A 57,671-nucleotide genomic window follows, 5' to 3' on the forward strand; every position below is an offset into this window, starting at 1 on the left:
TGCCTCGCCTTGTGCGATCAGTCCGGCGCTGCCCCCGCAACGGTAAGCGAGCGATGCATTCGATACGCCACTGTGCCACCGGCATGGGAAGGTGAATGCCTCACGCCTCTCGCAAGCCCGGAGACCGGCCTGTCACCTCGTTTGGCAACTCCCGCGGTGGGCGGGCGCGGGCCGGTCTTGGGCAGCAGCCTGCCCGCGATTCCCTTGCGCGCCGTCATCGTCGGGTTACATTCATTCCCGGTACGGTTGCTCGTCATGTCTGCCCCTACCCTGCGTCTCGAAGGTTTGCACTGGGCGCCATCGCCTGGTGGCCGGCGGCTGCTCGACGGCATTGACTTGGAGGTACGCCCCGGTGAATGCGTCGGCCTGATCGGCCCCAACGGCAGCGGCAAGACCAGCCTGCTGCGCTGCGCCTATCGCTTCACACGGCCTGATGGCGGGCGCGTGCTGCTCGAAAACGAGGACATCTGGCAGCGCCCGGCGCGCTGGGTGGCACAACGCGTCGCGGTGATGCTCCAGGAGTTTCCCGAGGATTTCGGCCTGAGCGTACGCGATGTGGTCGCCATGGGCCGCACGCCGCACCAGGGTTGGTTCGACGGCGACGATGACGATGCGCTGGTGGACGCCAGCCTGCATCGCCTGGGCCTGCAAGCGCGCGGCGATCATGGTTTTACCCCGTTGTCCGGCGGCGAGAAGCAGCGCGTGCTGTTGGCTCGCGCGCTGGTCCAGCAACCGCGCCTGTTGATCCTCGACGAACCCACCAACCACCTGGACCCCCGCTACCAGCTGGCCTTGCTGGAGCACTTGCGCGGCACCGGCCTGAGCCTGCTCGCCAGCTTCCACGACCTGAACCTGGCCGCGGCCTTCTGTGACCGGCTGTATGTCATCGAGGCCGGTCGCATCGTTGCCCACGGCACCCCGGCCGAGGTACTGACCGAACAGTGCCTGGCCGAAGTCTTCGGCGTACGGGCGCTGGTCGACCGTCACCCCGTAGCCTTTCATCCACGCATCACCTGGATCAGCCCCGCATGAAGCGAAGCCTCACCTGCCTGGCCCTGCTGGCCGCCCTGCCCTTCGTCGCCTGGGCGGGCGACTACCCCGTGACCGTGCGCAGCTGTGAGCGCGATGTCACCTTCAGCCAGCCGCCCCAGCGGGCGGTGAGCCACGACAGCAACCTGACCGGCATGCTGCTGGCCCTGGGGTTGCGCGAGCGTATGGTTGGCTTCACCGGCATCAGTGGCTGGAAAACCCTTGACCCAACCATGACGGGTGCCCTGGACGGCCTGCCGGAACTCGCGCCGCGCTACCCATCGGTGGAAACCCTGCTCGATGCAAATGTCGACTTCCTCTTTGCCGGCTGGGGCTACGGCATGTACGTGGGCGGCCCGGTCACGCCACAGGCCCTGGCGCCGTTCGGCATCCCGGTGTACGAGCTCAGCGAGTCCTGCTCGCGGGTCATGCCCCAGCACCGCGCCAGTCTCGATGACCTGTACCGGGACCTGGACAACCTGGGGCGCATCTTCGACGTTCGCCAGCAGGCCCAGGCCCTGATCGCCACCCTGCGCCAACGCGTGGCGCGTGTGCAGGCGCAGGTCGCCGCTGAGCCCCAGGCTCCCCGTGTCTTCCTCTATGACAGCGGCGAAGACCGCCCCACCACCTCCGGCCGCCTCGGCATGCCCCAAGCGCTGATCGAGGCGGCCGGCGGTGACAATGTAATGGCCGATGTCAACGCCAGCTGGACCGAAGTGAACTGGGAAAGCGTGGTGGAGCGCGACCCGCAGGTGATCGTGATCGTCGATTACGGCCCGACTTCCTGGCAACAGAAGCGCGACTTCCTGCTCGCGCACCCGGCCCTGGGCGAGGTGACGGCCATCCGCGAACGACGTTTCGTGGTGCTCTCCTATATTCAGGTCACCCCATCGGTGGACAACGCCAGCGCCATCGAGCAGCTGGCAGCGGCGCTGCATCCCCGCCTGTTCGCAGGCACGCTGCAGTGATGCCGGTACGTGATCGTCGCGCCTTCCGGTTGTTGCTCGTCGCACTGGTGATGGCCGTGCTGTGCTCGTGTCTGGTGTCCCTGGGGTTCGGTGCTGCCCAGGTACCCCTGGCCGATGTGCTGGGCATCGTGCTGCAACAGGCAGGCCTGGTCGACCCCGGGGGATGGAGCCGGGGCCAGGCACAGATCGTCTGGCAGATCCGCGCGCCGCGGGTGCTGCTCGGTGCGCTGGTGGGTGCAGGCCTGGCCTTGGTCGGTGGTGCATTGCAGGCCGTGACCCGCAACCCGCTGGCCGACCCGCATCTGCTCGGGGTCAGTTCCGGTGCAGTGCTGGGCGCAGTCTTGGTGGTGTTGTTCCTGGGCGCCTTCGCCGGCCCGTTCAGCCTGCCGCTGGCGGCGTTCATCGGCGCGCTCGCCAGCATGCTGCTGGTATTGGCGGTGGCCAGCCGACGCGGGCGCCTGGACAGCGACCGGCTGCTGCTCGCGGGGGTGGCTGTATCCTTCGTGATCATGGCCCTGGCCAACCTGCTGCTCTACACCGGCGACCCTCATGCGGCCAGCTCGGTGATGTTCTGGATGCTGGGCGGCCTGGGCCTGGCGCAGTGGTCGCTGCTGTGGCTGCCGGCGCTGTGCGTGCTGGCGGGCTTTGCCTTGCTGATGAGCCTGGCGCGGGCCCTCAATGGTTTGATGAGCGGCGAACAGACGGCCGTCAGCCTGGGCTTCGAGCCCCGCCGGGTACGAGCCCAGGTGTTCGTGGGGTGTGCGCTGCTCACAGGCGTGCTGGTGTCGTTGTCCGGGGCCATCGGCTTCGTTGGCCTGATGCTGCCCCATGTCGCCCGCCGCCTGGTAGGCGCTGAACATCGACGGCTGCTGCCGGCCTGCGCCCTGCTCGGAGCGCTGTTCATGGTCTGGGTGGACATCGGCGCACGTACGCTGATCGCGCCCCAGGACCTGCCCATCGGCATCGCCACCGCCGCCATCGGCGGCATGTTCTTCATCCTGATGCTGCGCCGCAAGCCCTGACGTCTCTACAGGCCTTGTGCCCGACGCTCGCGTACCTGGCGCTTGAGCACCCGCACAGGCGGTGCATAGAAGAACCCGAACGACACGCTGCCCTTGCGCCCAGGCAGCGCGTGGTGCAGCCGATGGGCCCGATACAGGCGTCGCAGGTAGCGGTTCACCGGCTTCGGCGCCCGGGGCCAGTGGCGATGGAAGAAGCCATCGTGGGCCAGTACATACAACACGCCGTAGCCCGCCACGCCAGCGCCGACCCATTGCAGCGGTGCGTACCCGGCCTTGCCCAAGGCGACCAGACCCGAGGCGATCAGGGCGAGTGCCACCAGGTACAGGTCGTTGGTCTCCAGCATGCCCAGGTGGGGCTCATGGTGCGAGCGATGCAGCCACCAGCCCCAGCCATGCATGACGTACTTGTGGGCCAGCGTGCCGACGCCTTCCATGGCCACCAGCGTGCCGAACAGGATGGCGAGATTGAACAGCATGTAACGTTCCGAGGTTGTAACGAAGGGCGCAAGGTTAACACCGCCTGGGCGCGCTTCAGAGGCCTTTTTCATGAAAGTCCGGTCGCCGAACATCCGGTTTCATGAAGGAAATTTCCCAGATCGCGCAATTGTCACGCAACTGCCCTTGACCCTACCTGGCGCCAGGCGTAAGGTCCGCGGCGCAGTTTTGCATCCCACAACAGGAGTCCTGCATTGGACAGTAGCCCCAGTCGATTGCGACAGGCCCACACGGCAAGCTAGTCCGGCAGCCCTCCTGCCACTGTTTTGCCGCACACGGTAGACGGTGGTTCATCACGGCCCAGGCGGGCCGATGTCTCCCCTTCTTTCCTTCCTGCTCCCGTGCTCGGCACGCGGGCATGTGGTCCTCGCACTCGTTGTTTTCAGTTGCGCCGCAGATGGCGGCGCCCCACGGGCATGTGCCCGGGAAATGAGGTTTGCTATGGATTGGAAAGTCTTTCTGCTGCGCGTCAGCGTAGCCCTGGTACTCGGCGCCCTGATCGGTGCCGAACGTCAACTGCGCCAGCGCCTGACCGGCCTGCGCACCAATGCGCTGGTCAGCACCGGCGCGTGCCTGTTCGTGCTCATGACCCAGGCGGTGCCTGGCATGGCGCCCACCGATGCCTCGCGTATCGCCGCCTACGTGGTGTCCGGTATCGGCTTTCTCGGTGGTGGCGTGATCATGCGCGACGGCTTCAACGTCCGTGGCCTGAACACCGCCGCCACGCTCTGGTGCACGGCCGCCATTGGTGTGCTGTGCAGCCTGGGCCTGCTGCTCGAGGCAGCATTGGGCAGCCTGGTGGTGCTGTGCGCCAATATCCTGCTGCGTGACATCGCCCAGCGCTTGGACCGCCAGGAGGTACTGCCGGCCAGCGAGGTGGAGCAGCGTTTCGAGGTCCGCATCGTCTGCCGCGCCGAAGACGAGATCCAGGTACGCAGCCTGATGTTGCACAGCCTCAGCGACCCCGGCCTGCGCCTGCAGTCGCTGCACAGTGAGGACCTGGCCAACCCGGCACGCCTGGAGGTGCGCGCCGAGCTGCTCGGTACACCGCAGGCCCCTACCCAGCTGGAACGCCTGGTCAGCCGGGTAAGCCTCGAGAAAGGCGTCAGCTCGGTGCGTTGGCAACTGCGCGAGCTGGTCGGCGAATGAGCCGCTGACGAGCCTTGCCTTGGCGCGGCAGGGCTCGCAGACTGGGCGTTTTGCCAGGGACCGCCCATGCACATTCGCCCTACCCGTCTTGATGATGTCCCCTTGCTTGCCACCATCGAGCGCTCGGCGGCCCAAGCCTTCTTGCGTTTGCCCGACCTGGCTTGGCTGGCCACCGGCGATGTGCTGGACGAAAACGCCCACCGGGCCTTCATTGCCGGGCATGGCAGCTGGGTGGCGGTGGACGGCAACGACTGCCCGCAAGGTTTCATCTGCACCGAGCAGGCGCACGACTGGTTGCATATCCACGAAGTGTCGGTGCGCGCGCAGGCCCAGGGCCTAGGGATGGGGCGCGCCCTGCTCCAGCAAGCAATCAGCATCGCGCGGAGCCACGGCAAGCGGGTCGTCACCCTGACGACGTTCGTCGAGGTCCCCTGGAACGCGCCATTCTACGCCCGGCACGGGTTCAAGATCATCGAGCCCGCACAACTGGACACCCGCCTGGGCGGCATCCTGCGGGCCGAACGCGCCCACGGCCTGATCGGGCGCTGCGCGATGGCATTGACGATCGTGCCGGCGGCTTGATCGCTCACGAATGGGTACCGGTCAGTGCACCAGTGGCCAGCTGATAGCGGTCCCGCCCTTGGCGTTTGGCCTCGTACAGGGCCCCGTCCGCCGTCGCCATCAGGTTTTCCGGCGTGATCGTTTCAGGCCCTGGGTACCCCACTGCGATGCCCGCACTGGCGGTGACATGCCCGAGCGGGCTGTCGGCATGCTCGATCATCTGCCGGCGCAGCAAGGCCAGGATCTCCTGCACGATCGCCACCGCACCCTGGGCATCGGTGTTCGGTAGCAGCAAGGTGAACTCCTCGCCGCCATAGCGCACCGCCAGATCGCCTGGGCGCTTCAGCGCATGGCGCAGCACTTCGCCCACGCGTCGCAGGCACTGGTCGCCGCCGGGGTGGCCGTAGCGGTCGTTGTAGGCCTTGAAGTAGTCCAGGTCCATCATCACCAGCGCCAACGGGTAGCCTTGGCGGCGTGCCCGGCGGATCTCCGCGTCGAGCACACCGTCGAGCCGGCGCCGGTTACCCAGGCCTGTCAGGCTGTCGGTCAGCGCCAGGGATTTGAGGGTCTGGTGCGCCTGGTGCAAGGCGCGCTCGATGACGATGCGCTCGCGTAGCTGGCGCAGCACCACCCAACCGAAGGTCGCCAGCCCCACCAGCAACAGCAGCAGCACGGCGACCGACTTGAACATGTCGTGGCGCCACGGAGCGAGGATCGACTCGCGCGACAAACCCGCTTCAACCACCAGTGGGTAAGTGGACAGCGCCCGGTACGCGTACAACCGCGGCGTTCCGTCGACCACCGCCACCGCCTCGGCCACGCCCTGGTCGGCGTAAGGCAGGTGGTTGCGGAAGATCTCGCTGTCCGCCAGGCTGCGCCCCACTACCTGCTCGACGAACGGCCGCCGGACCAGGATGGTGCCATCACGCTTGGCCAATACCAGCGCGCCGCGTTCGTCGATCTTGAAGTCGCCGTAGTAACGTACGAACCAGTCCACTTTGATGGTGCCCAGCAGCACCCCGGCGAAACGGCCGTCCGGGTGGTCCAGGCGCCGAGAGATCGGGATCACCAGGTCACCCGTGGAACGGCTGCGCACCACCGAACCGATACGCACGCCTCGGTCGGTATGGGTGCGGTGATAAATGAAGTAGTCGCGGTCGGCATTGTTGGCCTGCTTGGGCGTCGAGGCCTGGTCGGTTACCACCCAGCGGCCCTCGGCGTCGTAGACGAACAGGCCGTGCAGCTGCGGCATGATGGCCTTCTGCTGCTTGAGCAAGGCATGCAAGCGCGGCCGGTCCAGGTTGGCGAAGCCATCGCCTTCGAGCCGTTCGGCCAACGCTGCGGTAATGGCGTCGACCTGGCGAATCGCATCCTCGGCGTGCTGGGCGGTCGCCCTGGCCAGGTTGATCACCGCGTCCTCCGCGCTCAGCGACGCATGGCGGTAGTCACGGGCAATCCGCCAGCCTTCGACCGAGACGAAAGCCAGCATCACCACGGCCATGAAGCTCAACACCAGGCGGAACAACGCGACAGCCCGGCCTTCGCCGGTGATCGCCAAAAGCCCCTCCTCGTGCGATTTCCTGCTTGCAGCCATTACAGTCCCTTGTTGTCCCGCCCTCGCCGCCTATGACTATAGAACAGCGTGCAGGCACGCAGACAACGCTTGGCACCTTTGCGCTGGCCTACGACGCGGTTTGCAGCGAGATCCAGACCGGCGCATGGTCGCTCGCCTTCGGCTCGTTGCGCACCCAGGCATCCACCCCGGCGGCCTCGAGCCGTGGTACAAGCTCGGGGCTGAGCAGCAGGTGGTCGATGCGCAGGCCCGCGTTGCGCTGCCAATGGTTACGGAAGTAGTCCCAGAACGTATAGACCTGCTCGTGCGGATGCAGCTGGCGGATGGCGTCGCTCCAGCCCTGGGCCAGCAGCTGGCGGTAGCATTCACGGCTCTCGGGCTGGAGCAGCGCATCCTTGAGCCAGGAGCGCGTGTTGTAGATGTCCTGGTCGGTGGGTACCACGTTGAAGTCCCCCGCCAGCACTGTCGGGTGGCCGCTCTCAAGCAACCCTTGGGCGTGCGCGTTCAGGCAGTGGAACCAGCGCAGCTTGTAATCGAACTTCGGCCCAGGCTGGGGGTTGCCGTTGGGCAGGTACAAGCATGCCACCAATACCCCATGGGCCGCGGCCTCCAGGTACCGGCTCTGGCTGTCCGCCTCCATGCCTGGCAAGCCACGTCGCACCTCCAGCGGCTCGCTACCCCGGGCCAGGATGGCCACGCCGTTCCAGGACGGCTGGCCGTGGTGCAGGCAGCCATAGCCTGCGGCCTCCAGGGCATCGCGCGGGAAATCCTTGTCGGCGGCCTTGAGCTCCTGCAGGCAGGCGATGTCCGGTTGTTCGCGCGCCAGCCATGCCAGCAGCCCGGGCAGGCGGCTGCGGATGCCGTTGATGTTGAACGTGGCGATCTTCAAGGTCTTCATGCGTCAGGGTCATCGACATGGGCCTGCACCGCTTCTTCAAGCGCACGGCCATGGGCCTGGTCGGCCAGGGCCTTGAGCGCCAGCCAGTCGTCCCAGTCGATGGCGCCATCGTCGCGCAGGGCTTCGGCGGTACGGATCAGTTCATGGTGGTAGGCATCCGGCGACTCGCGCCGATAGCTCGCGTCATCGTACTGGGCGTACCAGGCTTCGAGCTCGGGAATGCTGCGTTCGATGCTCATGGGCAGGCTCCTCGGTGCAACCTTTGAATGTCTGAGCCCAGGTTGTCGGCAACGTTCAACCCGATGACCACTCGCCTCATGGCGTGCAGAAAAATCAAACCTTTGCCCACTGGCCGTGCTCAACCATAAGCGACACTGAGGTCGCGCCAATGGATAAGGAGTGACACATGAGCAATCTGTTCCTCAAGCGGGTCGGCCTGACCGTCGCGCTGGGCATGGCTTCGATGCATGTGCTGGCCGCCAGCTCCAACGACTTCGTCGACAGTGCCACCGAGTCTGGCATCGCCGAAGTGGTGACGGGCAACCTGGCCCAGGAAAAGAGCAAGAACCCTGAGATCAAGGCCTTCGCCCAACAGATGGTCACCGACCACACCCAGGCCAACCAGAAACTCGGCGATATCGCCCGCTCGCTGGATATCAGCGTGCCGGACGAAGCCGCGCTGACCGACAAGGTCAAGAAGATGATCCTGGAATGGCGCGACGAGTCCTTCGACCAGTCGTATATCAACAACCAGGTCGAGGCCCATGAAAAGGCCGTGAAGCTGTTCAAGGACGAAGCGAACACCTCCGACAAACCCGAGCTCAAGGCCTTTGCCAGCGAAACCCTGCCCAAGCTCGAGCAGCACCTGGAGCACGCCAAGCAGCTCCAGGCCAAGCACGGCAAATGACCTGCAGCACGTGTGAGGCACGCCATGAGTAACGATGCACTACGTTCCGAAATCCTCACCCGCCTGTTCCATGCCCACCCGCAAGGCCTGGGCAAGGAGCTGCTGGACAACTACCGCGGTGAAAAAGCCGTGGCCGGGATGCTCAAGACTCTGCAGGAGCAGGGGTTGATCCAGGATGGCAGCGTCGATGTCGATGCCGAGCATCGGCTGAGCGTGAACTACCCGATCAAGCTGTCGTCCGCAGGCGTCGAGGAAGCCAAGAAAATGCCGCAAGGCTGAAATGCTGCTGGCGGCACCTGACCTTCACCAGCGCCTCGGCACCCCGGGGCGCTGGTGAAGCCTTCTTGGTTCAATCCTTTTTTTCGTCGTCCCGAGGCGGCTTGGCCGGGCCTTGCGGGTCGACTTGCGGGTCCTCCAGGTCGGGTGAGTCCGGGTCGAAACCCAGGTCGTTCTTGCGTGTCGCGTGCTCGGAAGAATGAGGGCCGTCGGCGGGCTTGTGCTGTTCGGGTCTGCTCATGGGCTGTCTCCGGTAGGGTGTCTACGGAAGAACCTGCAAGCCTCACGAAGTTTGATCCATCTGCGCCCACTGCGCCCGACGGCGTCAGGGCAGGCGCGCCTGGCACGCCAAGAGCTCCGCCGTTCGGGCATCCAGCTTGGCCTGCAACTGCTCCAGTTGTCGACGCATTTCATCCCCTGCGCCCTGGGCCTGGGCGAGGATCGAGCGCAGCCCCTGCACCTGGGCGTCGCGTTGTTCCAGTTGTTCGTCCAGCACCTTGCGCTTGGCCGAAGCCCGCCGATTGTCCGCCAGCAACCGTTCGTTGTCCCGGTGCAGCCGGGTGGCCTCCTCCTGGCGGAAGGCGACGCTTTGTTGCAGGCGCAGCACCTCCACCTGCGCCTGCTGCAGCTGCGTCTCGTGGCGACGCTTGTCCTGCTCCTGCGCATCGCGTGCATGGCGTTGCGTCTCTTCGAGCGAACGAACCTGCTCGTCCTTGTCGGCCAGGCGCACCTGCAGCTCCCCCAGCGCCTGGCTGAGGCTGGCGCTGCGTAGCTGCTCGGCCTGCAAGGCGCCTTGGGTGGTCGCCAGCTTCTCAGCCTCCGCCTGCAACGCGCTGGCCTGGGCCTGCAGTTGCTGGTGAGCCGCCGCCAGCGCCTGCTGGGCCACTTGCAATTGTGCCTGCAGACGTTCGCGTTGTTCGTCGAATACGGCTTCGGCCTCGCGGATGCGTGCCTGGGCCTCGTCCTCCAGTTGCCCGGCCAGTTTCTCCACCAGCGTGCCCAATTGCTCGCTCAGGCCGGCCTTGCTGGGCTGAGCGGTGTCCAGCTCTTTGAGATAACGGTGGATGGTGGTCTTGGAGCCGGTGTTGCCCAGCTCGATACGTACTGCGTCGATGGTTGGCTGCTCGCCTCGGGCAAGCAGTGCCTGGCGTGCCTGCTGCACCACCGCTTTGTTGATACCGGCCCGGGCCATGTTCGCTCCTAGGTTTCGTAACGTAATACGTATTACGTAATAAAGGCTGATTGTGCGAGTATTCGCGCGCCCATTCAAGGCCCAGCTCAACGCTTTACCACCTTTGGGTAAGGGTTTGCCCGCTTTTGGGCCTCTATCCCCTTTTTCTGCCCGAGCCGGTGATTCAGTACGTCCGAAACGTACTGAAATAAATGCTTACAAATACCTGGCGCACTCATTGCTTCTGCCTCAGCAACAAGGCCAATGGCCACCTCGACGTGACCATTGGCCACGCAGTACGACCCGAGGCGAAAGCGATGAAAAGACATTCGGCAATGCGCTCATCCATGCAGGTATTTCGGTTATCGTCGGTCACGGCGATGCTGTTCAGTCTGGGACTGATCACGGCCATAGCCTCCCCCCTCGATGACACCAGCCAGCCCCCACCAACCGACCCCTCGGCCTACTACGACCCACCAGACGACCCGGTCAAGGCGCTGGACGACATCACCCATGAACCGGAAGCCAACGAGGGCGCGCTGGAGCTCACCGATGGCGTGTTCGGTGACCGTTCCACGCCCACCACCGAAAACGTGCTGCCGCCGCTGCAACAGACGTCCAGCCAATACCCCACCAACGGCAAGCCCAGCCCGTTGTTCGGCGCCGAGCCGTTCACCCAACAACTGTTGCTTTTCGAAGAATTCGGCACCGAGAAGCTCGACCCCACCGCGCCACCGCCCGAGTTGGGCTTCCCCCTGCCCACCAAAGGGCCAGCACCGGCCCAGGACCCGAACAACGTCGCCCGCAGCGGCCCGGACGGCAATGCCCTGGAAGCCTTCCTCAAGCAGCCAGGGCTGTATCCCTTCCCCACCCAGTACGCCAACGTGCTCGATCGCAACCCGTGGAAGGCGCAGATCGAAGATTTCCTCAATCGGCACCCGGTCGGCTCGCCCGCTGAAGGCCGCCCGCCAGGAAAAGGCTGGTCGCACCAGCGCTGGAACGAGTTCTACCCCCAGGCCGCATTCAAGACCGCCCAGGCCGGTGCGCGCATCAACCAGGGCCTGCGCGATCGTCGGCAACTGCACAACTACGCCCAAGGCGAGTTCGCCCCGGGCGGGCTGTACTACCAGACCTCGGACATCCCCACCACGCTGGGCACCACCAAAGGCATCGACACCCGCTTCCACCCCAAGATGCCGCTACAGAACCACAAGTCGCTGTGGACCTTCGACGGCACCTTCCCGCCGAAGCTTTTGATGGTGCGCTACGGCCAGCCGATCCTGATGCGCCATTACAACGCCCTGCCGATCGACCCGTCGGCCAACGGCGGCTTCGGCCTGCACACCATCTCGACCCATGAACACAACGGCCACTCGCCGGCCGAAAGCGACGGCTTCGCCAATGCCTATTTCTTCCCCGGCCAGTACTACGACTACCGCTGGCCGGTGCAGTTGGCCGGCTACGACACCATCAACACCCGCGCCGAAGACCCGCGTGCCGCCTTCCCTTGCTCGCCGGGCGAAACCCTGTTCGTCAACGACGCCTCGCCGGGCCTGAAGACGTGCCAGAACGGCAGCATCAAGATCCGCGGCGACTGGCGCGAAACCATGAGCACCCATTGGTTCCACGACCACATGCTCGATTTCACGGCGCAGAATGTCTACAAAGGCAACGCCGTGATGATGAACTACTACAGCGCCCTCGATCGCGGCAACGAAGCCCTGCAGGACGGCGTCAACCTGCGCCTGCCCAGCGGCTCGGCGCTGCCCTGGGGCAACCGTGACTATGACGTGAACCTGGTGATCGCCGACAAGGCCTGGGATGCCAACGGTCAGCTGTGGTTCAACCCCTTCAATACCGACGGCTTTCTCGGTGACCAGATCCTCGTCAACTGGCAATACCAGCCGCGCCTGAAAGTGCGGGCACGCAGCTACCGCTTCCGCCTGCTCAACGGCTCGGTATCGCGGTACTTCAAGTTCGCCGTGGTGCGTGAAGTCGCAGGCAGCGGCGGCGAATTCAAGGGGCCGTCCGGCTCCAACGTGTCGTACGAGCGCGTGCCGTTCCACATGATCGCCAACGACGGCAACCTCATGGAACACGCAGTGCCGTTCGACGGCACCATGGACCTCAACGGCGACGGCAATCGCCAGGACAACAACGGCATCCTGCCCCTGCAAGGCATCGCCGAGCGCTACGACATCATCATCAACTTCGCCAAGCACGGCATCCAGGTCGGCGACAAGCTGTACTTCGTCAACCTGATGGAGCACGAGACCGGCAAGGGCCCCAGCGAAGCGATTCCCCTGGCCGATGTGCTCTCGGAAAACTACAAGGCCGTCATCAAGCAGACCAGCAAAGGCCCGGAATGGGACCGCGGCGACCCCGCTGTCGGCAAGTTCCTGCAACTGGTGGTGCAGCCCTACAGCGGCCAGGACCTGAGCATGGACCCAGTGGCCTACGAACCGGCCAAGCCCGGCAAGGCCGAGGGCCTGAAGATGCTGCCGCTGACCATCGATCGCAACAGCGCCAGCGACCAGGCCAAGCTCAAGGACGCCCGCCACCGCGAGTTCCTCTTCGGCCGCTCCGACGGCACCGACACCGCGCCCTGGACCATCAAGACCGACGGCGGCTTCGGCTACAGCATGGACCCACGCCGGATCAGCGCAGCCCCGCAACTGTCCGCCGAAGCGACCGATGGCGGCTTCAGTGGCGACGGTACCCTGGAGGTCTGGAAGATCAAGAACGGCGGCAACGGCTGGAGCCACCCGGTGCATGTGCATTTCGAGGAAGGCGTGGTGCTCAGCCGCGACGGCAAGGCACCGCCGGAGTGGGAGAAATGGGCACGCAAGGACGTGTATCGCATCGGACCGGACGCCGACTCGTCGGAAGAAATCGAGGTGGCCATCCGCTTCCGCGAGTTCGCCGGCACCTATATGGAACACTGCCACAACACCCAGCACGAAGACTCCTCCATGCTGCTGCGCTGGGACCTGGAGCACCCCGGCCAGTTCCAGATGATGCCCACACCACTGCCTGGCTGGGATGGCGTGCAATACGTCAGCTCCGCCGCCCTGCCGACCTTCCGCACCAGCAACAGTGGTAGCGGCAGCGGCGATGACAACAGCAGCAACCAGCCCCCGGTGGCAATGCCCGATAGCGCAGCCACCCAGGCCGGCACCCCGGTCGCGGTGAACGTGCTGGCCAACGACACCGACCCGGACCGCAACCTGCCCTTGAGCGTGGTGGGCCTGGCCCAGCCGGACTCAGGCAAGGGCACCGTGGCCAGCGATGGCACGCAGGTCACCTACACACCGCCACAGCAGGTGACCGCGCCGTTCACCGCAAGCTTCACCTACCAGGCGCGCGACGCCCTGGGCGCCGAGTCGGTGAGCCCGGCCACGGTCAGCATCGCGGTGACGCCACCGGTGATCGCCGATGAGCTGAAGGTCAGCAGCGCCACGGTGCAGCGACGCAGCAACGACCGCTACACCTGGGACCTGGCCGGCACCACCAGCCAGGCCAGCGGCAACAGCATCCGGGTGACGGCCTCGACCACCAGTGGCCCACTGGACCTCGGCCTGGCGACCCTGAGCCCGACCACCACTGGCGCGCGCTGGCGGCTGTCGGTCACCACCACCGGTGCCGGCCCGGCATCGCCAGCGACGGTGACCGTGCGTTCCGCGCTTGGACAGAGCATCACCGTACCGATCAGTGTCCGCTGACAACGAAGGAGCAAGACCATGGGCTGGTTCCGGCGTCCTACACGTGCCCACCTGCTGCTGTTGCTGGTGGCCTGCCTGCCCTACTGGCCTCCCCAGGCCACCCAGGACGTGGCCCAGGCCACGCCCTGGGGCCGGGACTACTTCCCCAACATCCGCCTGCTCGACCAGGACGGCCGCCCCGTGCGTTTCTTCGACGACCTGATCGAGGGCAAGGTGGTGGCGATCAACTTCATCTTCACCGGCTGCTCCGATGCCTGCCCTCTGGAAACCGCGCGGCTGCGCCAGGTACAGAAGCTGCTGGGCGACCGGGTGGGCAAGGACATCTTTTTCTATTCCATCAGCATCGACCCGTACAACGACACCCCGGCCACCCTCAAGCGCTATGGCGAGAAATTCAACTTGGGCCCAGGCTGGCGCCTGCTCACCGGCGAGCCTGACGACATCGAGCTGCTGCGCAGGCGCCTGGGGCTGTTCATCGAAGGCCTGGACAATGGCCGCTCCAAGGACCACAACCTGAGCCTGATCATCGGCAACCAGGCCACCGGCCGCTGGATGAAGGCCTCGCCCTTCGAAAGTCCCTACATCCTGGCCGACCGCCTGGGCAAGAGCCTGCACAACTGGAAACTGCCGGAAACGGCTGTAGCCCAGGCCACGCAGATTCGCACGCCCAGCAGTGGCGAGCAGATCTTCAGGACTCGCTGTTCCTCCTGCCACAGCCTCGGCGACGCCGGGCCCAGCGCCTCGGGCGGCATCGGCCCCGACCTGCTGGGCGTCACCCGGCAACGCGATGCCCGCTGGCTGGTGCGCTGGTTGAAGGAGCCCGACCGCATGCTCGCCGAAAAAGACCCGCTGGCCATGCTGCTGTACGACCAGTACAAAGGCCTGGCCATGCCCAATCTGCGCCTGGGCGACACCGAGGTGAGCGCACTGTTGACCTACCTGGAGGAAGAAACCCAGCGGGTGCAGACGCCCTCCCAAGGGCCTTCCCACAATCGGTAGAAGCGGCCTTGCATACACCGTCTCCAGGCCCGCCCCAATCGAAAGCGTTTTTTGTGGGAGATCACCCAGCCCTTTGGGCTGCGCTGTCGCGCAGAGAACAAGTGGCTAGCGCCGCCTTCTTCTGTAGGAGTGGCGGTGCGGCGGTCCTACAGGCCTTGTCAAATCAATGAGTTATGCGTTGTTCTATGAGAGCCGGCTTGCCGGCGATTGGCCCGCAAAGGCAACACAAACTTTCGCCCGCGCGCTACCCCTGCCTCAACCAATCGATAAACCGGGCGAACAACTCGGACTGCGAGTTGATCCCGAGCTTCAGGTACAGGTTCTTGCGATGCATGCGCACGGTCTCCGGCGAGATCCCCAGCTCGATGGCCGTGGACTTCACCGAATGCCCACGCAAAATCATGTGCGCCACCTGCCGCTCACGGTCAGTGAGCACCTGGCAACCAAAACTGTCGAAGGCCGCCTGCAAGCCGCCCGCCTCCGATGCCCCTGGCGCCTCCAGCAGCTGATGCCGCGCATAGCGCCCCAGCAGCTCCCGCACCATCGGTTCCACCGCCCGCAGCAGGTCCACCTGCCCAGTGCTCAGGCGCGTGCCACTGCAGCCCTGGAACAGGCTCAGGGACAGCTTGCGGTCCTCGGCGATGTCGGCGATGAAGTAGCTGTCTTCGCTACAGCCAGTACCCAGGTAATAGGCCTTGTAGTAGTCGCTGTCGAAGAAATTGTCCGGGGCGATGTCTTCCAGATGGTAGAAGCCCTCGGCCAGACCGTTCTCCACCGCCAGGCAGAACGGGTCGAGCAGGTAGCCGGCCGCGAAATAGCGGTTGAGCACCGCATCACGGTGGCACTCGGGAATGCCTTGCTGGTACAGCAGCCGTGGCGCCCGGCCCCGGCATTCGAGGCTGATCATCATCGACTCCACCGACACCAGTCGGCCGATGGCCGTTGCCAGGTGCGCCAGGGCGTCCGGGGTTTCGCTGCTGGCGAACGCCTGCTGCAGGGCGGCATGCCACTGCTGCAGTGCGCCGAAGCTGAGGGTGACGGGGGTATCGAGGGAAGGCTGGGTCATGCCCGGCAGTCTAACCTGCCGGGCATGGGAGCGCACAGCCCGCTCCAGGTGGCTCATCGCCCCTGGTACAGCCCTTCGGCACGCAGCTCCTCGGCGGTCTCGAGGATACAGTGGCGCAGGGTCTGGACGATCTCGTCGACCTGGGCGTGGGTGATCACCAGCGGCGGCGACATCACGTTCAGGTGCATGATCGGCCGCACCAGCAGCCCCTTGGCCTGAGCCTTGCGATGGATACGTTCGCCGATGTTCACCGCATCGTCGAACAGCGCCTTGCTGGCCTTGTCGGCGACGAACTCGACGCACGCCATCAGCTTCATGCAGCGCACGTCCCCCACCAGCGGTAGTTCGCGCAGGCTGCCCAGGCGCTGCTCCAGATATGCGCCCACATCGTTCACATGCGCCAGCAGGTTCTCCCGTTCGATGATCTCGATGTTCTTCAGCGCCGCGGTGCAGCACACCGGATGGCCGCTGTAGGTGAACCCATGGGTGAAGCAGCGCCCCTTGCCCGGCTCGGCGATCACCTGCCAGATCCGCTCGGAGAAGATGCACGCGCCCAGTGGCAGGTAGGCCGACGTCAGCCCCTTGGCGGTGGTGATGATGTCCGGCTGCACGCCGAACAGCTCTTCGCTGGCGAAGAACGTGCCCAGGCGCCCGAACGAGGTCACCACTTCGTCGGCCACGAACAGGATGTCGTAGGCCTGGCACAGCTGCCACATGCGCAGGAAGTAGCCCTTGGGCGGAATGATCACGCCGCCCGAGCCCATGATCGGCTCAGCGAAGAACGCCGCCACGTTGTCCGCGCCCAGCGACAGGATCTTGTCCTCGAACTCGGCCACCAGGAAGTCGAGGAACTCGGCCTCGTCCATGTCGTCCGGGGCACGGTACGGGTTGGGGTTGGAGACATGGTGGATCAACGGATGCAGGTAGTCGAACTCCGGCACCCGGTCGGCCGCCTTGTTGCCGATCGACATGGTCAGCGTGGTCGAGCCGTGGTAGGCGTTGAAGCGGGCGATGATGTGCTTCTTGTGCGGCTTGCCCCGGCAGTTCTGGTAGTACTGGATCAGGCGGTAGGCGGTGTCCACGGCAGTAGAGCCGCCAGTGGTGAGGAACACATGGTCCAGGTCGCCCGGCGCCAGCTGCGCGAGCTTCTGGCACAGCTCGATGGCCACGTCGTTGGCCATGTCGGAGAACGGGTTGGAATACGCCAACTTACGCACCTGGTCGGCAATGGCCTGGGCCATCTCCTCGCGGCCCAGGCCGATGTTGGTGCACCACATCCCGCCCACGGCATCGAGGAACCGGTTGCCCTCGGTATCATGAATGTAGGCACCTTCCCCGGCGACGATGTTCAGCGCGCCCTGCTCACGGTGCTCGTCGAACATGTGGTAGCCGTGCATGTAGTGGGCCTTGTCGGCCTCCACCAGTGGGTCCTGGGTGAGTGTCGAAGCGACAGCTTGGCTTGGCATGGCCATGGGGCAGCTCCTTGCGGGAAAGAGGATAGGGAAATCGATTCACAGGCCGGTCTTGACCGTGCTCCACACCCGGGTGATGGCGCGCATGTCCCGGGGCGCCTGGGTTTTCTGTGCGAACAGGCGGCTGCGGGTGGCGTCGTCGGGGTAGATCGCCGGGTTGGCGCGGATGTCCGCCTGTACCAGGGGCGTGGCGGCGGCATTGCTGTTGGCGTAGTGGATGTAGTTGGTCACCTTGGCCATGGTTTGCGGTTGCAGCAGGAACTCGATGAAGCGGTGTGCGTTCGCCGCATGGGGCGCGTCCTTGGGCAGGTAAAGGTTGTCGAACCAGATCAACGAGCCTTCCTTGGGAATGAAGAAGTCCAGCGTGATGTCCTTCTTCGCCTCCTCGGCGCGGGCCTGGGCGGTGGCGTAGTCGCCCGACCAGGTCAAGGCCAGGCAGGTGTCGCCGTTGGGCAGGCTGGTGAGGTAGTTGACCGAGTCGAACTTCTTCACATAGGGGCGGATGCCCATGAGCAGGTCTTCGGCCGCCTTCAGGTCGGCGGGCGCGGCGCTGTGCGGGTCCTTGCCCAGGTACTGCAGGGCCAGCGGGATCACCTCGCTGGGCGCATCCATCAGCGTCACGCCGCAGTCGGCGAAGCGCGAGACGACCTTGGGGTCGAACAGCATCGCCAGCGAGCCGATGGGGGCGTCGGGCATGCGGGCCTTGATCTTGTCGACGTTGTAGGTCACGCCCGAACTGCCCCAGGTATAGGGTGCCGAGTACTTCAGGCCCGGGTCGTAGCTTTGCAGCTCTGCGACCACCTTGGCGTCCAGGTTGTGCCAACTCGGCAACTGGCCTTTGTCCAGCGGCTGGAACACCCCGGCCTGGATCAGCGGCGGCACCAGGGAGGCGTTGAGCATGACCAGGTCATAGCCGGAACGCCCGGTCAGCAGCTTGGTCTGCACGGTTTCGTAGCCATCGAAGGTGTCGTAGATCACCTTGATGCCAGTGGCCTTCTCGAAGTCCGCCAGGGTGGTCTCGCCGATGTAGTCGGTCCAGTTGTACAGCCGCAGCGTATTGCTCGCATCTGCCTCCACCGCCTGCGTGGCGCTGGCGCAGGATGCCAACAACAGACTGCCAATCACCTTCAGTGCCTTGCCCATAGCAACTCCATCGTGTGACTGCTCGGGATGAGCCGGTGGCGTTACTATCGGAAGATTCGGCGGCCTGGAACATACCCCGAATGTGTGGGTGGCCCCTGCAGTTGGCTGGGGCCACCCCACTAAAGCCCTGCAAAGCTCAAGGGGTGACCACACCCGCCTTCGCCAACATCGCCCCCAGCAGCACATTGGCCCCGGCTTCGGCCCAATGCGGGTGGATATGCTCGGCCTCGTTATGGCTCAACCCCTCCACACAGGGCACGAAGATCATCGCAGTGGGCGCGACCTTGCTCAGGTAGCAGGCATCGTGCCCCGCGCCGGATATCATCGGGCGTTGGCTGTAGCCATGGGCGCGTGCCGCCTCGGCCACGTCCGCCACGCACCCCGGGTCGAACTGGATGGGCGCGTACTGGAAGATCCGCTTCACCTGCTGCTCCAACCCAAGGCCCTCGGCGATACCTGCCACCCCGGCGTACAAACGCGCCTCCAGGGCCTCCAGCACGGCCTCGCTGGGGTGGCGGAACTCCACGCTGCACACCGCCCGCCCAGGGACCACGTTGCGCGAGTTGGGGTACAGGTTCACCCAGCCTACCGTGGCCCGGCCATCATCGCCTTGCTCGACCCCAAGCGCATGCACCTGCTCGATCACCCGTGCCAACCCCAGCCCTGCATCCAGCCGGTGCGACATCGGCGTGGTACCGGCATGGGCACTGCGCCCGGTCAGTTCGACTTCATACCAGCGCTGGCCCTGGGCACCGCTCACCACGCCAATGTCGATGCCCGCCGCTTCCAGAATCGGGCCTTGCTCGATGTGCAGTTCGAACGCCGCGTGAATAGCCCGGCCGCCCACCGACTCCGGGCCGGCATAACCGATTTGCTGCAAGGCCTGGCCCAGGGTGATGCCCTCGGCATCGGTGCGCGACAGGCCATACGCCAGGTCATAGACCCCGGCGAACACCCCCGAGGCGATCATCGCCGGGGCGAAGCGCGACCCTTCCTCGTTGGTCCAGTTCACCACCTCGATCGGCCGCTCGGTCTCGATCCCAAGGTCGTTCAAGGTGCGCAACACTTCGATGCCGGCGAGCACGCCATAGATACCGTCGAACTTCCCGCCCGCAGGTTGCGAGTCGCCGTGGGAGCCGGTGACGACCGGCGCCAGGTCGTCCCGGGTGCCGGCCCTACGGGCAAAGATATTGCCCATGGCATCCACGCGCACGGTGCACCCTGCCTGTTGCGCCCAGCGCACGAACAAGTCGCGCCCCTGGCGGTCCTCCTCGGTCAAGGCCAGGCGCGTCACCCCGCCGGCTGGCGTCGCGCCGATGCGCGCCATTTCCATGAGCGAATCCCAAAAGCGCGTGCCATCGACCCTTGGCACGCCGCTCATGGCTGCTGCTCCTTGAGGCGATAACGGAAGTCGCAGCACGGCGCACCACCCATGATGGTCTGGGTACGCGTCAGGCTCACGCTCGGGTCGTAGCCGACGATGAACACTTCGTCGCGGTTGCACGAGAGCAGATGGCCGATTTCGCCCAACCCCATCGCCTGGTACATCTCTGCGTACCGGCAGCGGTGCACGTCATAGTCGTAGCGGGTGGCATCGCTGGCGATCACCTCCACTTCCAGCGCATCGTCTTTCTCCCACAGGGCTTGGAGTGCCACGAAGCCCGCCAGGCTCGGGCCCTCCGGCTCGCGCGAGGCGAAATGACGCCCGGCAGCGACCGCCGCCCCGGACACCGCCTCGCCGATCACCGCCTGGGCCTTCTGCTTGCCGTAGTCGCGCACGAGGATTTCGTAGATGGGTTTGATGATCTCAGCTTCGATGCGCCGGCGGGCAAGAATGCCCAGTTCTCCGTCGATTGCACTCATGTCGGGATGACCTCTCAGGCAGCGGTTCCAGTGTGTCTGCACGGTAAGACAACCGTTCTGATTTAATCAACTTGAATAAACGAATACCGACAAATAACCCTTGAAAGGCCACCATATTTAGGTTTTTCTAGGCAAAATTCGCCAATAAATCTCAACACATGAATTTAATCGAACAATTTGACGCTGATCCACCCTTGCGCGCCGTGCGCACGTTCGAGGCGTTTGCCCGGCACGGCGGTGTCAACGCAGCCGCCAGGGAACTGAACGTCTCGGCCTCCGCCATCAGCCATCAGATGCGCCTGCTGGAGGACTTCCTCGGCCTGCCGCTGACCATGCGCCAGGGCCGCAACCTGATCCTCACCGAGCAGGGCCGCGAGTACTACCGCGCCATCCGCTCGGCCTTCGCGGTACTGCGCAGCGCCACCGAGCACGCACGGGAGCAGAATGCCACGCGCCAGGTGACCGTCAGCCTGATCCCGCTGTTCGGCCTGAACCTGTTCATCCCACGGTTGAGCGAGTTCCTGGCCGCCAATCCCGGCGTGGACGTCAACGTCACCTACGCCAATCACCGCAGCTACCCCAGCGACGCCGCCGACATCTCCATCCGCTTCGGTACCGGGCATTGGGCCGGCTACCACAGCGAGCCGCTGATCAGCGGCGCCGTGACCGCCTGGTGCAGCCCCGCCCTGCTCGCCCGCTTCGGCCCGCTCGACACGCCCCTGGCCCTGGCGCGCATGCCCCTGTTGCATGACGAAGACCGCAGCACCTGGCCCCAGTGGTTGCACAGTGCCGGCATACGCCACCCAGCCCCTCTGCAGGGCTTGTTGTTCGAGGACGGCCAGCTGGCACTTACCGCAGCCTTGCGTGGGCTGGGCTGCGCCCTGCTGCGCGAACCCTTGGTGGCGGCGCAACGGGACAGCCGCGCATTGGTCAAGCTGTTCGAGCACGCCCTGGATGACGGCCGTGGCTACTACCTGTGCCGACGTACAGACGGGGAGCTGTCTCGAGAGGGCGCGAGCCTGTACGAATGGATTCGTGCGTGCTTCGCCTGAACAGGTCGCCAGGGCTGCGCAACCCTTTGAAACCGAGCTTGCATGTGTGCAAAAAATCACCAGCCGACGCTCAGGTTGCCATCATTGGCTACCTCGTCCTCATCTCCTTTCGAGTGAAAACCAGGCGACCAAAGGGCGACCTGGTTCACTTTTTGAAAAAAAACATTGAACCGCCCATTGGATCCAACCAGAAACCATCAACCCCTCTAAATTCCTGGCCTGCAGGCCATTCTGCAGCGCTGATCCGAGCAGTTGATATCACTTAGACATCATTGCAGTGCGTCACAAAACCGGGAAAAAATCCAATTCCTAACTGGAACTTCTTCACAAAGGAGCTGCCCTACAGGGCATTGCTGGCACCTCGATATTTTTTTGCCAGCACGGTTGATCCAGGGTTCGCCATACGTTTTTCCTGCGCGGCGAACGAGAACGAAATGCCCTTCAGGTCCACGCCTCCCAAGGCGTCGCGGGACGAACACGAAGGCTCAAGGACGATGCACCCGAATGACACAGACGTTCGATGTTGAAGCACTGATCAAGCTACGCAGCCAGACCCGTGCGATTTCCGATGCGCTCAAGGCGCAGGCGTCGGACTATCTCGCGAGCCTCGCTCCGCTGATCCGTCCCCAGGCCTTCTTCGGTGAGTACCTGCAGGGTGCGCAACGCAGCAGTGGCCGCGAAACCCAAGGCCACTTCCAGTCGCTCATCGAACTCTACGAGCGCATCGGTTCGGCCGCCCCGTTCCAACTGGTCAGCGAGCTGGACGTACCGCTCAACCTGATCAGCACCACCCCCGAACTCTTCCCGCTGGAATACGACAAGGCCCTCGCCCCGGGCGGCCAGGTCATCCGCATCACCAGCCCCGTGCGCTGGGTCGTCGGCTACCAGGGTTTCGACCTGGCACGCTTTCGCACCGTCATCAAGGACCCCGACCGCAGCAGCGCCGAGCTGTACCGCTTCGTGGTGCACTACCTGGTGCTGTTCTACTGCCTGAGCAAATCGCCAGGGCTCGGCCGCCTGTTCGAAGGCCTGCGCTTCGCCCTTGGCTTCGAGCGCCTCAAAGGCTTCGGCGACCTGCCCTTCTGCATCATCAGCTCGCCGGTACGTTCGGAACTTCCCGACGATTCGGTCATCCGTAGCAGCACGCAAATTGCCGGCAACACCAGCTTCGAAGAGCTGGTAGGCCGCGACAACATACTGGAAATGAACGACGAAATCCGTCAGCGCCTGTTGCTGACGATCGAAGGACTGTAACGCGCAGCGCCCGGCAGCGGGCCGCGCAATGATTCGCAGCGAATTGCTCGCACTGGAGATCACGATGGCGAAGAAGGAAAGCACCCAGCACAAACTCGACCGCGTTCGCGCGCCTCGGGTCCACATCACCTACGACGTGGACATCGGCGATGCAATCGAGAAAAAGGAACTGCCCTTTGTCGTCGGCGTGCTGGGCGATTTCTCCGGCAACCCGCTGGAGCCGCTGCCCAAGCTCAAGGACCGCAAGTTCGTCTACATCGACCGCGACAACTTCAACGGCGTGCTCAAGGGCATCAAGCCGCGCCTGACCTACCGCGTCGACAACACCCTGGCCAAGAACGGCACCCAGCTGGGCGTCGAGCTGAACTTCAACAGCCTCGAGGACTTCGAGCCGCAGAACGTGGTCAAGCAGGTCGAGCCGCTGCGCAAGCTGCTCGAGGTGCGCAACAAGCTGGCCGACCTGCGCAACAAGATGGGCGGCAACGACAAGCTCGAAGAGCTGCTCATGGACGTGCTGCAGAACACCGAGAAGCTCAAGACCCTGGGCAAGGAATTCGGCCGTGAAGCCGAAGTGAAAGACCCATCCAGCGACGACCGCGCCTGAGCAGGAGCCTGAACATGACCGACAAGCAAACCATGCCGCAACAGGCTGCCGACCTGGTGGAAGTGGAATCCTTCGCGCCGCAGTCCTCGCTGCTCGACAGCATCATCTCGCAAAGCCGCGTGGCCCGCTCCGAGACCGAGCGCAGCCGCACCCGCGACCTGATCGGTGAGCTGGTGAGCCAGGTACTCGAGGGCGAAATGACCCCGAGCAAGGACCTGATCGCCGTGCTCGACGCCCGCATCGCCGAGATCGACGCGATGCTCTCCGAGCAGATGAACGAAATCATGCATGCCCGTGAGTTCCAGCAGCTGGAAGCCTCCTGGCGCGGCCTGAAGTACCAGGTCGACCAGACCGAGACCAGCACCACGCTGAAGATCCACCTGCTCAACGCCTCGAAAAAGGACCTGGTGCGCGACCTCAAGGCCGCCAGCGAATTCGACCAGAGCGCACTGTTCAAGAAGGTCTACGAAGAAGAGTACGGCACCTTCGGCGGCGCCCCGTTCGGCATGCTGATCGGCGATTACGAGTTCAATCGCAACCCCGAGGACATGTATCTGCTCGAGGAAATCTCGCACGTCGCCGCCGCGGCCCACGCGCCGTTCATTTCGGCCGCCTCGCCCGAGCTGTTCGGCTGGGACTCGTTCACCGAGATGTCTGGCCCGCGCGACCTGGCGAAGATCTTCGACACCGTCGAGTACGCCAAGTGGAAGTCGTTCCGCGCCTCCGAAGATTCGCGCTACGTCGGCCTGACCCTGCCACACGTGCTCGGCCGCCTGCCCTACGGCCCGGATACCACCCCGGTCGAGGAGTTCAACTTCGTCGAAAGCGTCGACGGCCGCGACCACAACAAGTACTTGTGGATGAACGCCGCCTACGCCCTCGGCACCCGCGTCACCGATGCCTTCGCCCGCTACGGCTGGTGCGTGGCCATTCGTGGCGTCGAAGGCGGTGGCCTGGTCGAAGGCCTGCCCACCCACACCTTCAAGACCGACGACGGCGAAATCGCCCTCAAGTGCCCCACCGAGATCGCCATCACCGACCGTCGTGAAAAAGAGCTCTCGGACCTGGGCTTCATCCCCCTGGTGCACTGCAAGGGCACCGACTACGCCGCGTTCTTCGGCACCCAGTCGGCGCAGAAGCAGAAGCAGTACAACACCGACATCGCCAACGCCAACGCACGCCTGTCGGCGCAACTGCAGTACATCTTCGCCACGTCGCGCATCGCCCACTACATGAAGGCGATCATGCGCGACAAGATCGGCAGCTTCGCCTCGCGCATGGATGTGGAGCGCTTCCTCAACCAGTGGCTGGCCAGCTACGTACTGCTCGACGACACCGCCAGCCAGGAAGCCAAGGCCAAGTTCCCGCTGCGCGAAGCCCGCGCCGAGGTGTTCGAAGTGCCAGGCAAGCCGGGTGTGTACAAGGCCGTGACCTACCTGCGCCCGCACTACCAGCTCGACGAACTGACCGCCTCGCTGCGCCTGGTCGCGGAGCTGCCGCAAGGCGCCCGCGGCTGACCGGCCCCATGTGAACGGAATGTGTACAGGGATTGACACATGAGTAACCAGGCCCGCCTGCTGCCCTCGCTGCTCGACCGACTGCTGGACGACCGTCCGTACCAGTCGGCCGAGCCGGCCACGCAGCGCACCTGTTCGCTGGCCGAGTACAAGGCGAGCATCGTGCGCGACCTGGAAGTGCTGGTGAACACTCGCCAATCCCTGGTCGCCGAGGAGCTCGAAGGCTTCAGCCAGCTCGGCGGCACCATTCTCGAATACGGCATGCCCGACTTCATCAGCCGCAGCGTGCTCGACCCGCAGGATCGCCGACTCATCCAGCAACAGCTGGAGCGGGCGATCAGCACCGGCGACCGGCGTTTCCGCCGGGTTCGCGTACAGCTGTTGGCCCAGCAGAACGGGCACCGCATGTTGACCTTCCGCGTGGACGCCGTGCTGCGTCTGCAGGACATCAGCCGCCAGGTGTCGTTCGACGCCGTGCTGCAGGTCAACACCCAGGAATACAAAGTGCAGAACCTCAACTGATGCTCGACGAACTGCTGCCCTACTACGAAAAGGAACTGTCGCACCTGCGCTTCCTCGGCCAGGAGTTCGCCGCGCAGTACCCGAAAATCGCCTCACGGCTGCTGATCGAGGGCGACAACTGCGAGGACCCGCACACCGAGCGCCTGATCGAGGCGTTCTCGTTCCTGTCTGCCCGGGTGCACAAGAAGCTTGATGACGAATTCCCGGAAATCGTCGAGTCCTTCCTCGAGGTGCTGTACCCGCACTACCTGCGCCCTACCCCGTCGATGTCGATCGCCGAGCTGACCCTAGGCAAGCACGAGAAGGTCACCGAGGCCTATCACGTGGCACGCCACACCGAGATGCACGCCAATGCCATCGACGGCGTGGTCTGCAAGTTCCGCACCTGCTACCCGGTGGAACTCTGGCCCATCGCCGTGCAGCACGCCTCGTTCGCCGAAATGGAACGCTCGGCCTTCAACGGCCACAGCGCCGACCTGGTGGCACGCCTGCGCATCCGCCTGGAGGCGACCGGCGATGTGCTGTTCGGCCAGATGGAACTGGAGCGCCTGCGCTTCTTCCTCGATGGCGAAGCCACGCTGATGCTGCAGCTGTACGAGCTGCTGTTCAACAACCTGGCCAAGGCCACCCTGAGCTTCCAGGACGGCGGCCGTACCCGTGAGGTCGCGCTGCCGGCCGACGCCCTCAAAGCCGTCGGCTATGCCCGCGACGAGGGCCTGGTGGACTACTCCGAGCGCTCGTTCCTGGGCTACCGCCTGCTGCACGAGTACTTCACTTTCCCCGACAAGTTCATGTTCTTCGACCTCAGCGGCTTCGCCCGCATCCTGCACGGCAAGGCCATCGAGCAGGTCGAGGTCAACTTCTACTTCTCCGACTACGACCTCAGCGATCGCCTGGCGCGGCTGACCCAGAACATCGGGCGCAACAACTTCAAGCTCAACTGCACGCCGATCATCAACCTGTTCCGCCAGCAGGCCGAGCCGATCAAGCTCACCCATACCCAGCACGAATACCCCGTCACGCCCGACATCCGCCTGCACAACGCAGCCGAGGTGGTGTCGATCGACCGTGTGCGGCGGGTGCGCAAGCTGGGCGGCGTCGACCAGGTCGGCACCTGCCAGCCGTTCTTCGAGCCACGTGGCGAGCAGGACCCGCATACCAGCTTCTGGATCGCCCGCCGACGCAACCAGGGCGATGCCACCGCCATGAGCATCCGTGTGGTCGACCGCGACTTGGAGCTGATCGACGGCAACGCCGACACCCTGAGCATCAACCTCACCTGCAGCAACCGCGATGTGCCCCTGATGCTGCCCTTCGGTGGCGAGCGTGGCGACTTCAACATCCCGGCCAACTCGGTGATCAAGGATATCCGCTGCCTGCGCAAGCCCACCGCCACGGTTCGCGTACCGCTGGGCAAGGGCCTGATCTGGCGGCTGATCGCGCACCTGTCGCTCAACCACCTGTCGCTGGTGAGCCAGGGCCGCGAAGTGCTGCTCGAACTGCTGTCGCTGTACAACTACCGCAACGTCTCGGCGATCCGCAAACAGATCAACGGCATCAAGGCCATCAGCAGCGAACCGGTGGTTGCGCGCATCGGCCACCCGCGGCCGAACTTCGTGCGCGGCGTGGGCATCACCCTGACCTTCGACGAAAGCCAGTTCACTGGCAGTGGTGTGTTCCTGTTCGGCATGGTGCTGGACCACTTCTTCGGCCAGTACTGCTCGATGAACAGCTTCACCCAACTGACCCTGCGCACCCAACAACGAGAAAAGAGAGTCGTCCAATGGCCAGCACGTACTGGCGATCAGCCCCTGGTCTGATCGATCAGGCCCGAGCCGAGCCGCACCGATTCGAATTCTTCCAATTGGTGCGCCTGCTTCGCCTGCACTACAGCCGCTCCGGGCGTATGGACCTGGCGACCCGGCCGCACGAAGACCCGCTGCGCTTTCGCACCCAGCTGTCCCTGGCGTTCCCGGCCAGCGAGGTCAGCGACCTGCACTTCGAGCGCGAGGGCAAGGTGTCGCCGGCCGGGCTGCCGCTGTCGGAGGTGCAGGTCACCTTCATGGGCCTGGTCGGGCCATCGGGCGTGCTGCCGCGGCCATATACCGAGTTGCTGCTCGAACGCCACGTGCAATACCGCGACGATGCCGCCCACGCGTTCCTGGACATCTTCTCGCACCGCATGACCACGCTGTTCTACGAGGCGTGGCAGAAGTACAAGTTCCATATCGAGCACGAGCGCAACGGCACCTCGAGCTTCGACGGCTACCTGCTCAACCTGGTGGGCCTGGGCCCACGCGCCCAGCAGCTGAAGTTCGAACAGCCGCAGGCGCTGCGCCGCGAGCTGTTCAGCTACTTCTCCGGGATGCTCAGCCAGAAGCCACGCAACGCCCTCAACCTGGAGGTGATGCTGGGCTTCTATTTCTCGCTGCCGATCAAAGTCAAGCAGTTCGCCGGGCGCTGGTTGAAGCTGCAACCGCAGCAGTGCACTCAGCTCGGCCGCAAGAACGCGCAGCTGGGCCACAGCGCCGTGGCCGGCAACCGGGTATGGGATTACCAGTCGTGCATCCGCATCGAACTGGGCCCTCTGGCACTGGCCGACTACCAGCGCTTCCAGCCCGGTACCGACGACTACCGCAAGCTGGTCGAGCTGGTGCGCTTCTACATCGGTGCCGAACTCGATTTCGAAATCGCCCCGCGCCTCAAGCGCGAGGCCGTGCCCTGCGCCCAGCTGGGCCGCAACGGCAATGTCGCCCTGGGCTGGCTGGGCTGGCTCAAACGCCCTGGTCGTGACGCGGAGCCTTCCCGTTGCGCCGTCTTCCACATTCCTTACGATGGGGTCGCCTTGTGAACCTGAAGTCTCTGTTCGCCAAGCTCAACGAAACCAGCCGCACGGCCACTGAAAGCGCGGCGGCCCTGTGCCTGTCGGAGCAGCACTACGATGTCGAGGTCGAGCACCTGTTGCTGCAACTGCTCGACAATACCGACAGCGACCTGCCGCAGGTGCTGCGCCACTACGAGGTGGTCGCCGAACGCCTGCAGGCGCAACTGGTCACCGCCCTGGGTACCTTCAAGAAAGGCAATACCCGCACGCCGGCGCTGTCGCCGCACATTACCCGCCTGATCGAGCAGGCCTGGGTGCTGGCGTCGATCGAGTACGGTGTCGGCCAGGTGCGCAGTGGCCACCTGCTGCTGGCCCTGCTCGACGACGCCGAGCTGCGCCGCGTGGTCATCGCCTCGGCGCCGGAGCTCGAGAAGGTCAATGTCGACGACCTGCGCCTGAACTTCACCGCCCTGGTCGAAGCCAGCGCCGAGTCGAAGCTCGCCAGCCCCCTGGCCAGCCCCGCGGCACCGGTCGCCCCCGCAGGCAAGGCCGGCGGCAAGACCCCAGCCCTGGACCAGTACACCGTCAACCTGACCCATAGCGCCCGCGAAGGCCGCATCGACCCGGTGCTGGGCCGCGAGTTCGAAGTGCGGCAGATGGTCGACATCCTCACCCGTCGCCGCCAGAACAACCCGATCCTCACCGGCGAGGCCGGAGTCGGCAAGACCGCCGTGGTCGAAGGCCTGGCCCTGCGCATCGCCCAGGGCGACGTGCCCGCCGTGCTCAAGGACGTGGCCCTGCACACCCTCGACCTGGGCCTGCTGCAGGCCGGTGCCGGGGTCAAGGGCGAATTCGAGAACCGCCTCAAGGCGGTGATCGAAGAGGTCAAACGCAGCCTGCACCCGATCATCCTGTTCATCGACGAGGCCCACACCCTGATCGGCTCCGGTGGCCAGGCCGGGCAGAACGATGCCGCCAACCTGCTCAAGCCGGCCCTGGCCCGTGGCGAGCTGCGCACCATCGCCGCCACCACCTGGGCCGAATACAAGAAGTACTTCGAGAAGGACGCCGCCCTCGCCCGCCGCTTCCAGGTGGTCAAGGTCGAAGAGCCCGACGAGGACAAGGCCATCCACATGCTGCGCGGCCTGCTCGGCAAGATGCGCGAACACCACAAGGTCGCGGTCATGGACGAGGCGCTGGTACAGGCCGTGCGCCTGTCCAACCGCTACATCACCGGCCGCCAGCTGCCCGACAAGGCCGTCAGCGTACTGGACACCGCCTGTGCCCGCATCGCCCTGGCGCAGTCGTCGCAGCCCGGTGCGCTGGAAGACTGCCGTCGGCACATCGACAACCTGCGGGCCGAGATCGCCGTGCTCGACCACGAGGCCACCAAGGGCCACGACCATGCCCGCCGCCTGGGCGAGCTGCAGGCCGCCCTGCAGGCCGAACAGCAGCACGAACAGCAGCTCAACGAACAATGGCAGCAGGAGCTGGCGCTGGTCGAACAGCTCAAGGCCCTGGATGCCGCTAATGAAGCCGACGCCCAGCAGCTCAATGCCCTGCGCGCCGAGCTGGGCCGGGTGCAAGGCGACCAGCCGCTGGTGCACGCACTGGTCGATGCCGGTGCCATCGCCCAGGTGATCAGCGGCTGGACCGGCATCCCGCTGGGCAAGATGCTGCGTGACGAAATCGACACGGTGCAGCGCCTGCCGGCACTGCTCGGCGAGCGCGTACTGGGCCAGGACCATGCCCTGCACGAGATCGGCAAGCGCATCAAGATCTCCCGGGCGCGCATGGAAGACCCGAACAAACCCATCGGCGTGTTCCTGCTGCTCGGCCCGAGCGGCGTCGGCAAGACCGAAACCGCGCTGGCCCTGGCCGATACCCTGTACGGCGGCGAGCGCAACCTGATCACCATCAACATGTCCGAGTACCAGGAAGCCCACACCGTGTCGAGCCTCAAGGGCTCGCCACCCGGCTACGTCGGCTACGGCGAAGGCGGTGTGCTGACCGAGGCCGTACGCCGCAAGCCCTATAGCGTGGTGCTGCTCGACGAGGTGGAAAAAGCCCACCCCGACGTGCTCGAACTGTTCTTCCAGGTGTTCGACAAAGGCGTGCTCGACGACGGCGAAGGCCGCGAGATCAACTTCCGCAACACGGTGATCATCCTCACCTCCAACACCGGCACCGAGCGGATCATGCAGACCTGCTTGAACGCCGAGCAACTGCCAACGCCCGAGACCATCGTCGAAGACCTGCGTGCCGAGCTCAACCGCGTGTTCAAGCCGGCGTTCCTCGGCCGCCTGAGCATCGTGCCGTTCTACCCGGTGCAGGACCAGGTGCTCGAGCGCATCGTCGCCCTCAAGCTCGACCGCATCGCCAAGCGCTTCGCCCGCAACCACCAGGCAGAGCTCGCCTACGACCAGGCGCTGGTCAAGGCCATCGCCGCGCGCTGCACCGAGGTCGACAGCGGTGCGCGCAACATCGACAACATCCTGTCCCAGACCTTGATGCCCGAGCTCGCCCAGCACGTGCTCGAGCGCATGGCCCAGGACATGCCGATCGAACGCCTTGTGATCGAGCTGGGCAGCGATGGCGACTTCGCCTATCGCCTGGCCTGACCAGTACCCGGAGGTTTAGCCGTCATGCAACACAACCACACCACCCTCAAGCGCCTGGCCGCCGCAGCCCTGCTGCTGGCCCTGGCCGGCTGCGGGGTCACCGACCGAATCGGCAAGCGCATGGAAGACAGCTGGGCGGCCGACATGCTGGCCGACAGCGAGAAAGTGATCCTGACCTCCGACGGCGGCAATACGCTCAACCCCGGTGCCGATGGCAAGCCGTTGTCGGTGGTGATGCGCGTGTACCAGTTGACCGACCTCGAGCGCTTCGCCTCGGCCGACGCCGACACCCTTTGGGACGCACCGGAAAAAGCCCTGGGCAACACCCTGGTCGAGGCCCGCGAGATCACCCTGCTGCCAGGCATGGGCCAGATCGACCAGTGGCCGCTGGCCAAGAACGCCCGCTATGTCGGCGTGGCGGCGTTCTTCCGCGACGAACAGGATGCGCGCTGGAAGGTCGCCTTCGATGCCAACTCGCTGCGCAAGGACGGCATCTGGTTCTCCTCCGACGGCCTGCGCATCCTCGTCGACAACACCGAAATCACCGCCATGCGCGGCGTGGACGTGCTGAACAAGCCGCCCACCGCCGAGCAGCTGGCGGCCCAGCAGCAAAAGAACGCAGCGCCCGCCCTGGCCGACAAAGTGCAGGACGCGGTCATCGACAAGGCCAGCGACGCCGCCGGCCAGTCGGCGCGCAACGCCATGGATTCAACCTTCAACTCTCTAGTGGATAGCGTCAAATGAGCAAGCAGAGCCGGGTGATGTGGTCGGAAGGCATGTTCCTGCTGCCCCAGCACTTCCAGTACCAGGATGAGTTCCACCAGCACCAGCTGGCCGAGGCGACCCTGCGCAGCACCCCGTTCCATTGGGGCGTGCAGACCCTGCAGGTGGACGAGGACGCCCTGGCCAACGGGTCGCTGCAGCTCAAGCGCCTGAAGCTGGTGTTCCCCGACGGCAGCCTGTACGACGCCCCGCAGCACGACCCGCTGCCGGCCGCCCGCGACCTCAAGGACCTGCTCAAGGCCAACGACCTGAAGGTCTACGCCGCGCTCAAGCTGCCCGAGCCGTTCGGCCTGAACTACGTCGAGGATGGCCAGGAGCACAAGGCCGCACGTCGCTTTCGCAAACAGTTCGACACCCTGCCCGACCTCAACGAAGGCGAGCTGGAAAACGAAATCACCAGCCTGCGCCTGAACGTGGTGCTGCTGGTCGACGGCGACAGCCTCGACGGCTACAGCCACTGCCCGTTGGCCAAGCTGACGCGCAACAGCATGGGTGGTTTCAACCTCGACCCGCATTTCGTCCACCCGACCTTGCACCTGGGCAGCCACGACACCCTGGCCGGCATCGGCAAGCGCCTGCTCGGCGCCCTGCAGGCCAAGAGCAAGGCGCTGTCCGGGCGCCGCCGCGAACGGGCTGACCAGATCGCCGAGTTCGGCTCCAGCGACGTCACCCTGTTCTGGCTGCTCAACACGGTCAACCGCGCCCACCCGCAGCTGGCCCATCTGCTGGCGCACCCGCGCCTGCACCCGGAGCGCCTGTACCTGTTCCTGGCCGACCTGGCCGGCGGGCTGCTGACCTTCACCCTGGACACCCAGCTCAGCGACATCCCCGAGTACGACCACCACGACCCGGCCGCCTCGCTGGTCAAGCTCGACGAGATGATCCGGGTGATGCTCGACAACGTCGTGCCCAACCAATGCATCGTCATCAACCTCACCCAGACCAAGCCGTCGTACTGGCAGGGCCAGTTGCGCGACCCCCGCCTGGTCGAGGCCGATTTCTACATCGCGGTGCATGCCGACATGCCGGGTGCAAGCCTCCTGGAGCTGGTACCCAGGGCGTTCAAGGTCGGCTCGCCGGAAGACATCGAGGTGGTGGTCAACAGCGCCATGCCGGGTGTCACCCTCAACCACGCTGCGCGGCTGCCCAACGCAATCCCGGTGCGCCTGGACAACCAGTACTTCGCCATCGAGCCCCACGGCCCGGTGTATGAGCGAATGATGAACGCCCAGACCATCTGCTTCTACGCGCCCAGCGCCTTTACCAACCTCAAGCTCGAACTGATGGCGGTGCTCAAATGACCGAAGCCGTACTGCAGCAGGGTGCCGTCGCGGCCGCCCACGACAAACCGACCCTCAAGGGCCTGGTCCAGGATTTCATCAGCATGGCGCTGATCGTGCGCCGCGGACGCCAGGTCACCTCGGTGCAGGCTTTCGAGGCCAGCCTGGAGCGCTTCTTCGCCAACCTCGAGCGCGAAGCCCGCGCCGCCGACTACAGCGTCGAACAAGTCAAGGACACCCAGTACGCCCTGTGCGCCTTCCTCGATGAAAGCGTACTGCGCTCGGGCGACAACGAGCTGCGCCGGCACTTCGAGCTGCAACCTTTGCAGTTCCGCTACTTCGGCGTGCACCTGGCCGGTGAGGGCTTCTTCGAGAAGGTCGACGCGCTGCGCGCCGACGTCAAGCAGAACGTCGATGTGCTCGAGGTGTACCACCTGTGCCTGGCCCTGGGCTTCGAAGGCAAGTTCGGTCTCGGCCAGCACGACCAGCTGCGCTACCTGGCCAACACCCTGGGCCAGGACATCGCCCGCTACCGCAAACCACCGAAAACCCTGTCGCCGGACTGGGCCCTGCCGGACCAGGTGTCGCAGATGCTGCGCCACGAAGTCCCGCTGTGGGTGTACCTGGCGTTGATCGCGCTGGTCTGCGTCGCCGTGTACCTGACGCTCGACTGGTTGCTGGGCAAGGACGTCGACGCCCTTTCCGAACAAATCCGCCAGCTGTTCAGTGCCTGAGCCCACCCAGGTAGCCGAGTCAGGAAGACATGAAAACACTATTGCGTCTGTTGAAGAGTTTCTGGATTCTCCTGCCACTGCTGTGGCTGGCGAGCCTGTTGGTCTGCTGGTTGTTCGCGCCGCTGGTACCGTGGCTGCGCCACCATGTGCCCGAAGCGCTGGCGATCATCAGCGCCTGTTTCCTGCTGGTGATCGTGCTGCGCCAGTACCAGCGTATCCGCGCCGAGCACAACCTCGAGAACCTGCTGCACATCGAGGTCGACCGCTCCTGGAACGCCACCGGCGAGTTCCGTGACCAGCAGGTGCTGCGCGAGCGCCTCAAGCATGCCATCGCCATGCTCCGCACCGACCGCTCCGCCGGTGGCGGCGGCAAGGCGGCGCTGTCCGACCTGCCCTGGTACCTGGTGATCGGTATGTCGGCGGCCGGCAAGACCTCGCTGCTGACCCACTCGGGCCTGTCGGCCAGCATCGCCACCGCCAACGACAGCGAAAGCGGCACCCAGCACTGCGACTGGTACTTCAGCCCGGACGCGGTGATGATCGACACCGCCGGCCGCTACCTGCGCGACGACCAGTCGGCCAGCGAGTTCTCGGCCTTCCTGCGCATGCTGCGCAAGCAACGGGGCAAGGCGGCGATCAACGGCCTGGTGCTGGTGGTCAGCCTGCCCGAGCTGCTGGCCGCCAACAGCGACGAGCGCGACGCGCTGGCCGCGCAACTGGTGGCACGGGTGGAGGAATACGCCCAATGCCTGGATGCCAACCCACCGGTCTATCTGATGTTGAGCAAGACCGACCAGCTGCCGGGCTTCAACCAGGCCTTCGAAGGCCTCGACCTGCAGGAACGCCAGCAGCCGCTGGGCATGACCTTCGGCCTGGCCGAAATCCGCAACAACGGCCTGCACGCGGTACTCGAAACCCGCCTCAACAACCTGCAGGGCCACATCCGCCGCCATGTCGATGCGCAGATGATCGCGCTCGGCGCCCAGGCCGACAGCACCCTGCTCAACTTCCCGCAGTACTTCGCCGAGCTGCGCGGTGTGCTCGAGCAGTTCCTCGAGCATTTCACCCGTGGCCACCGCGGCAATGCCCCGCTGCTGCTGCGCGGCCTGTACTTCACCAGCGCCCTGCAGACCGACCAGCAACTGGGCCAGGTGTACGAAGACGCCATCGCCGATGAATTCGCCCTGCAAGCCGCCTCTGAAGACGGCGCCCAGGCCACCGGCAAGCCCCAGGGCAACCGCAGCTACTTCATCACCGACACCTTCCGCCGGGTGATCTTCCCCGACCGTGACCTGACCCTGTACCAGTCGCGCCTGGGCCGCCAGGCCGCGTTCAGCCCGCTACTGCTGGGCCTGGCGGCGACCGCTGGCGTGCTGTTCATCGCCTGGCAGGCGCTGTCGTTCGCCAACAACCGCCAATGGCTGGACGGCCTGCGCGCGGAATTGGCCAAGATCGACCAAGCCGAAGACCGCCCACAGCGGCTGGCGGCCGGCGAAGGCCTGGAAGTGCTGCGCGAGCAGATGGCGACCGTGGAAACCCATCGCCAGCAAGGCGTACCGCTGCAACTGGGCGCTGGCCTGTACCAGGGCGAGGCGATCCATCAGGTGGCGCGTACCGCCTACCTGGCACAATTGCGCAGCCAGGCCCTGGAGCCGATCGCCCGTCAACTGCAGGTGCAGATGCGCGCCTTCAACACCTTCGCCGACGGCATCAACCAGGAACTGCAGTTCACCCCTGCCCCGGCGCCCAAGCGCAACAACGGCAAGCGCCTGGCACCGGCGGTGGCCGCCAAGGCCAAGGCGGCACTGGGCAAGACCCGCGTCGGCGCCTATGCCGCCAAGGTCAACCTGGCCACGGCCAGCGATGCCGCCGAGCTGTCCGCCACCACCGGGGGCCTGTCGCTCTCCGAGGAAATGCTCGGGCGCCTGGACGAACAGCAGGTGGCCTCGATCATCGACGCCTACAACACCCTCAAGCTGTACCTGCTGCTGACCGAGCCCAAGGCGCACCCGGACCCTGCGTTCATCGCCGCGAGCCTGCCCCAGGCCTGGGCCAGTGCCGCCGGTGAAGGCGCCGCGGCCGGCGAAGGCGTGATCGCGCAGAACGCCCCGCTGTACGTGCAACTGCTCGAGCAGGGCCAGGCCCCGTCGCTGCCACGCAACGAGCAACTGATCAGCCAGACCCGGCAGAACCTCAAGTCGTTCATGCTCTCCAGCTCCCTGGTCGACCGTGAGTACCTGCGCCTGCAGCTCGAAGCCAGCCGCCAGTTCCCGGCCCTGAGCCTCAACGACCTGGTGCCGCAGCCCGGCCGCGCCCTGTTGTACGGCTCGGCCGGCGTCCCGGCCATCTATACCCGCCAGGGCTGGGACACCTTCGTCAAGCCCGAGCTGATCAAGCTGGTCTCGGGCAACCTGCGCAACGAATCGGACTGGGTGCTGGACGGCGAAGGCGGTGATGCCATCGTGCAGAAGGCCAATTTCATCCGCGAGTTCATGACCCGCTACAAGCGCGACTACACCCAGGCCTGGTACAAGATGGTCAGCAGCGTCGGTGTACGCCACTTCGCCGACCTGGCCTCGGCCACCCAGCAGCTCGGGCTGCTCAGCGACGTACAGAACTCGCCGGTGAAGAACCTGCTGGCGGCGGTCAACGACAACACCCAGTGGGACCTGCCGATCAAGCAGGAGATCCCGCGCGTCGGCAACGCCCGCGTGGACGGTTTCTGGAGCAAGGTCACCGGCCTGTTCGACGACAAGGACGCTCTGCCTACCGACGTCGCCCCTACCCTCCCGGCCATCGACGACGGCAGCCTGGCCAAGCGCTTCGAGCCGATCTCGCGTGTGTTCGCCGAGCACAACGCAGAAGGCGCCGACAGCACCATCATGGACCGTTACCTGGCCGCCCTGCGCAAGCTCAAGGTGCGCATGAACAACATCCAGCGCTCGCAGGATGTGGGCAAGAGCAGCAAGCAGCTGATCAGCGAAACCCTCGAAGGCCAGCCGAGCGAGGTGACCACCGTGCGCAACTACGTGGAAACCAGCGTCGACACCAGCCAGGATGGCTTGTCGCGCTCGCTGCAGAGCCTGTTCAGCCTGCCGATCCAGTACGCCTGGGAAACCCTGCGCGACCCGGCCGGCCAGCAGATCGCCAAGGCCTGGGCCCAGCAGATCGCCAAGCCCTGGGAGCAGGTCATGGCGCACCGCTACCCCATCGCCACCGGCAGCCGCAACGAAGCCTCGGTCAAGGACCTGCAGCGCTTCGTCGACCCCGACAGCGGCCTGCTGCCGACCTTCAAGCGCAACGAGATCGGCAACCTCTCCGGTGGCGAAGGCCTGGGCCTGGGCGACGGCAAGGCGTCTTCGCTGGTCAACCCAGGCATGCTGCGCAGCATCGACAAGGCCAGCTCCGTGGGCCAGGTCATCGCCAGCCTGTCGGACCGCGACAACGGCTTCGAGATCATGCTCGAACCGTCGGGCAACTTCACCGACATCGTCTTCACCCTCGATGGCCAGGAGCAGCATTACCGCAACGGCCGCAGCAGCTGGAACCGCTTCGCCTGGCCGGGCAAGAGCAACGCGCCGGGCGCGCGCCTGGACGTGATCACCCTGAGCGGCGCACGCGTCACCGTGTTCGACTTCCCTGGGCGCTGGGGCCTGCTGCGCATGAACGAAAGCGCCCGAGTCGAAGACCTCGACGGTATCCAGCAGCGCTTCAGCTGGAACACCGCCAACGGCCGGGTCAGCCTGCTGGTGCGCAACTTCGGCGGCGTCAAGCTGACCGACCTGGGCGACGTCAAGGCGCTGAGTGCGCTGAACGACAGCGGCAGGGGCGCACAATGATCGGTTGCTTCGGCAAGCTCCCGTCGAGCGCGGACTTCGTCAGCCTGCATGGCGCGGCGGAGGAAGTCTGCGAGTTCGACGCCTGGCTGCAGGCTTCGCTGGCGGCCATGCGCCACCGCGAAGACTGGCAGGCGTTGTTCGACCCGCTGCCGATGTGCTTCTTCAGCTACCGTGCGCGCACCGGCAACTGGCTGCTGGGCGGCCTGCTCAGCTCGCGCGATGCCAGCGAGCGGCGCTACCCGTTCTTCATCTTCCAGCTGCTCAAGGGCCAGGAAGGTGAAGCGCTGCTCAACCCGTTCACCCTGGGCGAGCTGTTCAGCGCGCAGATCAAGCCCTTGTTGCACCAGGCGGTGCAAGGCGCCGACCGCGCCGGCATCTTCGAGCGCATCAAGGCCCTGCGCCCGCTACAGGCCCAGGACCTGGACCTGTTCCGCCGCGTGCATGCCAAGTTCCTGCATGACTTCAGTTTCAGCGACATCGCCCGCGCCTTGCATGGCTCCTGGCCTGGCTTCGACAGTGCCACGGCGCTGGCCCGGCTCGAGGCGACCCGCGGCGCGTTGCACGGTGACTTCGAAGGCGGCATCGAGCTGCCCCTGCCCGCCGAGCGCGGCCTGAAGAACCCCACCGCCGACCTCTGGCTGACCTGGCTGACGCGCATGAGCGGGCGCCACGACGTGCCGGCAGTGAGCCTTTTGGCCGACGACTTCATGCACCCGCGGCTGTACTGCTTCCCGTCGCCCCATGCCACCAGTGCCTACCACCTGCTCACGGCCAGTGCGCAGCCTCGCCTGCACCTGGAGCTGCTGGGCCCATTGGCCGGGGCGACGCGCCCATACGATTACGACCGACCTCTTGAACACGTCATCGACCGCTTCGTCGATGCGCTGGATGCGACGCCTGTATGAACAAGATCAAGTACTACTGCCTGCGCTACCAACCCTACCTGCTCGGGGTGGCGTTCTTCCTGGTGATCTTCCTGGTCTGGGCCGTCGGCCGTGGCCTGGGTTTCACCTCGTTGCACAGCCTGCTGGCAGGTATCGGCGTATTCCTGCTGCTGTCGGCAGGCTATGTACTGCTGATGTACCGGGGCGTCGGCCAGCACCGCAACCTCGAAGGGCTGCTGCGCGACGATGCCGACCAGGCCGTGCTCAACGCTCCGCCAGCCGACCGCGAGGAAATCACCCTGCTGCGCGAGCGCCTGCTGCAGAGCCTGGAACGCCTGCGCGCCAACAAACCACGCGGCACAGCGGCCAAGGACGCCCTGTATACCCTGCCCTGGTACCTGGTGATCGGCCAGCCGGCCGCCGGCAAGAGCACCATGATCCTGCAGTCGGGCCTGAACTTCCCTTACGCCGAACGCGAGGGTGCCCGGGTCGCGGGCCTGGGGGGCACGCGCAACTGCGACTGGTTCTTCAGCTCCGAGGCCGTGCTGCTCGACACCGCTGGCCGTTACATGAACAGCCCCGAAGAAGCGGGCAAGTGGCGCGGCTTCCTGCAGCTGCTGCGTCAGCACCGCCAACGCCGCCCACTCAACGGCCTGATCGTCAGCGTCAGCATCGCCGATATCCTGCAGGGCTCGGCCGAAGACCGCGAGCGCGTGGCCAAGCGCCTGCGCGAACGCATCCAGGAAAGCTGTGCGCTGCTCGAGGTGCGCCTGCCGATCTACCTGGTGTTCACCAAGTGCGACCTGATTCCTGGCTTCATGCCGTTCTATCGCCAGCTGGACGACGCCGCCCGCGGCGAAGTGATGGGCAAGACCTTCTCCCACAAAGGCTATGAGCAGGCCAACTGGGGCCAGCGCTTCGGCAAGGCCATGGACGAGCTGACCGATTACTGGCAGCAAGTGGCCACCCAGCAGCTGGTGCAGCAGGACATTCTGATCACCCGGCAGAACAATGCCGCCTACCGCTTCCCGCTGGAGCTGGCCGCGCTCAAGCCGCGCCTGCAACAGTTCGTCGACAGCCTGCTGCGGGCCAACCCGTACCAGAATGCCGAGTTGCTGCGCGGGTTCTATTTCACCGCCGCGCTGGAGGCCGACGAGGCCCAATGGGGCAGCCACGGCCAGCATGTCGCCGAGCGCTTTGCCCTGGAACATGGCCAGGGTAGCGCCGGCACCGCCAGCCAGCCGGCGCCATTGTTCATCAACAGCCTGTTCCGCAAGGTGATCATCCCCGACCAGCACCTGGTGGCGCTGTACACCAGCAACCAGCGCGAGCGCCGGCGCAAGGCCGCCTGGGTGGGCGCCGCCAGCCTGGCAGGCCTGGTGCTGTGCAGCCTGTGGGGCTGGTCGTACTTCAACAACCGCAGCACCCTGGCCACCCTCGCCGACGAGCTGGCCCAGGCCAAGGCCCAGGACCAGGCCGCCAGCGGCCAGTACACCGCCTGGCGCAGCCTCGACCGCCTGCGCTTCTGGACCGAGCACTACTTCCAGCAGCACCGCCAGCATGGTGTACCGCTGCGCATGCGCCTGGGCTTGTACCAGGGCCATGCCGTGGAGCCGCTGGTACGCAGCCGCTACTTCGCTACCCTGCAGAACGTGATGCTCAAGCCCACGGCCGACAACCTCACCCGTACCCTGTACCTGCTGACCACGCTCAAGGTCTACCAGCGCAACACCAACACCTTGCAGCCGGTGACAGGCGTGGACAGCGTCGAGGCCGAAGCCCTGCCCCATGACAACCGCGCCCAGTCGATCGCCGAGTTCGGCAAGGCCGCCCTGGATACCTATGTGATGCTCTCGCCTGCCCAGCGGGAAAAGGCCGACCCGGCACTCCTCAAGGCACGCCTGCCGGACTACTGGTACCCGGCCATCGCCCGCCATACCGGCAAGAGCATGGCGGCCAGCGCCGGCGACACCCAAGGCAACCAGGACTACCTGTACGCCAGCCGCCAGATCACCTTCTACAGCGACCAGATTCGCGAGCCGGACGTACCGCGCATCCTCGACAACGCCTTCCTGATGTCGAGCTCGCGCAACTACATCAACAGCCTGCAGGCCCAGTCGCTGCGCTCGATCGAGACCATCACCCTGGAGTCCGACACCCTGTTCGCCTTTGGCCGCGCCGACTTCCAGAGCCTGCGCAACGAAGGTCAGAACCAGCTGAGCGCCATCGCCAGCAAGCTGCTGAACACCCCCAACATCGGCAAGATCATCATCTCCGGCCACGCCGACCAGCTCGGCGATACCCAGGGCAACCTGCAGGTTTCGAAACAACGGGCACAGACCATCCGCACCTACCTGGTCGGCAAGGGCGTGCCGGCCGAGCTGGTGGATGCCCGCGGCGAAGGCAGCCGCAAGCCCCTGGTCAACTGCGACATGCAGCAACCGCGCGCGCAGTTGATCAAGTGCCTGGAGCCCAACCGTCGGGTAGAGATCGAAGTGCGCGGCCTGAACTGAGGCCACGCGGCAAGAACCGGCCATCCGGGCCTCACAGGAGGAAGCCTGGAGGGCGGCAAGCTACCCCTGCCGACACGTTCGCAGGGGTCAAAACCAAGGGACGCATGAGCGCCCCTTCACTGATGTAAATGGAGAGTTTCACAATGGCATTTGACGCGTATATCCAAATCGACGGCATCCCAGGCGAAGTGCTGGATGACAAACACAAGGACTGGATCGAAGTGCTGGGCTACGAGTACGGCGCCACCCAGGCCACCTCGGCGACCGCCAGCTCCTCGGGCGGTGCATCCTCCGAGCGTGTCGCCCTGAGCGACTTCAAGATCCGCAAGTATGTCGACAAGGCCTCGGCCAAGCTGTTCGAACACTGCTGCACCGGCAAGCACATTGCCAAGCTGAAGCTCAACGTCAACCGTGCCGGTGGTGACAAGGTGACCTACCTGACCATCGACATGGAAGAAGTCGTGGTGTCGTCGGTGCGTTTCGTCGCCGGTGGCAACCAGTCCGGTGAAGACAAAGCGGTCAGCGACCTGCCGATCGAAGAAATCAGCTTCAACTTCGCTCGCATCAAGACCACCTACACCCAGCAGAACCGTACCGACGGCCAGGCTGGCGGCAACATCGTTGGTGGCTGGGACCGCACCGCGAACAAAGTGTTCGCCTAAGCGTTCGCTTTGCCATGGGCCGCGCAAGCGGCCCATATCCGCAGCGTGCCGGCCTGGCCGGCGCGCTTCTCCTTCCCTGACCAGAGTGCCTTATGCCTGAAACCCTCAACGACCTTTCGCTGGCCGAGCTGGCCGCGCCGATCGACGGTGGCAGCGGCGAAGACTTGAGCTTCTCCGCCTTGTTCGACCAGATCAAGGAGGCGCGCCGGGCAGACCCTGACTACCTTACCCAGGGCGACTGGCAAACAGACCTGAAGACCGCCGACTGGGAAAAGGCCATTGCCCTCTCAGCCGAAGGGCTCGCCCACCAGAGCAAGGACCTGATGCTGGTGGCCTGGCTCAGCGAGGGCCTGGCCCAGCGTGAGCACTTCCAAGGCATCACCTTCGGCCTGGAACTGACCGAGCGCATCCTGGAAGGCTTCTGGGAAACCGCCTACCCATCCCTCGAAGACGGCCTGGACGAGCGCGCCGCGCGGCTGTCCTGGCTGAAGACGACCCTCACCGACATCACCGGTGGCTTGCCCATTACCCAAGGGCAGAATTTCGGCGTGCTGCGCTATGACGAATCACGCCACGTAGAAAACCTCGCCTTGCAAAATGCCAAGGCCATGCAAACCGCACTGGACGAAGGCAAGATCAACGCCGAGATCTTCCAGCGCTCGGTCGCCCTTACCGACACCGAGCACCTGCGCAACAAAGCCCTGCAGATTGCCGAAAGCCTGCAGACCTGCAACCGCCTGCAAGTGACCATCGACCGCCTGTTCGGCCACGAAGCACCCAGCTTCGCCAGCCTCGCCGACATGCTGTCAAGGGCCAGCCAGCTGGCCGAGAAACTGCTCAAGGACCGCGGCGTCGAGCTGCACCCTGCCACCGTGGCCACGCCTGAACCGAGCACCACGCCCGCCCCTGCCGCCGAACCAGGTGAACCGATGACGACACCCGCACAGGCCCCCGCCCCTGCGCAAATGCGCACCACACCACTGACCCGCGACGAAGCCTTCACCATGCTTGCGGGCATTGCCCAATTCTTCAAGCAGAGCGAACCCCAGAGCCCGGTGCCCTACTTGATCGAACGCGCTATCAAATGGGGCAATATGCCGTTGGAAGGCTGGCTGAGCGATGTGATCAAGGACAGTAATGTGGTGGACAATATTCGAGATGTGTTGGGGACGCGTGAGCAGCGGTGAGTGCGGGTGAGCGTTTTGGTAGGGCCCTCTACTGCAAAGGGTGGGGGCCGCTTTCCAGAGGTCTCGGAGCGCTCGTCCGCAAACCTCCTAACAACCTCATCCTTGAAGCTTTCTAAGTTCATCACCCGATCCATATTCTGTCGACCGCTCGAAAACATCTATATAGCTCACGCACTCCTCTAAGAAATAATTAATCAGAAAAAACGATTCGCGGCCTATTGCAATCTAACGTGTTTATCTCCTGTTCAGATAGGAGATTATCAAAAACATCACCACCATACTGCTCTATGAAAACCCGCTCTTCTTCATAGATGGCGATACATTGCAGCCAGTTAACTTTCAAAGTTGAATACTGAAGCTCAGGAAAGTAGGAGTCGTTCCACATAAACGGTATCGTTAGATAAATATGAGGCATTTTCGGCCGCACTAGATACTCGCTAAAGATATCACGAACCACGTCCCCAGGCATGACTGCGGCCTGCTGTTTTCTGATATGAAACGCAGCCGACGCTACCGCATTCTCCCAATAGGTTTCTTGAGTCAATGCTCCGGCACAAAGCTCCACCCGCGTGCCGAATTCATTTCCATCGGCTGTTAATAAAGGAATCTCGGATAGGCCTATAGTACCAATGGATTTTACACCTGCATGTAGCGAGTCAAGCGTTGTCAACAAATCAATCGACAAAGTTCTAGCATCATCATAATAAGCTTGCACCTTGAGTTGACCGCCAAAAACTCGCAATGCGTGCTTCGCCACCATTTTACATTGAGCGCTAGGAACAGCCATTTTGCCTCCCCAAAAATGAAAAATTCAATCCCCTTACAGCATTTGGCCGAAATGGTAGAGCAAGCCGTCGCTGATTCAGGGCTCCATCGCCCGCAGCTTGTCGCCAATGGTTTCCCTGTTGTAGTAGAAGCACAGGCCCAGGCATTGCTATCGCGTAGGTGAAACACCAATGAAGCCTGATTATTATTCATGCCATGACTGGAGTACTAACTCAAGAAGAATCAGTAAAAATTAGCAATTAACTCTTCGCGAGACCTGGTGCCTTCCAAGAATACGGTCATCCAAGCATCCATTATTTCGAAAATATCAACTCCATACTCTGGCGTCGTAGGATTTTCATGCCACCATATTAAGCCTTCCGAAGATTTTTCCGCCTCCATATCTATCGCGACAAAGTCTCCACCACCATTCGAAAATAGGGTAATCCAGCTGTCCGCAAACGAAACGTCTTCTTCGTCAATGAAGTCCGACACACGCGAAATATCACTTAGGCTCTGTGGCCCCATTGAGCGCGCAGGGAAAAATGTATATCCATCATGAACTTCCCGATAAAAACTCTGAAGTTTTATGGGAAGAGCCTCAAACATTTCCTTATCAGTCGCAACCCCTTCAACAGGTAACCCACCTATATAATAATAGAAGCCGTTCGCATCATGGAAAACATACAACAGCTCCAACTTATCATCAGCCAGCAAAACGGTACCCAGCAGACTATTATTTAGCAGCGCAATGACTGAAGGGAACTCAGTAGAATACGACTGCCAGCTATCAGGATATGCGGGAGCATCGTCGAGACGCAGCCCAAAACTCTCCCACGCCTCAGGCAAGACAATACCTGCCGAAACCTCCGCGCGATCAAAGAAAAACTTTCTCCCTGTAAATGTATTTTTGATATCTTCAACTATATCATTCAATTTAATCACTTCATCCCTCCTGCAGCCCCTCTGAAACTATGTCTACCCAACCAGAACAAAGTCGCTCAACGCCTCGACTGAGTGCCTGAGTAGTCGTTCTTAACTCTTTCGATCACGAACCAGAGCAAACCCTTCCTTTTTTGGAGAAAAAACTTCTACAACCTCTCCCTGAAATTCACAATCTCAATAGAACCGCTTACTACACCATTGATATTTTCACTTTCAGCCCCCTAAGAAAAGTAAGTATTTCCTTAGCGCTCGCTCCTAACTTAACCACAAGACAGAAAACTAAAGCTTAGCCAAAGCCCTTTCTAGCTTGTTGATATCTTTAACATTTCCGCCTTTATCAACAAATGAATGCCAAGCAGGAATAGATTTCTTAAATAGCTCTAGACATTTTTCGGCAACATCAGACTTCTTGACTACCAGATCCATTTTGAGCTGACCCCTTTCGTCGAAAGGGTTAATGTTAATTATCTTATGCGATCACAGAAATTCCATTATCACAGTATAACGCTCGACAATCTGAGATTGATATGCAGCACTTTCATTACGAGCCAAAAGCATAGGAATACTGCACAGCGTGAAATCCAAGTCGCACATGCCACCCCCTCTATCTCGCACTAATCACCATCCAATAAATCGTGAAAGCCGCCCCTAAAAGAAACCCACAAAGTTACTTTAAAGCAGACACCAGCGGATCATCGAACGACTTATTTTTGATGATTTTTGAATTGATCGCATTATTGAAATTCCGTAAAATACTGTCTTCGCCTACATTTGACAGAGCCAACTCTCCTTATTTCAGACGGTCACTCGCCTTCATACAGCCCTACATATTTCAAGCCATTATAATTCAATTTTAGCGGCTTAGAAATATTTGCCCCCGCATCAGAATACCAAAAAATTGCATTAGCTTTATTAATCCCAAGCCTCAAGCACTCTGCTTTCAAAGAATTAATATGTTCAGAATCAACTGCAGAGTCCATCAAAATCTCATCCAAACTTACTTCTTCTGCCCTTCTTGGCATGATCCCTATAAAATCCTCATCATACCATTCAACACCAATATCTCTACAAAACCCACAAACCTTATATGCCGGGTCATCCAAATCCACAGAGTGGTCTAATTCAAAATACTTTAGGTAGTCCACCTCCGAAGAAAAATTAGTACCCACCCAAACATGAACCTTTTGATACCGCTCAATATTATAGGATTTCATCTAGCATGCACCCAGATACATATGTTTGTTGTGATGTGAGTCAGTTACGCTCAGCGCTTGAGCTTTGCTTTGCCCTGAATGTACAGCAGTCGGCGTCGTCGTATTCGAAGATTTGTCGGCGTGCGATTGAGCTGTCAAGCGGCCACTTTCATTACGTTCGAATAACTCCTCAAATAGTAAATTGGTGATACTCATAGGCGATCTTGCGGCCCAGCGGGTCGATTTCTTCCAGCAGACGGGCATATTCATCGTACTTGAAGGCGAGTTTGTTGCCGTCCGGCAGGCCCAGACCGATCAAGTTGCCCTGCTCGTCCAGCTCGATGGCATAGCGCTCGCCACCATAGTCCCGGCTGGCAACCACGCGATGGTCGGCGTTGTACTGCACTTCCAGCTCGCGGCCGGGCACGTCGGTGGCCCAACTGGTGCGGGCGCTCAGGTCGTAGCGGAAATGGTAGTGCTTACCGTCGCTGGTCCAGTGCTCGACCACGCGCGGCTTGTCGCCAATGGTTTCCCAGCGATAGTGGCAGCCCAGGCCCAGCGCGTTGCTGTGGCTGGTCATCAGCCCTTCGGCGTAGGTGAAGCCGCGCACCGAATCACCGTTGCGGTTGATCACTTCGCTCAGTTGGCCGTGTTCGTCGTAGCGGTACTTTCCACCGCTTCGTTGTTCACCACGCGCTTGATGTCGGTCAGCCGGCCCAGCGGGTTGTCGTAGTGCAGGTGCACCCGCGTGCCGCCGGTGGCGCTGATGTCGGAGTGAGGCCCACAGCTCAGCTCTTCTTAATTTGGTTTTTAAGAAGCAATTTACTACGAAATTTCACGTAGAAATACTATCAAACCACTCTAATCTCCCTTAAATCCAAACCCTTCAACCCGCTATCCTTGGCCGCATCAACAAATTTATCAGACACGAAAATGGAAAGCGGACTTTCAGCCACCCGAAAAACATCACATCCTTGCACCGCAAGAGCATTAAGCACAACCCTATAAACAACTAAACCATTGGGGTACTCATCAAACTCCGATAGCTCTCTATTAAGCGCGCCATCCAGAACCGTCTGAACCAAAATTCCAGAATGATCTGAATTTGGGGACAACACACCTACATCCTCAATAGAGTTGGGAGCCACGGAGCGGAATATAATTTTGGCCTTAGACGTCACAATGAGCACAGGCTTAAAGAAAGTAAATATATCCGAGGCGTCTTTCTTTTTCTTATCATCAGGATTGAAATCTAGTTCATATTGGTTTGCAAACAAAGATTTGACATCATTGCCAAAGGCATATTGCTGCGCAGCAGCATGCAATGAAAGATCGCCATCTTTACCTATTAAAGTTTTAAATTTACTATCCTGAGTTATAGAGTAATATTTCATAATTATCCAAAAATGTCTTTCCAATTTGAATTTCTAGGAGCATTCAAGAGCTTTTGCCTGATATTCCCAATTGCTTTTAGCACAGCATCCTTGCCACCAGCGGCATCAGCATTAGCTAGAATCTCGTTAACAGACTCAAAGTAACTATTCGGATGTTTACCATTATGTAGTATCCCTGGCACGCCTACATCGGTATTGAACCTATTCGGCAAGAATACTCCATTTGCCGCGCCATCAACATCAATCCCATGCTTATTCAAGATAGCCCTTGCAGGGGCGGCCAATTTGGCGGTATCTCCGACAATGTGGTGAGCGGCAGTGTTCTGCGGTCGTACCATTCCGCTACTTTCCATATTTTTTCCGAGAGTTTTGGAACACCAGCCCAGCGGATCCACCCAGCCAGTTGCATTTGGTGCATAACTATATAAGTTTCGCCCTCCAGCCAATCCAATTGGATCTTGAGTAATAAACCTGCCAACCTCTGAGTCAAAGTACCTAAATGTGTTATAGTGGAAACCTGTTTCAGCATCAAAATACTGGCCTTGGAATCGCACGTTCTGCTCAATCTCATTGACGGCTAATTGCTCAGTCTCCCCCCACGAACGATACGTCGCCTGCCAAACGATCCCACCTTCGCTATCCGTCAGTTCCAACGGCGTGCCAATCTGGTCAGTATGGAAGTAGTAGACCTTCTGCCCTTCTCCTTCGACTTGATCGACCCGTGCCAGTGGCGCGTAACTCCCTGGCTCATAGAAATACAGAATGCTCTGCCCCGGCGTCTCCTCACGCAGCATCCGCAGCCCTTGCCAGAGGAAGCGCTTCTGCTCGACTTCGCCGTTGCTTTCCGACTGCTTCGCTACTCGCCGCCCCAAGCTGTCGTAACGGTAGTGCCCGATACTCTCCAGCTTGCCATTGACCAATGTCTCGGCACGTACCAGCCGGTTTTCGCAGTCATAGGCAAAATACTGCAGCGTGCTGTGCCCCGAGCGCTTCTCGATCAGGTTGCCCCACGGATCGTAGCGGTACTCCTGGTCCCGCCACTGCTTGATCCGGTTGTCCTTGACCTTGTCGAACTGGCGCGCGTTGAAATCGAGTCGGTTGGCCGCCGCGTCGTAACGAAACTCTTCGCTACCTATCAGCGAGCCGGTATCGCGGCTGCGGAGCTGGCCGTTGGCTTCGTATTCGTATTTGACCTCGCCGCGTAGCTTGTCGAGCGTGCGTACCAGTTCACCCGTCGGGTCGTACTGATAACGGCGGTGGATCGGGTTGTAGGCATGCTCCACCAGCAATGAAGTATTGATGCCGGTGTTGTGCACTTGCGAGAGCTTGTCGGCTGGCAAGGTCGAGGCGAATTGCCAGGCCTTGCGCCCCATGGCGTCATAACCGAAGCAACTGGTGAGCTTGCCCTGAGTCCGATACACCTCGCGGTGCAGGTCATCGCGCTCCATATCGCTAATCACCTGACCGTCCAGGTTCAACTGGTGCAGGTGCCCGCTGCCGTAGTACAGGTGGTTGACCTTGCGGCCGTCCGGCAATGTTAGGGTGGTCAGATTGCTGAGTGGATCGTACTCGTAGCCGAGTGTGCCGGTGGGCGTGATTTCTTTCGTCAGCCGGCCCAGCAGATCGTAGGCGTACTCCAGCTTCTCTTCCGTGACCCCAAGCTGCTTGCCGATCCCGGTCGGTTGCCGCTCGATGCTCAGCAACCGGTCGCCGTCGTCGTACGCGAAGGTCTGGCTCGCATCGCGGTTGATCTTGGCGACCAACCGGCCAATGCTGTCACGCTCGAACAGCGTGTGCCGTTCCGGGCGTTCGGCATTTTCGCCGTAGCCGATCTCATCCAGTCGGGTGAGATGACCACCCGTGTTATAGCTGAAACGCCGCGTCAGGTTGTCCACCCGTACTTCTTCGACCAAGCGGTCCGATGCATCGTAGGCAAAGCTGTAGGTCGCGTTGTTCTCATTGATCAACGCGGTCAGGCGAATGGCTTTGTCGTACTCGTAGCGAATTCGCTGGCCCTTGGCATCCTGGCGGCTGCTCGGCAAACCCCGGGCCGTGCGCAGCAGTCGGGTGGTCTGGCCCTTGCCATCGGTGTGTGCGATTACCTGGCCGAGGGTGTTGTAGGTGAAGGTTTCCGAGGTGCCGTCCGGATGGGTGATTTTCAGCACCTCACCGTCCGGTTTGCGCTCCAGCGTGGTGGTCTGGTTCAGCGCGTCGGTGACGGCGACCAGGTGCTGGCGCTCGTCGTAGCGGTAGTAGGTGCTCTTGCCCGAGCAGTCCTCGAAGCGTTCGACCTGGGCGTAGGCGTTCCACCACAGGTACTTGGACTTGAAGTTCGCATCGATGATGGTGTGCGGCAGGCCATCGTCGCTGTTCAGGTACTCGGTCATCTGGCCGAGGGCATCGAATTCGGCGAGTAGGTTGCCCTTGTCGTCGTAGCGCGCTCGCCAGGTGCTGCCATCCGGGTAGCTGACCTGGGTCACCAGGGTGGTCAGGTGGTGATACTCGTACTGGATCTTGCGCCCCAGCGGGTCGGTTTCCTCCAGCAGGCGGGCGAACTCGTCGTACTTGAAGGCGAGTTTGTTGCCGTCTGGCAGACCCAGGCCGATCATGTTGCCCTGCTCGTCCAGCTCGATGGCATAGCGCTCGCCACCATAGTCCCGGCTGGCAACCACGCGATGGTCGGCGTTGTACTGCACTTCCAGCTCGCGGCCGAGCACGTCGGTGGCCCAACTGGTGCGGGCGCTCAGGTCGTAGCGGAAATGGTAGTGCTCACCGTCGCTGGTCCAGTGCTCCACCACGCGCGGCTTGTCGCCAATGGTTTCCCAGCGGTAGTGGCAGCCCAGGCCCAGCGCGTTGCTGTGGCTGGTCATCAGCCCTTCGGCGTAGCTGAAGCGGCGCACGGTGTCGCCGTTAGGGTTGATCACCGCGCTTAGGGACTCTCCGATCAAGTCAGCACAGGCCATCTGACCTGTGCTGAAATAGCCCTCCGTCCAACCGCCTTCTACAAGCCCGCCATCCCATGAGCCAAATGAGCTTTTCCGATTTCGAGTACGCCGGTAAGCGCAAGCAAACCCGTCGCGAGCGTTTCCTGGCCGAGATGGAGCAGGTGGTTCCGTGGAGCGGGTTGGTGGCGTTGATCGAGCCTCACTACCCAAAGGCTGACGGTGGCCGCAAGCCGTATCCACTGGAAACCATGCTGCGCATCACCTGCTGCAGAAGCGGCCGGAGCATGAAGGAAGGCCGGTGATCTGGCAGATTGCGGCTCGTCGTAGCACCTATAAACACTTGAGCAAACGAAGCGTGCTCTACAAAGCCAGACGCAAGATCGAAAAGGTCAAAGCGCAGGCGCGAGCGAAGGTCGAACATCCATTCCGTGTGATCAAGCGCCAATTCGGCTATGTGAAAACCCGCTTCCGTGGCTTGGCCAAGAACGCGGCGCAACTGACCACGCTGTTTGCCCTGTCGAATCTGTGGATGGTACGCCGGCAATTATTGCCTGGAACGGGAGAGGTGCGCCCGTGAGGGCAGAAAACCAAGGCTGTGCCTTGGTTTTCCAATAATCAGCGGCTGAAAATCGGGCTTTTCGGCATCTCCAAGCCGTCCACTTCCGGCTGATGGGCAACTTGTTCGGAGTTTTCTTAGCCTACACGAAGTGAGTTTATAAAGTCATCAAAGCCCGAACAAACTTTCTCTAAACGCATTTCACCTTGAATCCATAAATACACCACCCCGGCATCTTCTTTCTTTAAAGAAAGCATAAAGCTGTTTCCGCCATCATCATATGCAAAAGGAACATAACCTTCAAGGTCGCTATCTTGATTTATATATTCCTGCATTAATTTTTCTATCGGCAGCTTACCAAACTTTATGGGGTTGAAACCATTTATACTAAACACATACTCATCACCTTCGACCTCGGTCGCCTCAGGGAAACCGCCATTATTCTTAAGATAAATACTCTTAAATAGAGGCGGAAGCTTTCCTCCAGCCAGAAACTCAATCTGGGAGAAATCCCCCATATCAATACTCGATTCAGACTCTTCTAGATCTAACATGCAGTCCCTCCTACCTTTTTTGCTGCCGCCGGTTTCCTAGCAGGGAATGTATAAGACTTCCCAGTTGCCGCCTTGTACTGGGCCACTCCTCCTTTATGAGGAACGCCTTGGTGAGCTCTCTGCTCCACTAGCTGCATAGTACCTTTGTTAGTCTTAGGATCATAGTCATCCAGATGGTGCCAAACATAGCCACGCGGGGTCGTTTTTTGATTCAATTCAGCGGCCTTATTCGCCGCTTCAAAATCCTTAATATAGTCCCCTGTGTACTCGATTGTAACTATAGGATTGACATTAGGCTTTTTCGCATAAAGCGCATTACTACCAGCATAATCTAACCCTCCACCCAGTGTTTTCGTTACACCAGAATACCCTCGCTCTGCGAGAGTGCTTAATGCGTCCAGCCCAAGTGGATCCACCCAAGCGATTGGGTTGGCTACGTATTTGTAAAGATTCCAGCCCCCCCCAAACCAATTGGGTCTTGGCTAATAAATCGGCCTATCTCAGGGTCATAGTATCTAAATGTGTTGTAGTGCAGACCTGTATCTGAATCAAAGTACTGCCCTTTAAAGCGCAAATTCTGCTCAATTTCGTTGACAGCGAAAAGCTCTACCGTCCCCCATGCACGATACATGGCTTGCCAAACGATCTTGCCATCGCTATCCGTCAGCTCCAGCGGTGTACCAATCTGGTCCGTATGGAAGTAATAAAGCTTCTGCTCCTCCCCTTCCACCCGATCAACCCGCGCTAAAGGCGCGTAGCTACCCGGCTCGTACACATACAAGATGCTCTGCCCAGGTGTCTCTTCCCGCAGCATCCTCAAGCCTTGCCACAGGAAGCGTTTCTGTTCGACCTGGCCATTGATCTTCGCCCGCTTGGCCACCCGTCGCCCAAGGCTATCGTACCGGTACTGCCCGGTACTCTCCAGCTTGCCATTGACGTACGTTTCCGCCCGCACCAGCCGGTTCTCGCAGTCATAGGCAAAGGTCTGCAGCTTGCTGTGCCCCGAGCGCTTCTCGATCAGGTTGCCCCACGGATCGTAGCGGTACTCCTGATCGCGCCACTGCTTGATCCGGTTGTCCCTGACCTTGTCGAACTGCCGCGCATTGAAGTCCAGCCGATTGGCCGCCGCGTCATAGCGGAACTCTTCACTGCCCACCAGCGAGCCGGTATCACGGCTACGCAACTGGCCGTTGGCTTCGTACTCGTACTTGATCTCGCCACGCAGCTTGTCGAGGGTGCGCACCAGCTCACCGGCCGGGTCGTACTGGTAACGTCGATGGATCGGGTTGTAGGCATGCTCCACCAGCAGCGACGTGTTAATGCCTGTGTTGTGCACCTGTGACAGCTTGTCTGCAGGCAAGGTCGAGGCAAACTGCCAAGCCTTGCGCCCCATCGCATCGTAGCCAAAGCAACTGGTGAGCTTGCCCTGGGTCCGATACACCTCACGGTGCAGGTCGTCGCGCTCCATGTCGCTGATCACCTGACCGTCCAGGTTCAGTTGGTGCAGGTGCCCGCTGCCGTAGTACAGGTGGTTGACCTTGCGGCCGTCCGGCAATGTCAGGGTGGTCAGGTTGCTGAGCGGGTCGTATTCATAACTGAGCGTGCCGGCGGGCGTGATTTCTTTCGTCAGCCGGCCGAGCAGATCGTAGGCGTACTCCAGCCTTTCTTCCGTGACCCCAAGCTGCTTGCCGATCCCGGTCGGTTGCCGCTCGATGCTCAGTAACCGGTCGCCGTCGTCGTACGCAAAGGTCTGGCTCGCATCGCGGTTGATCTTGGCGACCAACCGGCCAATGGTGTCACGCTCGAACAGCGTGTGCCGTTCCGGGCGTTCGGCATTTTCGCCGTAGCCGATCTCATCCAGTCGGGTGAGATGACCACCCGTGTTATAGCTGAAACGCCGCGTCAGGTTGTCCACCCGTACTTCTTCGACCAAGCGGTCCGATGCATCGTAGGCAAAGCTGTAGGTCGCGTTGTTCTCATTGATCAACGCGGTCAGGCGAATGGCTTTGTCGTACTCGTAGCGAATTCGCTGGCCCTTGGCATCCTGGCGGCTGCTCGGCAAACCCCGGGCCGTGCGCAGCAGTCGGGTGGTCTGGCCCTTGCCGTCGGTGTGGCTGAGCACCTGCCCGAAGGCGTTGTAGGTGAAGGTTTCCGAGGTGCCGTCCGGGTGGGTAATCTTCAGCACCTCACCGTCCGGCTTGCGCTCCAGCGTGGTCGTCTGGTTCAGCGCGTCGGTAACAGCGACCAGGTGCTGGCGCTCGTCGTAGCGGTAGTAGGTGCTCTTGCCCGAGCAGTCCTGGTAACGCTCGACCTGGGCCTGGGTGTTCCACCACAGGTACTTGGACTTGTAGGTCGCGTCGATGATGGTGTGCGGCAGGCCATCGTCGCTGTTCAGGTACTCGGTCATCTGGCCGAGGGCATCGAATTCGGCGAGTAGGTTGCCCTTGTCGTCGTAGCGCGCTCGCCAGGTGCTGCCGTCCGGGTAGCTGACCTGCGTCACCAGGGTGGTCAGGTGGTGATACTCGTAGGTGGTCTTGCGGCCCAGCGGATCGGTTTCCTCGAGCAGGCGGGCGAACTCGTCGTACTTGAAGGCGAGTTTGTTGCCGTCCGGCAGGCCCAGGCCGATCATGTTGCCCTGCTCGTCCAGCTCGATGGCATAGCGCTCGCCACCATAGTCCCGGCTGGCAACCACGCGATGGTCGGCGTTGTACTGCACTTCCAGCTCGCGACCAAACACGTCGGTGGCCCAGCTGGTGCGGGCGCTCAGGTCGTAGCGGAAGTGATAGTGCTCACCGTCGCTGGTCCAGTGCTCGACCACGCGCGGCTTGTCGCCAATGGTTTCCCAGCGGTAGTGGCAGCCCAGGCCCAGCGCGTTGCTGTGGCTGGTCATCAGCCCTTCGGCGTAGGTGAAGCCGCGCACCGAATCACCGTTGCGGTTGATCACTTCGCTCAGTTGGCCGTGTTCGTCGTAGCGGTACTGCGTGAGCGTTTCCACCGCTTCGTTGTTCACCACGCGCTTGATGTCGGTCAGGCGGCCCAGCGGGTTGTCGTAGTGCAGATGCACGCGGATGCCACCGGTGGCGCTGATGTCGGTCAGCTGGCCTTCGGCTGTACGGGTGAAATGCAGGAAATGGCCGAGGGCGTTCTCGATGCGTTGCAGCGGGACTTCGGTGTTGGTGTCTGGCACTTCACCGAAGTAGAAGAACAGGTTGTCGAGGGTCTGCAGGAGGTAGTGGCCGCCCTCGGTGCACACCAGTTCGTGCGGGTTGTAGATGCGCTCGCCTGGTTGCAGGGTGACGAAGGGGACTTCGCGGTGCTGCCTATAAGAATACCGACAGCCGCATATAACTTCCTAAAAGCAAAAGAGAACTAAATTAGGGGGCGAAAAACCGCCCTCTAATCAAACCTATATTTTAAAGAGCAAGTAAACCACAGCAAAAAATCAAGAAAAAGCACTCAACGCCTACCAATCTCCTCGCCAAGCCTCGAGATAGAAGCTATCTCTCGGTATCTCTACAAGCTCTCCAAGTCTATACAGAACGTCCAGCAAGGAGTCTCTTTCAATTGTTTCAATCGACAACCCCTGCGCATTAATACTAACCAAACACTTCCTGAATAGCGGAAGTAGCGCGAGACCATATTGAGAACGAGGCGACTTTATCAAATCCACCACCAACTCATTCAGTATAGGCATCAAGCCAACCAAGCAACTATCATCGCCATCCAAATATTGCAACTGACTCCAAAAAATCTCCGCACTGACGCGCCTCATATTAGAGCCGATATTTTATTGCAATGGCCGCTGGATACCAGGAAACAAGAACTCTTTTGATGGATCCCAGTTCACTCCAGTCTCCCGATAGTTTTTAATTCGCGAAACAATTTTCTCGGGATCGCCTACCATCCCACAAAGTTCATAGCGATGAATCAATTCCAGGTCTGCATCAGATGAAAGGGAGTCCTTGATTACTTTCCCACCAATATTTGAATACCCCTCCGACAACTCTATGAGCTTTGCACCAGTGTTCCCTGGAGTACCAAATATTGCTGAAAGCATACGACGTTCAACAGGCCGTTCATTTGGCGCAACCAGCTCATTAGAAACTACACGCGAAAAAATATTTTTGATATTTTTTATCGAAACAAAAATCGTGAACAGCACATCAACATTATTTAAATCCACACCCTTCCAATCATCATCACTAGTAAAAATATTAAAAACCTCCAAAAGATGATTGTTTCTCATTTGGGAAATAGCGTATGAACCCTCTTCCACTTTGATGCTTACAACCAAACCTTCCTGCCACTTCAAAGACTTCAGCATGATGCAGCCCCTTTCACCTTTCTACTAGATTTTGCCTTTCCACCCGAAGCTCTATGCTCATCAGCAGCCGCGAGATAACGATCTCTATTAGGATTATTCACCCCCACCGGATTTTGTTTATTAGATGTTCCTTTGAGGCCACCTCTATCCTCAAACACCCTTTGTTCCAATCCCCTTGCAGTATCTTTTCCAGCCTGGCCATCACCGACAAAGAATGGCTCAGGCGCCACATCAAAGTGCGCAGTACTTGAATATCGATAGTCCAGCACATCTTGGGCTGAATGACCTAGTCCTGGCTTACTTGCGTAACCAATATAAGGCTTACCATCCTTGACACCTTCGTATGCGATATGCGTAGCATTAGCAGGATTTCCAGCCCATCCTAGTGGATCTAACCAACCGAGTGGATTGACAACATATTGGTAAAGGTTGATTCCTCCAAGAAGTCCAATAGGATCCTGAGTGGCAAAGCGCCCGATCTCGGGATCGTAGTAACGGAAGGTATTGTAGTGCAGTCCCGTCTCGTCATCGAAATACTGTCCCTGAAAGCGCAGATTTTGTTCGACCTCATCGACAGTCAGTTGCTCTATCGAACCCCACGATCGATACGTAGCCTGCCAAACGATCTTGCCGTCACTGTCCGTGAGTTCCAGCGGCGTGCCGATCTGATCAGTATGGAAGTAGTAGACCTTCTGCCCTTCCCCTTCGACTTGATCGACACGTGCCAAGGGCGCGTAACTCCCTGGCTCATAGAAATACAGAATGCTCTGCCCCGGCGTCTCCTCACGCAACATCCGCAACCCTTGCCAGAGGAAGCGTTTCTGCTCGACCTCGCCGTTGATTTCCGACTGCTTCGCAACCCGCCGCCCCAAGCTGTCATAACGATAGTGCCCGGTGCTTTCCAGCTTGCCATTGACCGTTGTTTCTGCCCGCACCAATCGGTTTTCGCAGTCATAGGCAAAGCTCTGCAGCGTGCTGTGCCCCGAGCGCTTCTCGATCAGGTTGCCCCACGGATCGTAGCTGTATTCCTGATCCCGCCACTGTTTGATCCGGTTGTCCTTGACCTTATCGAACTGGCGCGCGTTGAAGTCCAACCGGTTGGCCGCCGCGTCGTAACGAAACTCTTCGCTACCAATCAGCGAGCCGGTATCGCGGCTGCGTAATTGGCCGTTGGCTTCGTACTCGTATTTGATTTCGCCGCGCAGCTTGTCCAGCGTGCGCACCAGTTCACCCGCAGGGTCGTACTGATAACGGCGGTGGATCGGGTTGTAGGCATGCTCCACCAGCAGCGAGGTATTGATGCCAGTGTTGTGCACCTGCGAGAGCTTGTCGGCTGGCAAGCTCGACGCGAACTGCCAGGCCTTGCGCCCCATCGCGTCATAACCAAAGCAACTGGTGAGCTTGCCCTGGGTCCGGTACACCTCGCGGTGCAGGTCATCGCGCTCCATGTCGCTGATCACCTGGCCATCCAGGTTCAGCTGGTGCAGGTGCCCGCTGCCGTAGTACAGGTGGTTGACCTTGCGGCCGTCCGGCAATGTCAGCGTGGTCAGGTTGCTGAGCGGGTCGTATTCGTAGCCGAGTGTGCCGTTGGGGGTGATTTCTTTCGTCAGCCGGCCGAGCAGATCGTAGGCGTACTCCAGCTTCTCTTCCGTGACCCCAAGCTGCTTACCGATCCCGGTCGGTTGCCGTTCGATGCTCAGCAACCGGTCGCCATCGTCGTACGCGAAGGTCTGGCTCGCATCGCGGTTGATCTTGGCGACCAACCGGCCAATGCTGTCACGCTCGAACAGCGTGTGCCGTTCCGGGCGTTCGGCGTTTTCGCCGTAGCCAATCTCATCCAGTCGGGTGAGATGACCTCCGACGTTGTAGCTGAACCGCCGGGTCAGGTTATCCACCCGTACTTCTTCGACCAACCGGTCCGACGCATCGTAGGCAAAGCTGTAGGTCGCGTTGTTCTCGTTGACCAACGCGGTCAGGCGAATGGCTTTGTCGTACTCGTAGCGAATTCGCTGGCCCTTGGCATCCTGGCGGCTGCTCGGCAAACCCCGGGCAGTGCGCAGCAGGCGGGTGGTCTGGCCCTTGCCGTCGGTGTGGCTGAGCACCTGGCCGAAGGCGTTGTAGGTGAAGGTTTCCGAGGTGCCGTCCGGGTGGGTAATCTTCAGCACCTCACCGTCCGGCTTGCGCTCCAGCGTGGTCGTCTGGTTCAGCGCGTCGGTGACGGCGACCAGGTGCTGGCGCTCGTCGTAGCGGTAGTAGGTGCTCTTGCCCGAGCAGTCCTGGTAACGCTCGACCTGGGCCTGGGTGTTCCACCACAGGTACTTGGACTTGTAGGTCGCGTCGATGATGGTATGCGGCAGGCCATCGTCGCTGTTCAGGTACTCGGTCATCTGGCCGAGGGCATCGAA

The 57,671-nt window shown here is 62.0% G+C and carries 45 protein-coding genes, 4 pseudogenes and 1 riboswitch (2 of these 50 only partly in view); of the genes and pseudogenes, 26 read left to right on the forward strand and 23 right to left on the reverse strand.

Annotated features, from left to right (window positions below; genetic code table 11):
- Positions 1-148, forward strand: a riboswitch (cobalamin riboswitch); it begins 60 nt to the left of the window's first position.
- 107 nt (positions 149-255) lie between these two features.
- From K8374_RS12065 to K8374_RS12075, 3 genes are read left to right on the forward strand one after another with little or no spacing between them, the layout of a single operon-like run.
- The gene (locus K8374_RS12065) at positions 256-1,032 is read left to right on the forward strand and encodes an ABC transporter ATP-binding protein (RefSeq protein WP_224455730.1); all 777 of its coding nucleotides are present in this window, start codon (positions 256-258) and stop codon (positions 1,030-1,032) included.
- Positions 1,029-1,997 (forward strand): ABC transporter substrate-binding protein, encoded by a 969-nt coding sequence (locus K8374_RS12070; RefSeq protein WP_084857859.1) that lies wholly within the window; start codon positions 1,029-1,031, stop codon positions 1,995-1,997. Before K8374_RS12065 ends, K8374_RS12070 begins: the two co-directional genes overlap by 4 nt.
- Positions 1,997-3,019, forward strand: coding sequence for a FecCD family ABC transporter permease (locus tag K8374_RS12075; RefSeq protein WP_224455732.1), 1,023 nt, complete (start codon positions 1,997-1,999; stop codon positions 3,017-3,019). Before K8374_RS12070 ends, K8374_RS12075 begins: the two co-directional genes overlap by 1 nt.
- Positions 3,020-3,024: 5 nt before the next feature.
- Here K8374_RS12075 and K8374_RS12080 read toward each other — a convergent pair whose 3' ends face one another.
- Positions 3,025-3,495, reverse strand: a complete 471-nt coding sequence (locus tag K8374_RS12080) for a sterol desaturase family protein (RefSeq protein ID WP_224455734.1) — start codon at positions 3,493-3,495, stop codon at positions 3,025-3,027.
- A gap of 460 nt (positions 3,496-3,955) precedes the next feature.
- Here K8374_RS12080 and K8374_RS12085 point away from each other — a divergent pair, with 460 nt between their 5' ends.
- Both K8374_RS12085 and K8374_RS12090 read left to right on the forward strand, forming a co-directional pair.
- Entirely contained in the window at positions 3,956-4,663 is a 708-nt protein-coding gene (locus K8374_RS12085; RefSeq protein ID WP_084857856.1) for an MgtC/SapB family protein, read from the forward strand.
- A 66-nt stretch (positions 4,664-4,729) separates the two neighbouring features.
- Positions 4,730-5,245, forward strand: coding sequence for a GNAT family N-acetyltransferase (locus K8374_RS12090; RefSeq protein ID WP_224455736.1), 516 nt, complete (start codon positions 4,730-4,732; stop codon positions 5,243-5,245).
- Positions 5,246-5,249: 4 nt separating this feature from the next.
- Here the strand turns inward: K8374_RS12090 and K8374_RS12095 are convergent, their stop codons facing one another.
- The 3 genes from K8374_RS12095 to K8374_RS12105 form a co-directional block, all read right to left on the reverse strand.
- Entirely contained in the window at positions 5,250-6,818 is a 1,569-nt protein-coding gene (locus K8374_RS12095; protein WP_224455738.1) for a sensor domain-containing diguanylate cyclase, read from the reverse strand.
- 88 nt (positions 6,819-6,906) lie between these two features.
- The gene (xth, locus tag K8374_RS12100) at positions 6,907-7,695 is read right to left on the reverse strand and encodes an exodeoxyribonuclease III (protein WP_224455740.1); all 789 of its coding nucleotides are present in this window, start codon (positions 7,693-7,695) and stop codon (positions 6,907-6,909) included.
- Positions 7,692-7,934, reverse strand: coding sequence for a hypothetical protein (locus K8374_RS12105; RefSeq protein ID WP_084857852.1), 243 nt, complete (start codon positions 7,932-7,934; stop codon positions 7,692-7,694). Before K8374_RS12105 ends, xth begins: the two co-directional genes overlap by 4 nt.
- A 167-nt stretch (positions 7,935-8,101) precedes the next feature.
- Between K8374_RS12105 and K8374_RS12110 the strand changes: the two genes are divergently transcribed.
- Positions 8,102-8,602 (forward strand): DUF4142 domain-containing protein, encoded by a 501-nt coding sequence (locus tag K8374_RS12110; protein ID WP_084857851.1) that lies wholly within the window; start codon positions 8,102-8,104, stop codon positions 8,600-8,602.
- 24 nt (positions 8,603-8,626) lie between these two features.
- The gene (locus K8374_RS12115) at positions 8,627-8,881 is read left to right on the forward strand and encodes a hypothetical protein (RefSeq protein WP_084857850.1); all 255 of its coding nucleotides are present in this window, start codon (positions 8,627-8,629) and stop codon (positions 8,879-8,881) included.
- A 70-nt stretch (positions 8,882-8,951) separates the two neighbouring features.
- On the opposite strand, the gene K8374_RS12120 is transcribed toward K8374_RS12115, so the two are convergent.
- Both K8374_RS12120 and K8374_RS12125 read right to left on the reverse strand, forming a co-directional pair.
- On the reverse strand, positions 8,952-9,119 hold the full coding sequence (locus K8374_RS12120) for a DUF6021 family protein (RefSeq protein ID WP_172403027.1): 168 nt from the start codon (positions 9,117-9,119) through the stop codon (positions 8,952-8,954).
- Between the two features lie 84 nt (positions 9,120-9,203).
- Positions 9,204-10,070, reverse strand: coding sequence for a DNA-binding protein (locus K8374_RS12125; protein WP_224455741.1), 867 nt, complete (start codon positions 10,068-10,070; stop codon positions 9,204-9,206).
- A 314-nt stretch (positions 10,071-10,384) separates the two neighbouring features.
- On the opposite strand from K8374_RS12125, the gene K8374_RS12130 reads away from it, so the two are divergent.
- Entirely contained in the window at positions 10,385-13,771 is a 3,387-nt protein-coding gene (locus tag K8374_RS12130; RefSeq protein ID WP_411969639.1) for an Ig-like domain-containing protein, read from the forward strand.
- Between the two features lie 18 nt (positions 13,772-13,789).
- A complete protein-coding gene (locus K8374_RS12135; protein WP_224455744.1) occupies positions 13,790-14,770 on the forward strand; it encodes an SCO family protein in 981 nt (326 codons plus the stop codon).
- A 244-nt stretch (positions 14,771-15,014) separates the two neighbouring features.
- Here the strand turns inward: K8374_RS12135 and K8374_RS12140 are convergent, their stop codons facing one another.
- The 5 genes from K8374_RS12140 to K8374_RS12160 all read right to left on the reverse strand — a co-directional run bounded on the left by K8374_RS12140 (position 15,015) and on the right by K8374_RS12160 (position 20,314).
- On the reverse strand, positions 15,015-15,836 hold the full coding sequence (locus tag K8374_RS12140; RefSeq protein ID WP_224455745.1) for a helix-turn-helix transcriptional regulator: 822 nt from the start codon (positions 15,834-15,836) through the stop codon (positions 15,015-15,017).
- A gap of 53 nt (positions 15,837-15,889) precedes the next feature.
- Entirely contained in the window at positions 15,890-17,308 is a 1,419-nt protein-coding gene (locus K8374_RS12145) for an aminotransferase (RefSeq protein WP_224455747.1), read from the reverse strand.
- A gap of 39 nt (positions 17,309-17,347) precedes the next feature.
- Positions 17,348-18,451: a polyamine ABC transporter substrate-binding protein gene (locus tag K8374_RS12150; RefSeq protein ID WP_224455749.1), complete on the reverse strand. Its 1,104-nt coding sequence runs from the start codon at positions 18,449-18,451 to the stop codon at positions 17,348-17,350.
- 136 nt (positions 18,452-18,587) lie between these two features.
- On the reverse strand, positions 18,588-19,832 hold the full coding sequence (locus K8374_RS12155; RefSeq protein ID WP_224455751.1) for a Zn-dependent hydrolase: 1,245 nt from the start codon (positions 19,830-19,832) through the stop codon (positions 18,588-18,590).
- Complete coding sequence (locus K8374_RS12160) at positions 19,829-20,314, reverse strand: L-2-amino-thiazoline-4-carboxylic acid hydrolase (RefSeq protein WP_224455753.1); 486 nt, start codon at positions 20,312-20,314, stop codon at positions 19,829-19,831. Before K8374_RS12160 ends, K8374_RS12155 begins: the two co-directional genes overlap by 4 nt.
- A 158-nt stretch (positions 20,315-20,472) precedes the next feature.
- Between K8374_RS12160 and K8374_RS12165 the strand changes: the two genes are divergently transcribed.
- The 16 genes from K8374_RS12165 (at position 20,473) to tssA (ending at position 42,590) form a co-directional block, all read left to right on the forward strand.
- The gene (locus K8374_RS12165; protein WP_224455755.1) at positions 20,473-21,366 is read left to right on the forward strand and encodes a LysR substrate-binding domain-containing protein; all 894 of its coding nucleotides are present in this window, start codon (positions 20,473-20,475) and stop codon (positions 21,364-21,366) included.
- Positions 21,367-21,870: 504 nt separating this feature from the next.
- A complete protein-coding gene (locus K8374_RS12170) occupies positions 21,871-22,620 on the forward strand; it encodes a hypothetical protein (protein WP_224455756.1) in 750 nt (249 codons plus the stop codon).
- Positions 22,621-22,684: 64 nt separating this feature from the next.
- Positions 22,685-23,224: a type VI secretion system contractile sheath small subunit gene (gene tssB, locus K8374_RS12175; protein WP_003248358.1), complete on the forward strand. Its 540-nt coding sequence runs from the start codon at positions 22,685-22,687 to the stop codon at positions 23,222-23,224.
- 14 nt (positions 23,225-23,238) lie between these two features.
- Positions 23,239-24,741 (forward strand): type VI secretion system contractile sheath large subunit, encoded by a 1,503-nt coding sequence (gene tssC, locus K8374_RS12180; protein WP_084857840.1) that lies wholly within the window; start codon positions 23,239-23,241, stop codon positions 24,739-24,741.
- Positions 24,742-24,780: 39 nt separating this feature from the next.
- Positions 24,781-25,263, forward strand: coding sequence for a type VI secretion system baseplate subunit TssE (tssE, locus tag K8374_RS12185; protein WP_084857839.1), 483 nt, complete (start codon positions 24,781-24,783; stop codon positions 25,261-25,263).
- Positions 25,263-27,083: a type VI secretion system baseplate subunit TssF gene (tssF, locus tag K8374_RS12190; protein ID WP_224455757.1), complete on the forward strand. Its 1,821-nt coding sequence runs from the start codon at positions 25,263-25,265 to the stop codon at positions 27,081-27,083. The genes tssE and tssF overlap by 1 nt, the downstream gene beginning before the upstream one ends.
- Positions 27,047-28,114: a type VI secretion system baseplate subunit TssG gene (gene tssG, locus K8374_RS12195; protein WP_084857837.1), complete on the forward strand. Its 1,068-nt coding sequence runs from the start codon at positions 27,047-27,049 to the stop codon at positions 28,112-28,114. Before tssF ends, tssG begins: the two co-directional genes overlap by 37 nt.
- Entirely contained in the window at positions 28,111-30,708 is a 2,598-nt protein-coding gene (gene tssH / locus K8374_RS12200; protein WP_224455759.1) for a type VI secretion system ATPase TssH, read from the forward strand. Before tssG ends, tssH begins: the two co-directional genes overlap by 4 nt.
- A gap of 24 nt (positions 30,709-30,732) precedes the next feature.
- On the forward strand, positions 30,733-31,452 hold the full coding sequence (gene tssJ / locus K8374_RS12205) for a type VI secretion system lipoprotein TssJ (RefSeq protein ID WP_224455761.1): 720 nt from the start codon (positions 30,733-30,735) through the stop codon (positions 31,450-31,452).
- Positions 31,449-32,792 carry a type VI secretion system baseplate subunit TssK gene (gene tssK, locus K8374_RS12210; protein ID WP_224455763.1) on the forward strand — a complete coding sequence of 448 codons (1,344 nt, stop codon included), beginning with the start codon at positions 31,449-31,451 and terminating at the stop codon, positions 32,790-32,792. The genes tssJ and tssK overlap by 4 nt, the downstream gene beginning before the upstream one ends.
- Complete coding sequence (gene icmH / locus K8374_RS12215; protein ID WP_224455765.1) at positions 32,789-33,505, forward strand: type IVB secretion system protein IcmH/DotU; 717 nt, start codon at positions 32,789-32,791, stop codon at positions 33,503-33,505. Before tssK ends, icmH begins: the two co-directional genes overlap by 4 nt.
- 29 nt (positions 33,506-33,534) lie before the next feature.
- Positions 33,535-37,344, forward strand: a complete 3,810-nt coding sequence (locus K8374_RS12220) for a type VI secretion protein IcmF/TssM N-terminal domain-containing protein (protein ID WP_224455767.1) — start codon at positions 33,535-33,537, stop codon at positions 37,342-37,344.
- A complete protein-coding gene (gene tagF, locus K8374_RS12225; RefSeq protein ID WP_224455769.1) occupies positions 37,341-38,249 on the forward strand; it encodes a type VI secretion system-associated protein TagF in 909 nt (302 codons plus the stop codon). Before K8374_RS12220 ends, tagF begins: the two co-directional genes overlap by 4 nt.
- Positions 38,246-40,741 (forward strand): type VI secretion system membrane subunit TssM, encoded by a 2,496-nt coding sequence (gene tssM, locus K8374_RS12230; RefSeq protein ID WP_224455771.1) that lies wholly within the window; start codon positions 38,246-38,248, stop codon positions 40,739-40,741. Before tagF ends, tssM begins: the two co-directional genes overlap by 4 nt.
- A 143-nt stretch (positions 40,742-40,884) precedes the next feature.
- A complete protein-coding gene (locus K8374_RS12235; protein ID WP_224455772.1) occupies positions 40,885-41,403 on the forward strand; it encodes an Hcp family type VI secretion system effector in 519 nt (172 codons plus the stop codon).
- Between the two features lie 92 nt (positions 41,404-41,495).
- Positions 41,496-42,590 (forward strand): type VI secretion system protein TssA, encoded by a 1,095-nt coding sequence (gene tssA / locus K8374_RS12240; RefSeq protein ID WP_224455774.1) that lies wholly within the window; start codon positions 41,496-41,498, stop codon positions 42,588-42,590.
- A 190-nt stretch (positions 42,591-42,780) separates the two neighbouring features.
- On the opposite strand, the gene K8374_RS12245 is transcribed toward tssA, so the two are convergent.
- From K8374_RS12245 to K8374_RS12275, 7 genes and pseudogenes are all read right to left on the reverse strand, one after another.
- Positions 42,781-43,377, reverse strand: coding sequence for a suppressor of fused domain protein (locus K8374_RS12245; RefSeq protein WP_224455775.1), 597 nt, complete (start codon positions 43,375-43,377; stop codon positions 42,781-42,783).
- Between the two features lie 221 nt (positions 43,378-43,598).
- Positions 43,599-44,300 (reverse strand): hypothetical protein, encoded by a 702-nt coding sequence (locus K8374_RS12250; RefSeq protein WP_224455776.1) that lies wholly within the window; start codon positions 44,298-44,300, stop codon positions 43,599-43,601.
- A 279-nt stretch (positions 44,301-44,579) separates the two neighbouring features.
- Positions 44,580-44,726, reverse strand: coding sequence for a hypothetical protein (locus tag K8374_RS12255; protein ID WP_224455777.1), 147 nt, complete (start codon positions 44,724-44,726; stop codon positions 44,580-44,582).
- 377 nt (positions 44,727-45,103) lie between these two features.
- Complete coding sequence (locus tag K8374_RS12260; RefSeq protein ID WP_224455778.1) at positions 45,104-45,514, reverse strand: immunity 22 family protein; 411 nt, start codon at positions 45,512-45,514, stop codon at positions 45,104-45,106.
- Between the two features lie 175 nt (positions 45,515-45,689).
- Positions 45,690-46,276: pseudogene (locus K8374_RS12265) on the reverse strand (type IV secretion protein Rhs); the annotation flags it as partial.
- Between the two features lie 68 nt (positions 46,277-46,344).
- Positions 46,345-46,887, reverse strand: coding sequence for a double-CXXCG motif protein (locus K8374_RS12270; protein WP_224455779.1), 543 nt, complete (start codon positions 46,885-46,887; stop codon positions 46,345-46,347).
- Between the two features lie 2 nt (positions 46,888-46,889).
- Positions 46,890-49,820 (reverse strand): annotated as a pseudogene (locus tag K8374_RS12275) (RHS repeat-associated core domain-containing protein); the annotation flags it as partial.
- A gap of 86 nt (positions 49,821-49,906) precedes the next feature.
- On the opposite strand from K8374_RS12275, the pseudogene K8374_RS12280 reads away from it, so the two are divergent.
- Positions 49,907-50,409, forward strand: a pseudogene (locus tag K8374_RS12280) (transposase).
- A gap of 116 nt (positions 50,410-50,525) precedes the next feature.
- On the opposite strand, the gene K8374_RS12285 reads toward K8374_RS12280, so the two are convergent.
- The 5 genes and pseudogenes from K8374_RS12285 to K8374_RS12305 all read right to left on the reverse strand — a co-directional run.
- Positions 50,526-50,942 carry an SMI1/KNR4 family protein gene (locus K8374_RS12285; RefSeq protein WP_224455781.1) on the reverse strand — a complete coding sequence of 139 codons (417 nt, stop codon included), beginning with the start codon at positions 50,940-50,942 and terminating at the stop codon, positions 50,526-50,528.
- Entirely contained in the window at positions 50,936-51,157 is a 222-nt protein-coding gene (locus K8374_RS26440) for an HNH endonuclease (protein WP_411969640.1), read from the reverse strand. The genes K8374_RS12285 and K8374_RS26440 overlap by 7 nt, the downstream gene beginning before the upstream one ends.
- A 171-nt stretch (positions 51,158-51,328) precedes the next feature.
- Positions 51,329-54,261 (reverse strand): annotated as a pseudogene (locus K8374_RS12295) (RHS repeat-associated core domain-containing protein); the annotation flags it as partial.
- A gap of 468 nt (positions 54,262-54,729) precedes the next feature.
- Positions 54,730-55,266 (reverse strand): hypothetical protein, encoded by a 537-nt coding sequence (locus tag K8374_RS12300; RefSeq protein ID WP_224455782.1) that lies wholly within the window; start codon positions 55,264-55,266, stop codon positions 54,730-54,732.
- Positions 55,260-57,671, reverse strand: the 3' portion of a protein-coding gene (locus K8374_RS12305) for an RHS repeat-associated core domain-containing protein (protein WP_224455783.1). 1,797 nt of this gene lie beyond the right edge of the window; 2,412 of the gene's 4,209 nt are visible here — the last part of the coding sequence; its start codon lies off the right edge, out of view — the gene reads right to left on this strand; it ends in the stop codon at positions 55,260-55,262. Before K8374_RS12305 ends, K8374_RS12300 begins: the two co-directional genes overlap by 7 nt.

The sequence above is a fragment of the Pseudomonas sp. p1(2021b) genome (assembly GCF_020151015.1).
Lineage (GTDB): Bacteria > Pseudomonadota > Gammaproteobacteria > Pseudomonadales > Pseudomonadaceae > Aquipseudomonas > Aquipseudomonas putida_K.

Bases quoted from the DNA above. Each gene is read 5' to 3' on its own strand.
- K8374_RS12260 (WP_224455778.1), bottom strand. From the start codon at position 45,514: ATGAAATCCTATAATATTGAGCGGTATCAAAAGGTTCATGTTTGGGTG.
- K8374_RS12095 (WP_224455738.1), bottom strand. From the start codon at position 6,818: ATGGCTGCAAGCAGGAAATCGCACGAGGAGGGGCTTTTGGCGATCACC.
- tssC (WP_084857840.1), top strand. From the start codon at position 23,239: ATGACCGACAAGCAAACCATGCCGCAACAGGCTGCCGACCTGGTGGAA.
- xth (WP_224455740.1), bottom strand. From the start codon at position 7,695: ATGAAGACCTTGAAGATCGCCACGTTCAACATCAACGGCATCCGCAGC.
- K8374_RS12235 (WP_224455772.1), top strand. From the start codon at position 40,885: ATGGCATTTGACGCGTATATCCAAATCGACGGCATCCCAGGCGAAGTG.
- K8374_RS12245 (WP_224455775.1), bottom strand. From the start codon at position 43,377: ATGGCTGTTCCTAGCGCTCAATGTAAAATGGTGGCGAAGCACGCATTG.
- K8374_RS12155 (WP_224455751.1), bottom strand. From the start codon at position 19,832: ATGAGCGGCGTGCCAAGGGTCGATGGCACGCGCTTTTGGGATTCGCTC.
- tagF (WP_224455769.1), top strand. From the start codon at position 37,341: ATGATCGGTTGCTTCGGCAAGCTCCCGTCGAGCGCGGACTTCGTCAGC.
- K8374_RS12145 (WP_224455747.1), bottom strand. From the start codon at position 17,308: ATGGCCATGCCAAGCCAAGCTGTCGCTTCGACACTCACCCAGGACCCA.
- K8374_RS12170 (WP_224455756.1), top strand. From the start codon at position 21,871: ATGACACAGACGTTCGATGTTGAAGCACTGATCAAGCTACGCAGCCAG.
- tssJ (WP_224455761.1), top strand. From the start codon at position 30,733: ATGCAACACAACCACACCACCCTCAAGCGCCTGGCCGCCGCAGCCCTG.
- tssA (WP_224455774.1), top strand. From the start codon at position 41,496: ATGCCTGAAACCCTCAACGACCTTTCGCTGGCCGAGCTGGCCGCGCCG.
- tssB (WP_003248358.1), top strand. From the start codon at position 22,685: ATGGCGAAGAAGGAAAGCACCCAGCACAAACTCGACCGCGTTCGCGCG.
- tssE (WP_084857839.1), top strand. From the start codon at position 24,781: ATGAGTAACCAGGCCCGCCTGCTGCCCTCGCTGCTCGACCGACTGCTG.
- K8374_RS12160 (WP_224455753.1), bottom strand. From the start codon at position 20,314: ATGAGTGCAATCGACGGAGAACTGGGCATTCTTGCCCGCCGGCGCATC.
- icmH (WP_224455765.1), top strand. From the start codon at position 32,789: ATGACCGAAGCCGTACTGCAGCAGGGTGCCGTCGCGGCCGCCCACGAC.
- tssK (WP_224455763.1), top strand. From the start codon at position 31,449: ATGAGCAAGCAGAGCCGGGTGATGTGGTCGGAAGGCATGTTCCTGCTG.
- K8374_RS12140 (WP_224455745.1), bottom strand. From the start codon at position 15,836: ATGACCCAGCCTTCCCTCGATACCCCCGTCACCCTCAGCTTCGGCGCA.
- K8374_RS12075 (WP_224455732.1), top strand. From the start codon at position 1,997: ATGCCGGTACGTGATCGTCGCGCCTTCCGGTTGTTGCTCGTCGCACTG.
- K8374_RS12165 (WP_224455755.1), top strand. From the start codon at position 20,473: ATGAATTTAATCGAACAATTTGACGCTGATCCACCCTTGCGCGCCGTG.
- tssF (WP_224455757.1), top strand. From the start codon at position 25,263: ATGCTCGACGAACTGCTGCCCTACTACGAAAAGGAACTGTCGCACCTG.
- K8374_RS12255 (WP_224455777.1), bottom strand. From the start codon at position 44,726: ATGGATCTGGTAGTCAAGAAGTCTGATGTTGCCGAAAAATGTCTAGAG.
- K8374_RS12125 (WP_224455741.1), bottom strand. From the start codon at position 10,070: ATGGCCCGGGCCGGTATCAACAAAGCGGTGGTGCAGCAGGCACGCCAG.
- K8374_RS12220 (WP_224455767.1), top strand. From the start codon at position 33,535: ATGAAAACACTATTGCGTCTGTTGAAGAGTTTCTGGATTCTCCTGCCA.
- K8374_RS12115 (WP_084857850.1), top strand. From the start codon at position 8,627: ATGAGTAACGATGCACTACGTTCCGAAATCCTCACCCGCCTGTTCCAT.
- K8374_RS12270 (WP_224455779.1), bottom strand. From the start codon at position 46,887: ATGAAATATTACTCTATAACTCAGGATAGTAAATTTAAAACTTTAATA.
- K8374_RS12070 (WP_084857859.1), top strand. From the start codon at position 1,029: ATGAAGCGAAGCCTCACCTGCCTGGCCCTGCTGGCCGCCCTGCCCTTC.
- K8374_RS12150 (WP_224455749.1), bottom strand. From the start codon at position 18,451: ATGGGCAAGGCACTGAAGGTGATTGGCAGTCTGTTGTTGGCATCCTGC.
- K8374_RS12105 (WP_084857852.1), bottom strand. From the start codon at position 7,934: ATGAGCATCGAACGCAGCATTCCCGAGCTCGAAGCCTGGTACGCCCAG.
- K8374_RS12285 (WP_224455781.1), bottom strand. From the start codon at position 50,942: ATGTTAGATCTAGAAGAGTCTGAATCGAGTATTGATATGGGGGATTTC.
- K8374_RS12300 (WP_224455782.1), bottom strand. From the start codon at position 55,266: ATGCTGAAGTCTTTGAAGTGGCAGGAAGGTTTGGTTGTAAGCATCAAA.
- tssM (WP_224455771.1), top strand. From the start codon at position 38,246: ATGAACAAGATCAAGTACTACTGCCTGCGCTACCAACCCTACCTGCTC.
- K8374_RS12090 (WP_224455736.1), top strand. From the start codon at position 4,730: ATGCACATTCGCCCTACCCGTCTTGATGATGTCCCCTTGCTTGCCACC.
- tssG (WP_084857837.1), top strand. From the start codon at position 27,047: ATGGCCAGCACGTACTGGCGATCAGCCCCTGGTCTGATCGATCAGGCC.
- K8374_RS12110 (WP_084857851.1), top strand. From the start codon at position 8,102: ATGAGCAATCTGTTCCTCAAGCGGGTCGGCCTGACCGTCGCGCTGGGC.
- K8374_RS12120 (WP_172403027.1), bottom strand. From the start codon at position 9,119: ATGAGCAGACCCGAACAGCACAAGCCCGCCGACGGCCCTCATTCTTCC.
- K8374_RS12130 (WP_411969639.1), top strand. From the start codon at position 10,385: ATGCGCTCATCCATGCAGGTATTTCGGTTATCGTCGGTCACGGCGATG.
- K8374_RS12080 (WP_224455734.1), bottom strand. From the start codon at position 3,495: ATGCTGTTCAATCTCGCCATCCTGTTCGGCACGCTGGTGGCCATGGAA.
- K8374_RS12135 (WP_224455744.1), top strand. From the start codon at position 13,790: ATGGGCTGGTTCCGGCGTCCTACACGTGCCCACCTGCTGCTGTTGCTG.
- K8374_RS12065 (WP_224455730.1), top strand. From the start codon at position 256: ATGTCTGCCCCTACCCTGCGTCTCGAAGGTTTGCACTGGGCGCCATCG.
- K8374_RS12085 (WP_084857856.1), top strand. From the start codon at position 3,956: ATGGATTGGAAAGTCTTTCTGCTGCGCGTCAGCGTAGCCCTGGTACTC.